Annotated in this window: 51 protein-coding genes (2 of these 51 running past the window's edge); 20 read left to right on the top strand and 31 right to left on the bottom strand. The window is 61.6% G+C overall.

The window, feature by feature from the left end; genetic code table 11:
- Together BMZ10_RS13610 and BMZ10_RS13605 are read left to right on the top strand one after the other, a co-directional pair.
- Positions 1 to 246 carry the final stretch of a YkgJ family cysteine cluster protein gene (locus BMZ10_RS13610; protein ID WP_093462911.1) on the top strand. It extends 504 nt beyond the left edge of the window, so 246 of the gene's 750 nt are visible here — the last part of the coding sequence; the start codon falls outside the window, past its left edge; it ends in the stop codon at positions 244 to 246.
- Positions 247 to 255: 9 nt separating this feature from the next.
- Positions 256 to 1,218 carry a GlxA family transcriptional regulator gene (locus tag BMZ10_RS13605; RefSeq protein ID WP_093462908.1) on the top strand — a complete coding sequence of 321 codons (963 nt, stop codon included), beginning with the start codon at positions 256 to 258 and terminating at the stop codon, positions 1,216 to 1,218.
- Positions 1,219 to 1,233: 15 nt separating this feature from the next.
- Here BMZ10_RS13605 and BMZ10_RS13600 read toward each other — a convergent pair whose 3' ends face one another.
- The 7 genes from BMZ10_RS13600 to BMZ10_RS13570 form a co-directional block, all read right to left on the bottom strand.
- On the bottom strand, positions 1,234 to 1,470 hold the full coding sequence (locus tag BMZ10_RS13600; RefSeq protein ID WP_093462905.1) for a hypothetical protein: 237 nt from the start codon (positions 1,468 to 1,470) through the stop codon (positions 1,234 to 1,236).
- A gap of 113 nt (positions 1,471 to 1,583) precedes the next feature.
- On the bottom strand, positions 1,584 to 2,567 hold the full coding sequence (locus BMZ10_RS13595) for a fimbrial protein (protein ID WP_093462903.1): 984 nt from the start codon (positions 2,565 to 2,567) through the stop codon (positions 1,584 to 1,586).
- A 2-nt stretch (positions 2,568 to 2,569) separates the two neighbouring features.
- Positions 2,570 to 3,325: a fimbrial biogenesis chaperone gene (locus tag BMZ10_RS13590; protein WP_093462901.1), complete on the bottom strand. Its 756-nt coding sequence runs from the start codon at positions 3,323 to 3,325 to the stop codon at positions 2,570 to 2,572.
- On the bottom strand, positions 3,322 to 5,790 hold the full coding sequence (locus tag BMZ10_RS13585; RefSeq protein WP_371265968.1) for a fimbria/pilus outer membrane usher protein: 2,469 nt from the start codon (positions 5,788 to 5,790) through the stop codon (positions 3,322 to 3,324). The genes BMZ10_RS13590 and BMZ10_RS13585 overlap by 4 nt, the downstream gene beginning before the upstream one ends.
- 246 nt (positions 5,791 to 6,036) lie before the next feature.
- Positions 6,037 to 6,780, bottom strand: a complete 744-nt coding sequence (locus BMZ10_RS13580; protein ID WP_093462897.1) for a fimbrial biogenesis chaperone — start codon at positions 6,778 to 6,780, stop codon at positions 6,037 to 6,039.
- A 61-nt stretch (positions 6,781 to 6,841) separates the two neighbouring features.
- Positions 6,842 to 7,426, bottom strand: a complete 585-nt coding sequence (locus BMZ10_RS13575; RefSeq protein ID WP_093462895.1) for a fimbrial protein — start codon at positions 7,424 to 7,426, stop codon at positions 6,842 to 6,844.
- Positions 7,427 to 7,760: 334 nt separating this feature from the next.
- Positions 7,761 to 8,090 carry a hypothetical protein gene (locus BMZ10_RS13570; RefSeq protein WP_093462893.1) on the bottom strand — a complete coding sequence of 110 codons (330 nt, stop codon included), beginning with the start codon at positions 8,088 to 8,090 and terminating at the stop codon, positions 7,761 to 7,763.
- 300 nt (positions 8,091 to 8,390) lie between these two features.
- Here BMZ10_RS13570 and BMZ10_RS13565 point away from each other — a divergent pair, with 300 nt between their 5' ends.
- Genes BMZ10_RS13565 through BMZ10_RS13550 form a run of 4 tightly spaced genes read left to right on the top strand, consistent with a single transcriptional unit; the run spans position 8,391 to position 14,733 of the window.
- Positions 8,391 to 9,551 (top strand): efflux RND transporter periplasmic adaptor subunit, encoded by a 1,161-nt coding sequence (locus tag BMZ10_RS13565; protein ID WP_093462891.1) that lies wholly within the window; start codon positions 8,391 to 8,393, stop codon positions 9,549 to 9,551.
- Positions 9,548 to 12,676: a multidrug efflux RND transporter permease subunit gene (locus BMZ10_RS13560; protein WP_093462889.1), complete on the top strand. Its 3,129-nt coding sequence runs from the start codon at positions 9,548 to 9,550 to the stop codon at positions 12,674 to 12,676. The genes BMZ10_RS13565 and BMZ10_RS13560 overlap by 4 nt, the downstream gene beginning before the upstream one ends.
- A gap of 25 nt (positions 12,677 to 12,701) precedes the next feature.
- Entirely contained in the window at positions 12,702 to 13,379 is a 678-nt protein-coding gene (locus BMZ10_RS13555; RefSeq protein WP_093462886.1) for a heavy metal response regulator transcription factor, read from the top strand.
- Positions 13,369 to 14,733, top strand: coding sequence for a heavy metal sensor histidine kinase (locus BMZ10_RS13550; RefSeq protein WP_093462884.1), 1,365 nt, complete (start codon positions 13,369 to 13,371; stop codon positions 14,731 to 14,733). Before BMZ10_RS13555 ends, BMZ10_RS13550 begins: the two co-directional genes overlap by 11 nt.
- 150 nt (positions 14,734 to 14,883) lie before the next feature.
- Here the strand turns inward: BMZ10_RS13550 and BMZ10_RS13540 are convergent, their stop codons facing one another.
- On the bottom strand, positions 14,884 to 15,309 hold the full coding sequence (locus tag BMZ10_RS13540) for a hypothetical protein (protein ID WP_093462880.1): 426 nt from the start codon (positions 15,307 to 15,309) through the stop codon (positions 14,884 to 14,886).
- A 375-nt stretch (positions 15,310 to 15,684) separates the two neighbouring features.
- Positions 15,685 to 16,023 carry a zinc ribbon domain-containing protein YjdM gene (locus BMZ10_RS13535; RefSeq protein WP_177182137.1) on the bottom strand — a complete coding sequence of 113 codons (339 nt, stop codon included), beginning with the start codon at positions 16,021 to 16,023 and terminating at the stop codon, positions 15,685 to 15,687.
- A gap of 144 nt (positions 16,024 to 16,167) precedes the next feature.
- Between BMZ10_RS13535 and BMZ10_RS13530 the strand changes: the two genes are divergently transcribed.
- On the top strand, positions 16,168 to 16,596 hold the full coding sequence (locus tag BMZ10_RS13530) for a DUF1810 domain-containing protein (RefSeq protein ID WP_093462878.1): 429 nt from the start codon (positions 16,168 to 16,170) through the stop codon (positions 16,594 to 16,596).
- A 59-nt stretch (positions 16,597 to 16,655) separates the two neighbouring features.
- Here BMZ10_RS13530 and BMZ10_RS13525 read toward each other — a convergent pair whose 3' ends face one another.
- From BMZ10_RS13525 to pmbA, 6 genes are all read right to left on the bottom strand, one after another.
- A complete protein-coding gene (locus BMZ10_RS13525; protein ID WP_093462876.1) occupies positions 16,656 to 17,543 on the bottom strand; it encodes a ZIP family metal transporter in 888 nt (295 codons plus the stop codon).
- Between the two features lie 26 nt (positions 17,544 to 17,569).
- Positions 17,570 to 18,181, bottom strand: coding sequence for a superoxide dismutase (locus BMZ10_RS13520; RefSeq protein ID WP_093462874.1), 612 nt, complete (start codon positions 18,179 to 18,181; stop codon positions 17,570 to 17,572).
- 1 nt (position 18,182) lies between these two features.
- Positions 18,183 to 18,644, bottom strand: a complete 462-nt coding sequence (locus tag BMZ10_RS13515; protein ID WP_093462872.1) for a hypothetical protein — start codon at positions 18,642 to 18,644, stop codon at positions 18,183 to 18,185.
- Between the two features lie 41 nt (positions 18,645 to 18,685).
- On the bottom strand, positions 18,686 to 20,062 hold the full coding sequence (locus BMZ10_RS13510) for a class II fumarate hydratase (protein ID WP_093462869.1): 1,377 nt from the start codon (positions 20,060 to 20,062) through the stop codon (positions 18,686 to 18,688).
- Complete coding sequence (locus BMZ10_RS13505) at positions 20,055 to 20,450, bottom strand: FagA protein (RefSeq protein WP_093462866.1); 396 nt, start codon at positions 20,448 to 20,450, stop codon at positions 20,055 to 20,057. Before BMZ10_RS13505 ends, BMZ10_RS13510 begins: the two co-directional genes overlap by 8 nt.
- Before the next feature lie 233 nt (positions 20,451 to 20,683).
- Complete coding sequence (gene pmbA, locus BMZ10_RS13500; protein ID WP_093462863.1) at positions 20,684 to 22,030, bottom strand: metalloprotease PmbA; 1,347 nt, start codon at positions 22,028 to 22,030, stop codon at positions 20,684 to 20,686.
- 107 nt (positions 22,031 to 22,137) lie between these two features.
- On the opposite strand from pmbA, the gene yjgA reads away from it, so the two are divergent.
- Positions 22,138 to 22,659 (top strand): ribosome biogenesis factor YjgA, encoded by a 522-nt coding sequence (yjgA, locus tag BMZ10_RS13495; RefSeq protein ID WP_093462861.1) that lies wholly within the window; start codon positions 22,138 to 22,140, stop codon positions 22,657 to 22,659.
- Between the two features lie 119 nt (positions 22,660 to 22,778).
- Here the strand turns inward: yjgA and tldD are convergent, their stop codons facing one another.
- From tldD to mreB, 8 genes are all read right to left on the bottom strand, one after another.
- Positions 22,779 to 24,218 (bottom strand): metalloprotease TldD, encoded by a 1,440-nt coding sequence (gene tldD / locus BMZ10_RS13490; RefSeq protein WP_093462859.1) that lies wholly within the window; start codon positions 24,216 to 24,218, stop codon positions 22,779 to 22,781.
- Between the two features lie 2 nt (positions 24,219 to 24,220).
- Positions 24,221 to 25,072 (bottom strand): carbon-nitrogen hydrolase family protein, encoded by an 852-nt coding sequence (locus tag BMZ10_RS13485; RefSeq protein WP_093462856.1) that lies wholly within the window; start codon positions 25,070 to 25,072, stop codon positions 24,221 to 24,223.
- A 145-nt stretch (positions 25,073 to 25,217) separates the two neighbouring features.
- On the bottom strand, positions 25,218 to 29,033 hold the full coding sequence (locus BMZ10_RS13480) for a YhdP family protein (protein WP_093462853.1): 3,816 nt from the start codon (positions 29,031 to 29,033) through the stop codon (positions 25,218 to 25,220).
- A gap of 199 nt (positions 29,034 to 29,232) precedes the next feature.
- Complete coding sequence (gene rng / locus BMZ10_RS13475; protein ID WP_093462850.1) at positions 29,233 to 30,690, bottom strand: ribonuclease G; 1,458 nt, start codon at positions 30,688 to 30,690, stop codon at positions 29,233 to 29,235.
- The gene (locus BMZ10_RS13470; protein WP_093462847.1) at positions 30,687 to 31,298 is read right to left on the bottom strand and encodes a Maf family protein; all 612 of its coding nucleotides are present in this window, start codon (positions 31,296 to 31,298) and stop codon (positions 30,687 to 30,689) included. Before BMZ10_RS13470 ends, rng begins: the two co-directional genes overlap by 4 nt.
- A 105-nt stretch (positions 31,299 to 31,403) precedes the next feature.
- A complete protein-coding gene (gene mreD / locus BMZ10_RS13465) occupies positions 31,404 to 31,895 on the bottom strand; it encodes a rod shape-determining protein MreD (RefSeq protein ID WP_037012599.1) in 492 nt (163 codons plus the stop codon).
- On the bottom strand, positions 31,895 to 33,040 hold the full coding sequence (gene mreC, locus BMZ10_RS13460; RefSeq protein WP_371265977.1) for a rod shape-determining protein MreC: 1,146 nt from the start codon (positions 33,038 to 33,040) through the stop codon (positions 31,895 to 31,897). Before mreC ends, mreD begins: the two co-directional genes overlap by 1 nt.
- A 238-nt stretch (positions 33,041 to 33,278) precedes the next feature.
- Complete coding sequence (mreB, locus tag BMZ10_RS13455; protein WP_020292894.1) at positions 33,279 to 34,316, bottom strand: rod shape-determining protein MreB; 1,038 nt, start codon at positions 34,314 to 34,316, stop codon at positions 33,279 to 33,281.
- Positions 34,317 to 34,523: 207 nt separating this feature from the next.
- Between mreB and gatC the strand changes: the two genes are divergently transcribed.
- The 5 genes from gatC to BMZ10_RS13430 all read left to right on the top strand — a co-directional run bounded on the left by gatC (position 34,524) and on the right by BMZ10_RS13430 (position 39,380).
- Positions 34,524 to 34,811 carry an Asp-tRNA(Asn)/Glu-tRNA(Gln) amidotransferase subunit GatC gene (gatC, locus tag BMZ10_RS13450; protein WP_093462841.1) on the top strand — a complete coding sequence of 96 codons (288 nt, stop codon included), beginning with the start codon at positions 34,524 to 34,526 and terminating at the stop codon, positions 34,809 to 34,811.
- 15 nt (positions 34,812 to 34,826) lie between these two features.
- Positions 34,827 to 36,278, top strand: a complete 1,452-nt coding sequence (gatA, locus tag BMZ10_RS13445; RefSeq protein ID WP_093462838.1) for an Asp-tRNA(Asn)/Glu-tRNA(Gln) amidotransferase subunit GatA — start codon at positions 34,827 to 34,829, stop codon at positions 36,276 to 36,278.
- A gap of 11 nt (positions 36,279 to 36,289) precedes the next feature.
- Positions 36,290 to 37,735, top strand: a complete 1,446-nt coding sequence (gene gatB / locus BMZ10_RS13440) for an Asp-tRNA(Asn)/Glu-tRNA(Gln) amidotransferase subunit GatB (protein ID WP_093462835.1) — start codon at positions 36,290 to 36,292, stop codon at positions 37,733 to 37,735.
- Between the two features lie 172 nt (positions 37,736 to 37,907).
- Positions 37,908 to 38,282 carry a septal ring lytic transglycosylase RlpA family protein gene (locus tag BMZ10_RS13435; RefSeq protein WP_093462832.1) on the top strand — a complete coding sequence of 125 codons (375 nt, stop codon included), beginning with the start codon at positions 37,908 to 37,910 and terminating at the stop codon, positions 38,280 to 38,282.
- Positions 38,283 to 38,327: 45 nt separating this feature from the next.
- The gene (locus BMZ10_RS13430) at positions 38,328 to 39,380 is read left to right on the top strand and encodes a calcium/sodium antiporter (protein ID WP_093462829.1); all 1,053 of its coding nucleotides are present in this window, start codon (positions 38,328 to 38,330) and stop codon (positions 39,378 to 39,380) included.
- 129 nt (positions 39,381 to 39,509) lie between these two features.
- Here BMZ10_RS13430 and BMZ10_RS13425 read toward each other — a convergent pair whose 3' ends face one another.
- From BMZ10_RS13425 to ptsP, 5 genes are all read right to left on the bottom strand, one after another.
- Positions 39,510 to 40,451, bottom strand: coding sequence for an AEC family transporter (locus tag BMZ10_RS13425; protein ID WP_093462826.1), 942 nt, complete (start codon positions 40,449 to 40,451; stop codon positions 39,510 to 39,512).
- A 338-nt stretch (positions 40,452 to 40,789) separates the two neighbouring features.
- On the bottom strand, positions 40,790 to 42,349 hold the full coding sequence (locus BMZ10_RS13420; RefSeq protein WP_093462823.1) for an alkaline phosphatase D family protein: 1,560 nt from the start codon (positions 42,347 to 42,349) through the stop codon (positions 40,790 to 40,792).
- Positions 42,350 to 42,606: 257 nt separating this feature from the next.
- Complete coding sequence (locus tag BMZ10_RS13415) at positions 42,607 to 44,346, bottom strand: PTS fructose-like transporter subunit IIB (protein ID WP_093462820.1); 1,740 nt, start codon at positions 44,344 to 44,346, stop codon at positions 42,607 to 42,609.
- Between the two features lie 16 nt (positions 44,347 to 44,362).
- Positions 44,363 to 45,301, bottom strand: coding sequence for a 1-phosphofructokinase (gene pfkB, locus BMZ10_RS13410; RefSeq protein WP_093462817.1), 939 nt, complete (start codon positions 45,299 to 45,301; stop codon positions 44,363 to 44,365).
- Positions 45,301 to 48,162, bottom strand: a complete 2,862-nt coding sequence (ptsP, locus tag BMZ10_RS13405) for a phosphoenolpyruvate--protein phosphotransferase (RefSeq protein WP_093462815.1) — start codon at positions 48,160 to 48,162, stop codon at positions 45,301 to 45,303. Before ptsP ends, pfkB begins: the two co-directional genes overlap by 1 nt.
- Before the next feature lie 319 nt (positions 48,163 to 48,481).
- On the opposite strand from ptsP, the gene cra reads away from it, so the two are divergent.
- The 6 genes from cra (at position 48,482) to BMZ10_RS13375 (ending at position 53,271) form a co-directional block, all read left to right on the top strand.
- Positions 48,482 to 49,477 carry a catabolite repressor/activator gene (gene cra, locus BMZ10_RS13400; protein WP_093464143.1) on the top strand — a complete coding sequence of 332 codons (996 nt, stop codon included), beginning with the start codon at positions 48,482 to 48,484 and terminating at the stop codon, positions 49,475 to 49,477.
- Positions 49,474 to 50,259 (top strand): TatD family hydrolase, encoded by a 786-nt coding sequence (locus tag BMZ10_RS13395; RefSeq protein WP_093462812.1) that lies wholly within the window; start codon positions 49,474 to 49,476, stop codon positions 50,257 to 50,259. Before cra ends, BMZ10_RS13395 begins: the two co-directional genes overlap by 4 nt.
- Positions 50,260 to 50,352: 93 nt before the next feature.
- Positions 50,353 to 50,781, top strand: a complete 429-nt coding sequence (locus BMZ10_RS13390) for a low affinity iron permease family protein (protein ID WP_093462809.1) — start codon at positions 50,353 to 50,355, stop codon at positions 50,779 to 50,781.
- Between the two features lie 91 nt (positions 50,782 to 50,872).
- Positions 50,873 to 51,256, top strand: a complete 384-nt coding sequence (locus BMZ10_RS13385; protein ID WP_093462806.1) for a Rho termination factor N-terminal domain-containing protein — start codon at positions 50,873 to 50,875, stop codon at positions 51,254 to 51,256.
- Between the two features lie 139 nt (positions 51,257 to 51,395).
- Complete coding sequence (locus BMZ10_RS13380; protein ID WP_093462803.1) at positions 51,396 to 52,517, top strand: DUF3182 family protein; 1,122 nt, start codon at positions 51,396 to 51,398, stop codon at positions 52,515 to 52,517.
- On the top strand, positions 52,501 to 53,271 hold the full coding sequence (locus BMZ10_RS13375; RefSeq protein ID WP_093462800.1) for an alpha/beta hydrolase family protein: 771 nt from the start codon (positions 52,501 to 52,503) through the stop codon (positions 53,269 to 53,271). Before BMZ10_RS13380 ends, BMZ10_RS13375 begins: the two co-directional genes overlap by 17 nt.
- 79 nt (positions 53,272 to 53,350) lie before the next feature.
- Here the strand turns inward: BMZ10_RS13375 and BMZ10_RS13370 are convergent, their stop codons facing one another.
- The gene (locus BMZ10_RS13370; RefSeq protein WP_093462795.1) at positions 53,351 to 54,562 is read right to left on the bottom strand and encodes a zinc-dependent alcohol dehydrogenase; all 1,212 of its coding nucleotides are present in this window, start codon (positions 54,560 to 54,562) and stop codon (positions 53,351 to 53,353) included.
- Positions 54,563 to 54,762: 200 nt separating this feature from the next.
- On the opposite strand from BMZ10_RS13370, the gene BMZ10_RS13365 reads away from it, so the two are divergent.
- Complete coding sequence (locus BMZ10_RS13365; protein WP_093462792.1) at positions 54,763 to 55,767, top strand: ketopantoate reductase family protein; 1,005 nt, start codon at positions 54,763 to 54,765, stop codon at positions 55,765 to 55,767.
- A gap of 193 nt (positions 55,768 to 55,960) precedes the next feature.
- Here the strand turns inward: BMZ10_RS13365 and garD are convergent, their stop codons facing one another.
- Both garD and BMZ10_RS13355 read right to left on the bottom strand, forming a co-directional pair.
- The gene (garD, locus tag BMZ10_RS13360; protein ID WP_093462789.1) at positions 55,961 to 57,514 is read right to left on the bottom strand and encodes a galactarate dehydratase; all 1,554 of its coding nucleotides are present in this window, start codon (positions 57,512 to 57,514) and stop codon (positions 55,961 to 55,963) included.
- A 29-nt stretch (positions 57,515 to 57,543) separates the two neighbouring features.
- A protein-coding gene (locus BMZ10_RS13355; protein ID WP_093462786.1) for an MFS transporter crosses the window boundary here: on the bottom strand, positions 57,544 to 57,671 show its 3' end. Its footprint extends 1,246 nt past the window's final position; only the last 128 of its 1,374 coding nucleotides appear in the window; its start codon lies off the right edge, out of view; the stop codon is at positions 57,544 to 57,546.

The raw sequence follows: 57,671 nt of genomic DNA, 5'->3' as shown, positions 1-57,671 counted from the left end.
TGCGTAGCGTTGGGACTCCAGACCACAGCGCTCAAGGGCAACGGTTTCGTTGCCTGCCTGCCCGACATGGACGCCTTTGCGGCAGCCGTTTCACGCCTGCAGACTGGCGCACTGCCTGCAAGCGAAGCCGTGTGGCGTTTCCGCGTGACAGGCGAGGCCGCGACGCTGCACTTGCAACAAGCAGGCGCGCTATTGGAGACAGAAGAGGCGATGCGCTATATGTTCATCCCTTTGCAAAGCGCCTGAGATTCATTGATGAGAAGCGTCGCGATCGTGCTGTTCCCTGATGTCCAGTCGCTGGATGTGGCCGGTCCCCTGGATGTGTTCGCCGAGGCCAATCGCTACGTCGCACAAGGCGATGGCTACCGGATGACCACCATCGGCGCAACGCCCTACCCCATCGTCGCCTCTAATGGCATGCCGCTGGGCGCGCAGTATTCCCTGGCCGATGCGCCAAAAACCTTCGACATCCTGCTGGTGCCCGGCGGCCCGTTGCTTCCCGAGGGTGCCGAGATGCCCGAGCTGACCGCCTGGTTGCGCGAAGCCACGCCGCTGGCGGGACGTTTCGGCTCGATCTGCACGGGAGCGTTCGTGCTCGGGCATGCCGGTCTGCTGGATGGAAAGCAGGTCACCACGCACTGGAGCCATGCGCAACAACTGGCCGATCTGTTTCCCGAAGCGAGGGTCGAACCTGACCGCATTTACGTGCGCGACGGCGCGATGATGACGTCCGCGGGGGTCACGGCAGGCATCGACATGGCGCTTGCGCTGGTCGCGCAGGATCATGGATCGGCGATCGCGCTGGCTGTGGCGAAACGTCTGTTGGTGGTCGCTCAACGTCAGGGCGGACAATCGCAGTTCAGTCCGTACCTGAGCGCCTCGGCAGATGATGACTCCCCCGTTGCAACCATCCAGCGTTACGTGATGGAGCACATCAGCGAACCGTTTTCGGTGGAACGACTCGCGCAAGTGGTGTCCATGAGCCCGCGCACGTTTGCGCGAGTGTTCGCTCGAGACGCCAAAATCACCCCGGCCGAATTCGTCCAGCGAGCCAGAATCGACGCCGCCCGACACTTGCTGGAGGGCAGTGAAATGGTGATCAAAGCCGTGGCGTATCACTGTGGATTCGGCAGCGCCGCGCGCATGCGCCTGATTTTCACCCAGCGTCTGGGCGTGACGCCCACACAATACCGCGACAGCTTTCGCAAACAGGGCTGACCGGACGCTCGCGAATCAGCGCTTGCCCATCGAACGACGCGTGCCCGCCGGAGCTGCGCCTGGCCGCTTTTCGTGGCTGGATTTGTTGGACTTCTGGTAGTACGGCTGATCCTTTCTGGCCTGGGCAAGCTGCCCCGGTTTGAACGGAAAACTGAACGCCGGAATCGCTGGCCGGGCCTGCTCGGAAACGACGTTGCCCTCGACCGGTTCGACATCGAGGTCAGGCGCTGAGGTAGGTTCGGGGGTCGTCATGAAGGCTCCGGAAGCTTGAAGCGGTCGAGGAAAAAGTCGGGCGGCACCCGAAGCCGCGCAGCATACCCGAATCATTCTGCGCCTGCCTCAGGCAGAAGACCGAATGCGCGCGGCTATTTGTAGAACAGATCGACCATCACTTCCGCAGAAAAGGGACCAGGCTGTGGCGTTTGCGTCTGCCAGATCAATTCGGCCTTGAAATCAGCAGTGGCCGAGTAGTTCCCATCCAGCAGGTCATTCAAGTGAAACGGCTCGTTGTATCGCACCGGCATGTTGTCGTACGCGTTCGTGATGCGGATGCCGACGCTGTCGTTGTTGACGGGCACCAGCACGTCGCCCGACAGCACGCCCGATACCGGCGTGAGCCGCGCATTGAGGCTGAACGGCGAATCACAGACACGGCTGGTGGCCAAGGCAAACCGCTGGAACGTCGCGACCTCGCCCACCCTCACGTTGGCGATGGCCACGTCACCGAAGTCAATCGTCTCCGGCATGACCCGCAGCTCAGCGTCACAGGCCACGAAGCGCAGCCCCGACAGGTTATTGATGAGGTAATTGAGGTTGCGGTCGGGCACTGGATTGGGGCCAGTTGTGCCGTCAACCTGAAACATCCTGAAGTCGCGCACGTCGCTGGCGATGCCGGATGGCGGGGTCGGCCCGTATTTCTCGATGAACACGGTAAAAGGCAAGTTGAACGAGACAGCTGGGCAACGGGTGCTCGCGTCCTTGCAGGCGGGCGCCGTCTGATGCGTGGGAATGCGCCCAGAGGTCTGGAGGAAGTCGACCCCACCAACTGTCAGCCCTGCGCGAATGCCCTGACCGATCTGTATGTTCTCCGGGTTCAGATAAAGGAAGACGTCCTCTGGCCCGCCGACTTCTTCCTTAGCGCATTCGACCGCGACGCTCAGACGCTCGGAGCGCCAGACCGCCGTGCCATCGGGCAGCGTGGCGGGGATCGCGACAGTGCTGCTCAAGTCAGCGCGGAGGATGAATTCGCCTGCACCTTGGGTTGTGCAGGTCATGGCCGCGGCAGAGACAGGCAACAACGCTGTCATCAGCACTATCGGACACCATCGGGTAACGGATCTGTACGTCATGGTCAGCACTTCCCTTTGAGTGAGTGAGAATCGGGCCTGATCAGTGGCACGTTCAACGCGCCTTGCGCCGGCAATGCGCCGCAGTAATCGCGCTGGCCGCCGTAGTCCGTCAGCGCCTTGAAAGACAGGTTTCGCTGCATGCCGTCGCCGACAACACGCGCTGGAAGCGGCAGCGAAATCTCCGAAAACGGTGGCAGGAGCTGGTAGTCGCTGATTTCAACGCCGTCGACACGCACGTTTTGCAGCGAGACGTGATACGGCGTCGGATTGCGCGCAGACAGTTCGCCGCCCGCTTGCCGCTGCCACGTGAGCATCTGCGCGGCATCGGCGGGATCGCCAGGCAAACCGGCCGGACGGTAGAACACGTTGATGCGCTGCCGCACGGCGATGCTCAATTGCTGCGCGGCCTGGCTGCGGCGAGGGATTTCCAGCACGAACAAATGCAGCAACGACTCACGATCCGCCGGCATCCCGACGCCTTCGTACAGCACGCGCAACGTCTGCTTGCCCTGTGCGGGCAGCTGCGCCAGATGCGGCGTGAGGACAAACGGCAGGTCTGCCGCGCCCGACTCCCCAACACGTCCATCTGCCAGCCAGGCCTGAATCAACACCTGAGCATCGCTGCGATTGCTGACATCCACAGAGGCTTCCCTGAACCTGCCATCGAATATCAGACGCGTGCCCGACAGCGAAACCGTCGCCTGCGCAGCGGCGCTGGTGAACACCAAAACGGCGGTCATCAAACAGGCGGACTTCATTGACACACCGCCTTGACGCGATCGTAACTGCGCTGCGGGTCCTTGGCCGGAAGCGTGAAAGACGCGCGACAGTGTTGATCGGCCCATTTGGCGACCAGTTCGCCGCTGTCGCGCTCACTCAGAATCAATGCGCGACCATTGGGGTCGACCGTCGCCAGCGGCTTGCCCTGGTCATCTTCGACGGTCGTGCCCAACGGCAGGCGACTGCCGTCGGGGCGCACCAGCTCGAACTGGACTCTGCGGCCCACGGACGTCTGAAAGCTGACCAACGCTGCCGCTCCCCTTCTGGGCACGACCTGCGTGACGGCGTTCGCCAACTCGACATCAGCGCCCAGTTGTCGCGTATCAAGGCTGACCCAGTTGGTCCGGTAAGGCTGCGCATACGGCAGAATCGCAAAACCGTTGTCGGAAGTTTCGACGTTGCTCGCGTTGCTCAACCTCGCGCCGCTCACGCCCTTGACCTGCACCAGCGCGAACGTCTCCCCCAGCGGCTGGCCGAGATTCACGCCGCCGGGATGGGCAACCACAGAACCCGCGGCGCCCACGCTGAACGCTTGGTAATCGCTGCCTTGCCCGTATCCCGCGTCGAAACGGCCGTAGGACGTCGTGGTGCTGAGCTTGCCGAAACCGGACGATCCGGAATTTCGATCGTGACCCGCTTGCACCGAGTAGAACGTGCTGCGGTCGTCGAACACCTGGCCGTTCAGACCCGACTGCAGGTTGTAGTTGCCCGAGCTGTCGTGCACGGCATTGAGAAACGCGCGAGATGATCCGGGACTTGTGCCAAGCGGCACGCTCAGGGTCAACGCGACGCGATTATCGGTCTGATCTTGCCCGTTGCGCTGAAACGTCTGATTGCGCTCAAGCGACAAGCTGTAGCTCACACTGCGCCACGAGGCGTTCCAGCCGATGTAAAGCTGCCGCGTCTTGTCGCCCCGGTCCCAATAGCGCTGTTCGGATCCGGTAATGCTCAGCGACGCCGACTGCTCCGGCAGCGCCTGGGTCAGGTTGAGCTCGACGCGATCGCGTGCACGACCCGCATAGAAGTTCTCATGCGCCTGCAGTGCTTCGACATGCTCATCGAGGGTGCGATATTGCTCGGTCGAGTAACGGTAACCGGCTACCGCCAGCGTTGTGTGAGTCAGGTCCAGCGTATTGGCGTAACGCACGCGAAGGCTTTGCCCGCTGTAATTCTGCTGCCGCTGCTTGCTCAGCGACTGGGTGACATCGAGCGAAAAAGCGCCCAGTGCGGTGTTCATGCCCGCGCCAATGTTTGCGGCGTGAAAGTCCTCGGCCATCTGCAGGCCACCGGCGGCCGTCACCCGCTCGGTCAACCCGTAAATGAGCGTGCCGCTGGCAAAATCCGGTGATGTCCCGTCCTCGCTGTTGCTGTCGTACTGACCTGCTGCAAGGCTGTAGCGGACAGCGCCCTTGGGCACCATGATCGGCAGTGACGCGTAGGCTTGAACAAAGCTGCGCTTGCGTCCGTCGGCTTCGACGACCGTGACTTCCAGATCGCCGTTCGAGCCGCTGGGATAGATATCGGAGATTTCAAACGGCCCGGGTGACACGTTGCCGCTGTACAGCATGAAGCCGTTCTGGCGCACTTCAACCGTGGCATTGGTTTCGGCGATGCCTCGTATGACAGGCGCATAGACGCGCTCGCTGTCGGGCAGCATGCCATCGTCGGACATCAGCGTTGCGCCAACGAAACGCACGCTGTCGAACACTTGCGAGTCGGTGAACGTTTCACCCAGTGTCAGTTGGCTTTTCAGCGCACTGACGTCGCGCTGAACGAAGGTCCTGTTGCTGCGAAAACGGTAAGGTTGAGCGTCTCCGTACGTGACCGAGGACTCATTGCGCAGCCGCCAGGCACCGAGATTCACGCCGTTGCGCAGGCCCAGATAATACTGATCCTGCGTCTGCTCATTACGCGTGCGGCGCGCCCCGCTGAAGTTGTAATTGACAAAGCCGACGGTCTCGCCCTGATCCCACAATTCCGGAGACACGTATCCACGCGCGCTGCGGGCCATGATCGCCTGCGGGACCGTGATGTTCAGGCGCAGGTTCGAAGGCTGGTAATCGACCTGCGCAAACGCCACGTGTGACATCAGATCGAAACAGCCGCTGCCTGGCGTATCGGCTGTGTCCAGCGCGCTGACATCCACGCCGAACTGGCTGAGCATTTCCAGCGTCAGGCATGCCTCGACCGCGTCCCTGGCAGGGTTGTTGATGAAGTTGATATCGCGTCGACCGCTCAATGTGCGGTTGACGTAGACGTCGACCCGATAGGTGCCGGGCACGATGCTGTTGCCTTGCAGAAAAGTCTCAAGGTCCGCCGGTTGATCGGTGCCCTGAATGAACGCCGTATTGAACTTCACGCCGCTGGCAGCCCGGCGGTCGGCGACCTGATCGGTCATTGCCATTAAAGGCGAAGCTGTCGCAAGCCCGCCGGTCAGCGCCATGCACAGTGCCAACCGGCTGCAGTCGAATACCTTCGATGGCCCGCCTCTACAGAGGGATGTACCGGGCCGTGCCGCGCTGCACACAGATCCCTTGTTGTTCTGGTCTCGCCGTTCCATTAGCTGGTTTCACTCGTGTTCTGAGTTCCGATGCGCTGCCGAATCCTTTCTCGCAGGCGCACGACGCAGTAGCCGCCACGTACGTGCGGCGAAAATGAGGTACGAAAAATCCGACCGTGGTGTCAGTCGTCAGTCGGTACGAACGTCGGTCCTTTCGGCCTGAACAGTCCGGTCGGCCACGACTTGCGCGAGGTAAGGTTCCTGGGCGCCGAAGTCATTGATGCTGATGAACCTGAGTTCGACCGGTTTGCCCGAAGTGGCCGGGCGCATGGGCAGTTTCAGGCTCTGCAGCGGCGCCAGCATCTGGCTGTCGGCCGAGAACAGCGGCTTGCCCTGCTGACGCGCCTCAAGCTTGATCAGCGACACGTGATACGGGCTGCGATTGCTGACTTCCAGCTGGCCGCCCTGTACACGCCATTGCAGCTCTTGCGCTGCTTTGAGTGGGTCGCCACGCATTCCCTGAGGGCGGAAGAAGAGTTTGATCCGCTGACGAATCGCGATCTGCAATTCGTTCTCCCGGGCAGTCTGCGGAATCTCCTGAACATTGAGCCAGAACACCGATTCCCGGTCGGCGGGCAGTCCCTCGCCGGCGTAGATGATCCGGATCATCTGTCGCGCATTGCCGGTCATTCGCGCCAGCGCCGGGGTAATCGCAAAGGGCAGATCGGCGGGAGCGATCTTTTCGCTTTCCGCCTGCAGCCAGGACTGAGCGAGGATCTCACCCGAGCCACTGTTGTGTACGACTAGGCTGACTTCCTTGTCTTGGGCCTGATAAATGACACGCGTGGTGTTGAGCACTATGCCCGCCTGCACCGGGACAGCCAGAAGCAGTCCCAGCCAGAGGGCCGAGCAACGGATGAAGATGGAAAACATGGTCAGACCGCCTGGAAATCCGGGGGAAGGCGGAGCGAGCAATGCTCGCCCGCCTGTTGCATCACTGATAGTCCATCACGAACGGCAGAAAGGCGTCGGCGTTGCCGGGATTGGTCGCCGCACCGTTGAGAACATAGACAGCCCCGAAATTGATTTCGGCAGTAGCGCCGTCAGCGCCGTCCTTGATCAGCGGCGTATCGATGGTTTCGTTGCCGCTCAAATCCATCAGCTGGTTGGAAGCATTGAGCAGACCGATACCGACGCCGTCTGCAGCACCGGTGGTGCGCAGCAGTTTCTGATCAAGGTTATCCAGGCCGCTGCCCTGGCGTGCCACAAAGCGCATATTGACGGTGTTGTATTGCGAAGCGCCGCCGGTGCAGTTGACCAACAGCTGGATAGGCGAGGCGGTTTCCAGTTTATTGTCCGCGAACAGACCGATGTCGGAGAAGGATACGTTGCCCATGTCGACGTTGATTTCACCCGGGTTATTGCCAGGGCTTGCACCCGTCCCGGCGCCGATGTCACAGGTGATGTTGGTGAGCGTGCCAGTGAAGACAAGTTTGCCGTTGTTGGCGGCGCTCGCGGTACTCGAAATGCCGAGTCCCAATGCGGTCACGATGGCCAGTGAAAGAGAGATATTTTTCATGCTAACGACGTTCCTTGTGTCAATTCGTGTGTGCCCAAGAGGACGGCGAGAACTATAAGCGCCGCTCTGGCTCGCGGCTGTCGGGCTATTTACCTTGCGCTTGCGGAAACGACAGTGGGGCGTGACAGAATCTTCCGTAGGACTTGGCAGCGCAGGGCTACAGCTCACGAATTACATGGCTTTGCACGACACCGCGCTCGAAAACAGTGGCTGACCTTTCACCTCGGCGCTGTAACCGTCCGGACGCGATCGGCAGACCGCGAGGGCAAAAAAAAGCCCCGATTCCATCGAATCGGGGCTTGTCAGGCGTTGCTCAAATAGTCGGGCGGACCGCTTATTGGTAAGTCAGCGTCACGATACCCGCGTGAGCAGTGCGAAATGCGATGGCGGTTTCTTTATAACTGGCGTAGACGGGGACGGCAGGCTTGCCGCACGCATTGTCGCCAGCCATCAGGCCGATGGTCAGGGAACTGCCTGCCGACAAGGTTTTCCATCCGGCGGCTGCGTCTGTGCCCGCCATCACTCGGGCCTCGCATGCGGCATTGACAAGGCTGCCATGAAACATGAGATCGTTTTGCGCGGCCCATGCGCTGGGGCCGGATACGGCACAAGTCCCGATAAACGCGATCGAAAAAAACATCGAAACTGTCTTTTTACTTTTCATCGCCACACTCCGGAATGAAGGCTCGCCCCTTATGAAGTTGAGTCGAGCCAGAGAACAACGTTCAGAATTCACGAAGCTTTATGTAGGAATTGTCCCCGTCACAGTAGAACTCGTTCATCGAAACTCGTGCCTTCTACTTGGGTATCGCCCTGCGGCATTCTTTCTTTACCCGACTTCATCCTCCGCCCTAATCCAGCTGACAATATTGACAGGTAGCAGTCATTTTGCTGACCGGGTGGAAGGGTTATAAAGGATGCTCACACCCATCTGCCCTCACCCATTCGCTGGCGTCGTTTCTGTATGCACAAGAAGAAAACAACCGTGATAGCCGTGACCGCACTTGTTGCGCTGATTGCGATCGGCACCTGGACCTTGAATCGTCCCGTCGCGAAGAAAGCCAGCATTCCGGTGGCGGTGCCGGTTCGTGTGATCACGGTGAAGCAGGAGGACGTGCCTCGATACGTCACCGGCATCGGTTCGGTGTTGTCGCTGCAGAGTGTGGTGATTCGTCCTCAGGTGGACGGCATTCTCACTCGGCTGCTGGTCAAGGAAGGGCAACAGGTCAAGGCAGGAGATCTGCTGGCGACCATCGACGATCGTTCCATTCGCGCCGCGCTGGAGCAGGCCAGGGCGCAACTGAGTCAGAGCCAGGCCCAGCTGAACGTCGCTCAAGTGGACCTCAAGCGCTACAAGCTGCTGACGGTCGACAACAGTATTTCCAGGCAGCAATACGACCAGCAAGAGGCGCTGGTCGAGCAACTGAAAGCGACCGCATTGGGCAATCAAGCCTCGATCAACGCTTCTCAAGTACAACTTTCCTACACCCAGATACGCTCTCCGGTGACAGGCCGGGTGGGGATTCGGAACGTCGACGAGGGTAATTTCCTGCGCGTCAGCGATGCGACCGGATTGTTTTCCGTCACGCAGATCGATCCTGTTTCCGTGGAGTTCTCGCTGCCGCAACAGATGCTGCCGACGTTGCACGACCTGCTGGCCGCCAGCACGCCCGCCAAGGTGGATGCGTATTTGGGTGAAGGCGCCAGCGGCACATTGCTCGGCCAGGGCAAACTGACGCTCATCGACAATCAGGTGGCGATGAACACCGGCACCATTCGCGCCAAAGCGGTGTTCGACAATGCCGCCGAGAAGCTGTGGCCCGGCCAGCTGGTGACCGTCCGCATCCAGACCGCCGTCGACCGCGATGCGCTGAAGGTCCCGCCCCAAGTGGTCCAGCGCGGTATCGATCAGCATTACGTTTATCGGGTCAAGGGCGACAGCGTCGAAGTCGTGCCGGTTAAAGTGCTCTACCAGGACAGCGACCTGATGCTGATCGGCGGGGTCGACGTCAACGACGTGCTGGTCAGCGACGGCCAGTCGCGGCTCAAGAATGGTGCTCACATCGAAGTGGTCAAGGATGAGCCGGTCGATGCGCTGGTCGATGTGGCCGGGGCGTCGAAATGAAAGGCCGCGGATCCCTTTCCGCCTGGTGCGTAAATCACCCTATCGCCACGGTTCTGCTGACGTTCGCGCTGGTGTTGCTGGGTTGCATCGCGTTTCCGCGCTTGCCGGTGGCGCCGCTGCCGGAAGCCGAATTCCCCACCATCCAGGTTAACGCGCAGTTGCCCGGCGCCAGTCCGGAAACCATGGCTTCCTCGGTGGCGACGCCCCTGGAAGTGCAGTTCAGCGCGATTCCTGGCATGACGCAGATGAACTCGAGCAGCGCGCTGGGCTCCACCAATCTGATCCTGCAATTCAGCCTGAACAAGAGCATCGACACCGCCGCTCAGGAAGTGCAGGCAGCGATCAACACCGCGGCCGGGCGCTTGCCAGCGGACCTGCCGACGCTGCCAACCTGGCGCAAGGTCAACCCTGCCGACAGCCCGGTGCTGATTCTCAGCGTCAGCTCCAATCTGATGCCCGGCACCGAGCTGAGCGATGTCACCGAATCCCTGCTGGCTCGTCAGTTGAGTCAGATCGACGGCGTGGGACAGGTCAACATCACCGGTCAGCAGCGGCCTGCCATCCGCGTGCAGGCCGCGCCGGAGAAACTCGCGTCGATCGGCCTGACGCTGGCCGACCTGCGCGAGACCTTGCAGCAGACCAGCCTCAATCTCGCCAAAGGTGCGCTCTATGGCAAGGACAGCATTTCCACGCTGGCGTCGAACGATCAACTGTTCCAGGCCAGGGATTACGAGCAACTGATCGTTTCCTACAAAGACGGCGCCCCCGTTCACCTGCGCGATGTAGCCCGGGTCATCAACGGTTCTGAAAACGCCTACGTGCGTGCCTGGTCGGGCGAACAACAGGGCGTGAACATCGTCGTGTTCCGTCAACCCGGCGCCAACATTGTCGAGACGGTCGACCGCGTGCTCGGCGAGCTGCCGCGCCTGCAGGCAATGCTGCCTGCATCGGTCGACGTATCAGTGCTCAGCGACCGCACCAAGACCATTCGCGCCTCGTTGCACGAGGTGGAAATGACCTTGCTGATCGCGATCGCGTTGGTGATCGCGGTCATGGCGTTGTTCCTGCGCCAGCTGTCGGCGACGTTGATCGTGACGGCGGTACTGGGCGTGTCGCTGGTGGCCAGCTTCGCGCTGATGTATGTGCTCGGTTTCAGCCTGAACAACCTGACGCTGGTGGCGATCGTGGTGGCCGTCGGCTTCGTGGTGGATGACGCCATCGTGGTGGTGGAAAACATCCATCGCCACCTGGAAGCCGGTGACAGCATGCGCGACGCGGCGATCAAAGGCTCAGGCGAGATCGGTTTCACCGTGGTGTCGATCAGTTTCTCGCTGATCGCGGCATTCATTCCGCTGCTGTTCATGGGCGGCGTGGTGGGGCGGTTGTTCAAGGAGTTCGCCCTGACTGCGACGTCGACCATTCTCATTTCCGTGATGGTGTCGCTGACGCTGGCGCCCACCCTCGCCGCGCTGTTCATGCGGGCGCCCAAACACAATCCGCATGCGACGCCCGGGTTCGGCGAACGCTTGCTCGCCCGCTACGCGCGAGGCGTGCGTTTCGCCCTCGCCCATCAGCGCCTGATGCTGGGTATCTTCGGCCTGACGCTGGTGCTGGCCGTCGCGGGTTATGTGCTCATCCCCAAGGGTTTTTTCCCCGTCCAGGACACTGGCATGGTGCTGGGCACCAGCGAGGCGGCTGCGGATATTTCCTACCCCGACATGGTGGAGAAGCACAAACAGCTGGCGAAAATCATCGCGGCGGACCCTGCGGTCAAAGCGTTTTCGCATTCGGTGGGTGTCAGCGGCAGCAACCAGACCATCGCCAACGGTCGCGTCTGGATTGCGCTCAAGGATCGCGAAGACCGAGACGTGTCCGCCAGCCAGTTCATCGATCGCATCCGGCCCAAGCTTGCGAAGATCCCGGGCATCGTGCTGTATCTGCGTGCCGGTCAGGACATCAACCTGAGCTCCGGCCCGAGCCGGGCGCAGTATCAATACGTGCTCAAGAGCAACGATGGCGCGCTGCTCAATGTCTGGACCCAGAAGCTCACTGAGAAACTCAAGACCCTTCCGGCGTTTCGCGACCTGTCCAACGACCTGCAACTGGGCGGCAGCGTGACGCATCTGGACATCGACCGCAGCGCCGCGGCGCGTTTCGGCCTGAGCGCCGCCGATGTCGATCAGGCGCTGTATGACGCGTTCGGTCAGCGCCAGATCAACGAATACCAGACGGATATCAATCAGTACAAAGTTATTCTGGAGCTTGAGCCCCAGCAGCGCGGCAAGGCCGAAAGCCTGAATTACTTCTATCTGCGGTCGCCGCTGACCAATGAGATGGTGCCGTTGTCGGTGCTGGTCAAAGTGGGCGCGCCGAAGATGGGTCCGCTGTCGATCAGCCACGATGGCATGTTCCCGGCCGCCAACCTCTCGTTCAACCTGTCGGCCGGTGTCGCGCTGGGCGACGCTGTAGTGTTGCTCGATCAGGCCAAGAATGAGATCGGCATGCCGGCTTCGATCATCGGCAATTTCCAGGGTGCGGCCCAGGCGTTCCAAAGCTCGCTGGCCAACCAGCCATGGCTGATTCTCGCCGCGCTGGTGGCGGTGTACATCATTCTGGGCGTGCTGTATGAGAGCTTCGTTCACCCGCTGACGATCATCTCCACCCTGCCTTCCGCCGGGATCGGCGCGTTGCTGTTGTTATGGCTGATGGGGCAGGATTTTTCGATCATGGGCCTGATCGGTATCGTGCTGCTGATCGGCATCGTCAAGAAGAACGGCATTCTGCTGGTGGACTTTGCCCTTGAAGCCCAGCGTCACCAAGGATTATCGCCGCAGGAAGCGATCTATGAGGCGTGTCTGACGCGGTTCAGGCCGATCATCATGACAACGCTGGCGGCGCTGCTCGGTGCTCTGCCGCTGATGCTCGGCTATGGTGTGGGTGCTGAACTGCGTCAGCCACTGGGTATCGCTGTTGTAGGCGGATTACTGGTCAGTCAGGCGCTGACGCTGTTCACGACGCCTGTGATTTACCTGCAGCTTGAAAGAATCTTCCACCGCCCACGTCCGACCCCGACACCCGACGCAATGAGCAAGCAACCTGCGGCCCTGATGACTGCTGAAAAGTAAGCAGCGAACAAGTGAGAGTGGACCCATGCGCGTCCTGATTATCGAAGACGAAGAGAAAACCGCGGACTACCTGCATCGCGGCCTGACCGAACAGGGATACACCACCGATGTCGCACGCGAGGGCATCGAAGGCTTGCACATGGCGCTGGAAAGCGAGTACGCGGTCATCATTCTCGACGTCATGCTTCCTGGCCTGGATGGCTACGGCGTGTTGCGCGCCTTGCGTGCCCGCAAGCAGACCCCGGTGATCATGCTGACGGCGCGTGAGAACGTCGATGACCGGGTTCGCGGACTGCGCGAAGGCGCGGACGATTACCTCGGCAAACCGTTTTCCTTTCTCGAGCTGGTTGCCCGGTTGCAGGCGCTCACCCGACGCAGCGGGGGGCACGAGCCGGTGCAGATCAGCATTGCCGATCTGTGGATCGATTTGATCAGCCGCAAGGCGACCCGCGCCGGCGCGCGCCTGGACCTGACGGCCAAGGAGTTCTCGCTGCTCAGCGTACTGGCTCGCCGCCAGGGCGAAATCCTGTCGAAAACCTCGATTGCCGAGATGGTCTGGGACATCAATTTCGACAGCGACGCGAACGTTGTCGAAGTCGCGATAAAACGTCTGCGGGCCAAGCTGGACGGGCCGTTCGAGCAGAAACTGCTGCACACGATCCGGGGCATGGGGTACGTGCTGGAGAGCCGTCGTGTCGAGTAATTCCATCGCCCTGCGCCTGAGCGGCATGTTTGCGCTGGTGGCGCTGCTGGTGTTTCTGCTGATCGGCTGGGCTCTGTATCTTCAGGTAGACAGAAGCCTGGGCTTGCTGCCGGAAGCCGAAGTCGATGCGCGCTACAGCGTGCTGGAGTCAGCGGTTCAGCGTTATGGCAATCCCGAGCACTGGGCCAAGATCAACGCCAAGCTGAAACTGCTGAGCGAGGAAGACAAACGCCTGCGGTTCTGGGTGGTCAGCGACAACCCGACCTATGAATTCGGCAACCCAGACGTCGACATCCGCACCTTCGCCAAAGGTCCGCTGGGCATGCGCGACCTGAACCTGAAGGATCACGATTACCCGTTCAAGGTGCTGGTCAGTCAGTTTCCGGCCAAGGATCAGCGTCCGCCGTTGCGTTTCCTGACGGCGATCGACACCGAAACTTTCTGGCAGACGCAGCATTCCCTGCTGATCGCGCTGATCAGTCTGGCCGCCATCGGCATCGTGCTGGCGTCGGCGTTGGGGTATTGGGTGGCGCGGATCGGTCTGAAGCCGTTGCATGACCTGTCGCTGGAGGCCCGTAAGCTGGCGCCGCCGCGCCTGAGCGGGCGCTTGCAGCTGTCGCCGTTGCCGCCTGAGCTCGACCAGTTCGTGACCTCGTTCAACTCGACGCTGGAACGGGTCGAGCAGGCGTATTCGCGGCTGGAGTCGTTCAACGCGGACGTGGCTCATGAGCTGCGCTCGCCGCTGACCAATCTCATTGGCCAGACGCAAGTGGCGCTGACCCGTGGACGCTCCGCTGAACATTACTTCGAGGTGCTGCAATCCAACCTTGAGGAGCTTGAACGGCTGCGTTCGATCATCAATGACATGCTGTTTCTCGCCAGCGCCGATCAGGGCAGCAAGGCGACGCAACTGAGCCAGGCGTCGCTGGCCGCAGAGGTGGCAAAGACCCTGGATTACCTGGATTTCATCCTCGAAGACGCACAGGTGCAGGTTCAGGTGAAAGGTGATGCCAGCGCGCGCATCGAAAAGGCACATCTGCGCCGGGCCTTGATCAACCTGCTGCACAACGCTGTGCAGCACACCTCACCTGGGCACCTGATTGTCGTGGAGATCGCCGATGAAGGGGACCACGTCAGCATCGGCGTCACCAACCCCGGGGCTGAAATATCCGGCGAGCACCTGCCCCGGCTGTTCGAACGTTTCTATCGCGTCGACGCTTCGCGCAGCAACAGCGGCGCCAACCACGGCCTTGGCCTGGCCATCGTCAAAGCCATCGCCTTGATGCACGGCGGCACCGTATTCGTGCGCAGCGCACACGGTGAGAATACGTTCGGGATTAATTTGCCTAGCTGATGCGGCATCGCAAGCGCACGTTGTCCACTGCCAGCGCTACAACCGCAACCGTGGTGAGTAGCTGAAAACCATCCAAGGCAAGGTAGTGCCAGAACATCCATGCAGCCGATGCGACGAGGGTAGCAACCGTCAGCAGCAAGATTGAGTCCCTCACGCTACATGTCCCAAGAATCGATAGCTGTCCCTGTTTGATGTCGCGGTTTGGTACATGCCTGGATACCGGTGCAGACAGTGGGCGAGCCAATCAGCCATGAGGTCGAGTTTTTGTGCAGTAAAGAGCACGTCCCCCAGCGTCGTGCCATTGCCAAGCGCTCTTCCGGTGGCAACGGCAATACTGCCAATCACCGCACCGACGTAGAACGCTGCCGAGCACGCTCCTATCATCGCCAATTGCTCCAGCTTCGTGCCAGCGCGTAAAAGTTCACTGATCGTCACCCGTTCGCCGAATTTATCAATCTGGCCAAGCAGCGTGCTCGCTGTTGCAACTGCGCTCGTGACCGAGCCGAAAAGCGACTCAGGCGCAGGCAACCCCATGCCTTCCATGTTCTCTTTGAAATATTCATAAAAACTCGACATCCAAGCTATCCATCACCCAGCCCATCACAAGGCTGCAAGGCTATGAAATTTGCGGGGGACGCAGGGATAGAAGAGCCACTGTGCCCGTAGGAAAAATCCGAAGTGTCGGAAGGATAAGACATGCAAACCTGGAAGGTTTGCCCGGCCTGAAGAATGCGCCCTGGCATCCGACGCTTTCCCGGCTGAAGCCGGTCCTACGAAAAGCCCGCAGCGTCAGTAGGACCGGCTTCAGCTGGGAATAGGCCGGTGCGACCGTTGGAGATGTAGCGGCTGGAAATCAGTCTTCGCGAGCAAGCTCGCTCCCACCGGTTTTGAGGTTGGCCGTAAATCCTGGGGATCGCGCGGACAGCTTTGCGGAGTCAGCAAACTGCCGCTTCAGCCCTTTTTGACGAATTCTGACTTCAGTTTCATCGCGCCGATGCCGTCGATCTTGCAGTCGATGTCGTGGTCGCCGTCGACCAGGCGAATGTTTTTCACCTTCGTGCCCACTTTCACGACCAGCGAAGAGCCTTTGACTTTCAGGTCCTTGATCACGGTGACCGTGTCGCCGTCCTGCAGCGTGTTGCCGACCGAGTCCTTGATCACCTTCACGTCGTCGTTCGCCTCGGCATCGCCGTCGGCGGACCACTCATGGGCGCATTCCGGGCAGACGAGCTGCGAGCCGTCCTCATAGGTGTATTCGGAATTGCATTTTGGGCACGGCGGTAAGCTCACGGCGGATCTCGCATCGGGAAGAAATAGGCGCAGGATTATAAGGGTTTTTATCGGAGCGCGGGCGAGGCGCCTGGATTTGTCGGGAACAATGCCTGCAGACGAAGTCATAACTTCATAAGCATCGCCAGACCGCAGGAGGCTGAAGTGAAAGACGATCATGATCTGCAACGTTTTCTGGACGCTCAGGAACCGATTTTCGAGCGCGCGCTCGCCGAGTTACAGAACGGCCGCAAGCGCAGCCACTGGATGTGGTTCGTTTTTCCGCAGCTGAAAGGCCTGGGCCATAGCGAGATGGCGCAACGCTTCGGGATTTCCGGTCGTGAAGAAGCGCTGGCGTATATTCAGCATCCCTGTCTGGGACCGCGCCTGGAAAGTTGCGGGCGAGCGCTGTTGAAATGGCGACATCGCAGCGCGAGCGAGATCATGGGATCGCCGGACGACATGAAACTGCGCTCGAGCATGACGCTGTTTGCCAGCGTCGCACCACAAAACCCTCTGTTCAATGAAGTGCTCGATGCGTTTTTCGACGGCAAGCCGGACAGCATGACACTCGCAAAACTGGGCCAACGCTGAGCGCGACCGCCCGATGGCGCATGTTCGATCCCTGCAACGCCAGGCAGTCGCTGGCCGGCTCACGCCAACGCGGTGTCCATTACCATCATGAGGCAGAAACCGACCAGCAGCCCGAAGCTAGCGATCTTGTCATGACCGTTGCGGCGGGACTCCGGGATGATTTCATGGGTGACGACCAGCAGCATCGCTCCCGCTGCCAGCGCAAGGCCGACGGGTAGCAACAGCGCGGCGATTTCCACCAGCCAGGCACACAGCACGGCGAAGACCGGCTCCACCAGACCGGAAGCGGCGCCGATCAGAAATGCGTTCAGACGCGACATGCCAGCGGCCGCCAGTACCAGCGCAATCACCAGCCCTTCCGGCACATCTTGCAACGCGATGCCCATGGCCAGGCTGTCGGCATGGGCCAGGCCTGCTCCCGCCGAGACGCCCACGGCCATGCCTTCCGGAATGTTGTGGGCGACGATGGCGATGACGAACAGCCAGATATTGGAGGGAATGGCCGGTTTTTCCGCAACCTCGGACAGCTGCGGGCCCTGCGAAACCAGCGAATCAACGATGAACAGCCCGACAGCGCCAGCCAGAATGCCGGCACTGATCAGGGCGCCCGCACCCCAAGGCGAGAAGCCCAGATCCTGAGCCGCGCTCAAGCCTGGCACGATCAGGGAAAACGCCGTCGCCGCGAGCATGATGCCCGCGCCGAACCCCAGCAAGCCGTCGGACACCGCCACCGGCATCCCGCGAATCACCAGCACCGGAACCGCGCCAAGGGCAGTGCCCAAGGCGCACAGCGCTCCGCCTTCCAGCGCCCTCAACATTCTGGGTTCAAGGCTCAGCCAGGACAGGCCCTGAGCGATGAGCAGCCCGGTGCCAGCCAGCAAAAGAATCGAACCAATGGCCAGACGCAACAAGCGTCCGCTGCTGATAGTGAGGAAATCCGAAGGCATAGATCGTCTACTTCTCGTAATGGGATTCAGGCCAGAGCGGCTGCGTATCGCTTGGCCACTTCGTCCCAGTTCACGACGTTGTAGAAGGCCGCGATGTACTCAGGTCGACGATTTTGATAACGCAGGTAATAGGCGTGTTCCCAGACGTCCAGCCCCAGGATCGGCGTATTGCCGTTCATCAGCGGGCTGTCCTGATTACCGCTGCTTTCAACGATCAGTTGTTTCTGCGGCGTGACGCTCAGCCAGGCCCAGCCACTGCCAAAACGAGTCAGCGCGGCTTTGGTGAAGGCATCTTTGAATGCTTCGAAACCGCCGAGCTGCGATTCGATCGCCTTCGCCAGTTTGCCCGACGGCAGACCGCCACCTGAAGGGCTCATGACCTCCCAGAACAGCGAATGGTTGGCGTGGCCACCGCCCTGATTAATCACCGCAGGACGCAGTTTCTCCGGCAACTGCGCCACGCTGGCGACCAGTTTTTCGATCGGCCAGTCGGCGTACTCAGTGCCGTCGACGGCTGCGTTGAGGTTGTTGATGTAGGTCTGGTGGTGTTTGGTGTAGTGGATTTCCATGGTTTGCGCATCGATGTGCGGCTCAAGGGCATCGTAGGCGTATGGCAAGGCAGGCAAGGTATACGGCATATCAATGGACTCCAAAGGACAAAGCGCCGGCGACAGCGGCGTTGCGCTGAAGCGCCGAACGTGAGTGTTCGCCCGTGCTGTTGAGCAGGCGATGGGTACGTGGGTATTCACCGTGTTCGCTGATGAAGCCCAACAGTTCGCTGTAGGTCTTGTTGCTGTGGCGGAAGGCGGCCTGACGCAACGCGGGCGCAAGGTCGGGGTTCTGGATCACGTGCAGGAGGCGTTGATGCGCGGAGCACAGGTACTCGGCGCTCTCCTCCGGCTGTTTCAGGCTCAGGTGCAGGTCCGCCAGGTTGTGGTGAGAAATCACGAATGCCGCCACCGCCTCATCGGGGTCCCTCCAGCGCTCCAGCAGGACTTGAGCAAGCGCCAGCGCTTGCAGATAAAGCTCGCGGGCATCGACCAGATCGCCACGGTTGAAACAGCTGTTGCCTTTCAGAATGGTGCTTTTCCAATGCTCCATGGCGTGCCTCCTCGATCGGTAGCGTGGGCGGTAGCAGACGGTCAGATCCCGCCGGCAGTGAGTTTTTCCGGGTTCAACAGGGTCTCCAGCTGAGCGCGGTCCAGATCGGTGTGCTCCAGCGCGACGTCGATGATCGGGCGACCTTCCTTGTAAGCGGTCTTGGCGATCTCGGCGGCTTTCTGATAGCCGATGATCGGGTTCAACGCCGTCACCAGAATCGGATTACGCGACAGCGCTTCCTTGAGCTTGGCTTCGTTGACCTTGAAGGTTGCGATGGCCTTGTCGGCCAGCAGCCGGCTGGAGGTGGCCAGCAGCTCGATGCTTTGCAGCAGGTTGTGAGCGATGACCGGCAGCATCACGTTCAACTCGAAATTGCCCGACTGGCCAGCGACAGTGATCGTCGCGTCGTTGCCGATGACCTGTGCGGCGACCATCGCGGCGGCCTCCGGAATCACCGGATTGACCTTGCCCGGCATGATCGAAGAGCCCGGCTGCAGGCCTTCGAGCTCGATCTCACCCAGGCCGGCCAGCGGGCCGGAGTTCATCCAGCGCAGGTCGTTGGCGATTTTCATCAGCGACACGGCGGTTGCCTTGAGCTGGCCGGAAACGGCCACTGCCGTGTCCTGGGAACCGATCAGGGCGAACAGGTCTTTGCCCGGCACGAAGCCGACGTCGCTCAAGCGGCTCAGGTGCGTGGCGAAACGCGAGGCGAATTCCGGGTGCGCATTGATGCCCGTGCCTACCGCCGTACCCCCTTGGGCCAACGCCTGCAGGCTGGGCAGCAGGTTTTCGAGGTGCTCGACGTTGGCTTTGATCTGCTGCGCCCAGCCATTGAGCACTTGGCTCATGCGCACGGGCATGGCATCCATCAGGTGAGTACGGCCGGTCTTGACGAACGGATGAACCTGCGCGGCTTTCTGTTCGATCACCTGAATGAGGTGAGCCAGCGCAGGAAGTAATTGCTCGTGAATCGCCAAGGCGGCGCTGACGTGAATCGTCGTCGGAATGATGTCATTGCTGCTCTGACCACAGTTGACGTGATCGTTGGCGTTGACCGGTTCACCCAGTACCCGGCTGGCGAGCGTGGCGATCACCTCGTTGGCGTTCATGTTAGTGCTGGTACCCGAGCCGGTCTGGAAAACATCGACGGGGAAATGTGTCATGTAATCGCTGGCCAGCAGGTCTTTGCAGGCGGCGACGATGGCTTTGCTCTGGCCTTCGGAAATCTGCCCCAGTTCAAGGTTGGCCTGGGCGGCAGCGGCCTTCGCCAGCAACAGCGCTCGGATGAACTGGCCAGGCATGCGCAACTGGCTGACGGGAAAGTTGTTCACCGCACGCTGGGTCTGCGCGCCGTACAGGGCCTCGGCCGGGACCTCAAGTTGGCCCATGCTGTCGCGTTCGATACGGGTATTACTCATCGGTGGATCCTTGCATCAGTTCAGCGAGAGAAATCGAGGGCAGCAACACGCAGGTCGCCAGTTGATGAGCGAAGGCCTGCCAGCGTTGGCGCTGATAAGAGGAATGCGAGAGGGCCTGCATGTCGTGGAGCGGACGCCAGGCCTGATCCAGACACAGGCAGCGCCAGTGCCACGGCAGGGCAGTATCGCGGGCGGTATCGATCAGCAGACGGAACGTGCTTTCGACGATCAGCGCCTGGGGCGTTGCCGTAAAACGTGCCAGATAACGGCCTTCGGCCAGGTAATGCTGAATGACACGAGGCTCGTCGGGGTCAAGGGCACAGCGAATCCGCAGACTCAATGCGCGCCAGTTTTCCAGGTGAGGCGACTCGTGCAGAACAGTACCCATGACCGAGGCTCATTTAGCGAATGATATTCATTATTAAATGAGTTCGAGAATCAAAACAACCCCGACGTTTCGCAGTGTGGATGCGCAGGTGGACGGGTAGGAGCGTGGCTTGTCACGCAAACGGCGGGGAAACCGGTGCTACATACAGCGAGCGCGATGGGGGCGGATACACAAAAAAGGCCTGCACCGAAATCGGGGCAGGCCTTTGGATGACGCTGGCAACGCAGGAAATATCAGCTCCCTGCGACGGTCATTTTCTCGATCAGCACGGATCCTGTGCGAATGTTGCTGCGCAGTTCGAGGTCGCTGCCCACAGCGACGATCTGCTTGAACATGTCCTTCATGTTGCCGGCGATGGTCACTTCCTGGACCGGGAACTGGATCTCGCCGTTTTCGACCCAGAAACCCGCGGCGCCGCGTGAGTAGTCGCCGGTGACCATGTTCAGGCCGCTGCCCATCAGCTCGGTGACCAGCAGGCCGCGTCCCATGCGGCGGATCAGGGCCGCCTGATCTTCAGTGCCGTGGGAGACGAACAGGTTGTGCACGCCGCCCGCGTTGGCGGTGCTCGGCAGGCCGAGTTTGCGGCCCGAATAGGTGCTGAGGATGTACGACACCAGATCGCCGTTTTCGACGAACGGTTTGGCGTAGGTCGCCAGACCGTCACCGTCGAACGCCGAACTGCCCATGGCACGCATCAGGTGTGGGCGCTCGTCGATGGTCATCCACTCCGGGAACAGCCGCTGACCAATCGCGCCTTCGAGGAAAGACGACTTGCGATACAGATTGCCGCCCGAGATCGCGCCGAGGAAGCTGCCAAAAAGCCCGCCTGCCAGTTCCGCCGAAAACAGCACCGGCACCTCGCAGGTGGGGACGGGACGCGCGCCCAGCCGACTGGCCGCGCGCTCCGCGGCTTTCTTGCCGATAAGTGCGGCGTCCATCAGCAGTTCGCCCTGACGATTGACGTCGTACCAGTAATCGCGCTGCATCTGGCCTTCGCCTTCGGCGATCATCACGCAGCTCAGACTGTGACGGGTCGAGGCATAGCCGCCGATGAAACCGTGGCTGTTGCCGTACACACGGCAGCCCTGATGCACGTTGAGCGTCGTGCCGTCGGCGTTCTTGATCCGGCTGTCGGCGTCGAATGCCGCCGCTTCACAGATCAATGCGCGCTCGATGGCCTGTTCGGGGCTGATGTCCCAAGGGTGAAACAAGTCGAAATCCGGTTGCTCCTTGGCCATCAGCGCGGCATCGGCCAGACCCGAGCTTTCGTCTTCCGAGGTGTGCCTGGCGATGGCCAACGCAGCGGCAACGGTTTCACGAATGGCATCCGGGCCGCTGGCGGAAGTGCTGGCCGAGCCTTTGCGATGGCCGACGTACAAGGTGATGCCAAAGCCCTGGTCCCGGTTGAACTCGACCGTCTCGACTTCGCGCTGACGGACCGAAGTCGACAACCCCTGCTCCAGCGAAACGGCAACCTCACACGCCGTCGCGCCCTGGCGCCGGGCTTCGGCGACGATCTGCTCGACCTGTTGTTGCAGTGCCGGCAAGGCCTGTGGGCCGACGCTTTCTGATGCACTCATGACTTTCTCCATCAAATTCTGATTTCGGCAGATACCGAATACCGACTGGGCCGGACAACAGGCCCCTGACTGGTTATCATGGCGGCGTTTATTTGCGGACGTCCCCCATGGTTGATTCTTACGACGACTCCTTCGACGGAGAGAAAAGCAAAACCCAGATCAAAAAAGAGCTTCACGCTCTGGTGGATCTGGGCGAACGCTTGACGACATTCAAGCCCGATGTGCTGGCCAAGCTGCCTCTCACCGACGAGTTGCGTCGGGCGCTGGCCGATGCTCCCAAGCACACCGCGCACATCGCGCGCAAACGCCATATTTCATTCATTGGCCGGCTGATGCGCGATCAGAACCTGGATGAAATCCTGGTGCTGCTCGATCAGCTCGACGCCTCCACGCGCCAGTACAACGAGCGCTTTCATAATCTGGAACGCTGGCGCGATCGCCTGGTGTCCGGTACTGACGAGGTGCTCGAGCAGTTCGTCAATGAATACCCCGAAGCCGACCGTCAGCAATTGCGTTCGCTGATCCGCCAGGCTCAGCATGAGGCCAAGCAAAACAAGGCCCCGACCGCGACCCGCAAAATCTTCAAATACATCCGCGAACTGGACGAAACCAAGCGCGGATTGCGTTAAATCCACTGCACCACCTGTGGGAGTGAGCTTGCTCACGATTGCGTCAGTTCAGGCACTTCATCGTCTACTGACACACCGCCATCGTGAGCACGCTCACTCCCACAATGCTTTATTCGACCTTATCCGCCTGTGCCACCCACGGTGATCGCATCGATCTTCAGCGTCGGTTGACCCACGCCGACCGGCACCGACTGGCCGTCCTTGCCGCAGGTGCCCACGCCGCTGTCCAGCGACAGATCGTTGCCGACCATCGACACTCGGCTCATGCACTCCGGGCCGTTACCGATCAGGGTCGCGCCTTTGACGGGCGCCGTGATCTTGCCGTCTTCGATCAGGTACGCCTCGCTGGTAGAGAACACGAATTTGCCGCTGGTAATGTCGACCTGACCGCCGCCCAGATTGGCGCAGTAGATGCCCTTCTTCACTGACTTGATGATTTCTTCCGGATCGCTCTGGCCACCGAGCATGTAAGTGTTGGTCATGCGCGGCATCGGCAGGTGCGCATAGGACTCGCGGCGACCGTTGCCGGTGCGCGCGACACCCATCAGACGAGCGTTGAGCTTGTCCTGCATATAGCCTTTGAGCACACCGTTCTCGATCAACGTGGTGCATTCGGTCGGCGTGCCTTCGTCGTCCACGCTCAGAGAGCCGCGACGCCCGGCCAGCGTACCGTCATCGACGATGGTGCAGAGCTTGGAAGCGACCATTTCGCCCATTCGGCCGCTGTACGCGGAGCTGCCCTTGCGGTTGAAGTCACCTTCCAGACCATGACCGACCGCTTCATGCAGCAGCACGCCGGACCAGCCCGAACCCAATACCACCGGCAGCGTGCCAGCTGGCGCAGGGATGGCTTCCAGATTGACCAGCGCCTGACGCAACGCTTCGCGCGCATAGCCCATCGCACGGTCTTCGCTGAGGAAATAGCGGTAATCGGTACGCCCGCCGCCGCCGTGGCCACCACGTTCGCGACGGCCGTTCTGCTCGACGATCACGCTGACGTTGAAACGCACCAGCGGGCGGACGTCCGCGGCCAGGCTGCCATCGGTCGAGGCCACGAGGATGCGTTCCCAGACGCCGGCCATGCTGACCGACACCTGCTGGATGCGCGGGTCGAGGGCCCGGGTCGCGATGTCCACACGCTTGAGCAACTCGACCTTTTCGGCCCGCGTCATCACTTCCAGCGGGTTATCCGGCGCGTACAGCTGGGCGACATCTTGAGAGGTGAACGCCTGAACCCGGCCATTCTGCCCGGCGCGGGAAATCGAGCGGGCAGCACGGGCCGCCTGGCTCAGCGCGTCCGGTGTGATGGCGTTGCTGTAGGCGAAACCGGTTTTTTCACCCGATTGCGCACGCACGCCCACACCCTGGTCGAGGTTGAAGCTGCCTTCCTTGACGATGCCATCCTCCAGAGCCCACGACTCGGAAATCTGGCCCTGGAAATACAGGTCGGCCGCGTCGATCCCTGGACCGGCAAGCTCTCCCAGCACTGATTGCAGGCTGTCGATGCTCAGGCCGCCTGGCGCCAGAAGGTGTTCGCTGACTGAGGACAAGTCGCTCATATTCACTCCGGGGTGTTGGCAGGCCGCAAGGCGTCCTGCGAAAAAAATCGCCGGTGATTCGCTACCGGCATTCGCGCCCTGATGGACGCCTGCTCTTGAATGTCTCGTTCGGCCAGCAGCACGGCTTCACCCTTTGCCTGCTCGGCCAGCACGCGGCCCCATGGATCTATGATCGCCGCGTGTCCAAATGTTTCCCTGGGTCCGGGATGAACCCCGCCTTGCGCCGCCGCCAGCAGGTAGCACTGAGTCTCGATGGCTCGCGCGCGCAACAGAATCTCCCAATGCGCCGCGCCAGTGACGGCCGTGAAGGCCGATGGCGCGGTAATCAATTCAGCCCCTGCTTCGCGCAGCGCGGTGTACAGCTCCGGGAAACGCAGGTCGTAACAGACCGTCAGGCCCAATTTGCCAACCGGTGTATCGGCCACCACCACGTGGCTGCCGTGGGCGTAGTCGTCGGATTCGCGATAACGCCCGCGAGCATCGGCCACGTCCACGTCGAACAAGTGCAGCTTGTCGTAGCGCGCCACCTGTTCACCCCGGTCATCCACCAACAGCGAACACGCCGTCACCTTGCCGTCAGGCTGACCTTCGGGCGGCAGCGGCAGTGTCCCGGCGACAATCCATAACTTGAGGTCGCGAGCGGCCCGTTTCAACCATGGCAGGATCGGACCTTCGCCCAAAGCCTCGGCACGGCCAATGGCTGCAATATCGCGCCGCCCCATGGCGGCGAAGTTTTCCGGCAGCACCGCCAGCTTCGCGCCGGACGCCGCTGCGCGTTCCAACAGCCCGCGAGCCTGAGCCAGATTGCCCTCGACATCGCTCTGGCTGACCATCTGAATCACCGCGAAGGACATAGACGCTCCTTGATCGATAGAACTGCACTGTACTCCAAGCAAAGTCGATGAGCTCGCCCTACCCCTTCCCGGCTCAAGCCGATCCTACTGCCAAGAGCGGCTTTGTATCCGGGACAGCGCCGTGCGCTCTACCACTGCACTGTGATTACTTCGGTTTCTCGAACGGCTTATCGAACGTGATTTTAGGCTCTTTCCACGGCCCTTCGACCTTGTATTGCACGCTGGCGAAGCGGGCGACGCGATCGCCCAGCAGCTTGTCGACCAGAAACAGCGCGCCACCAATGGCCGGCGCACCGACAATCAATGCGGCAATCGGCAGGTTGTTGGTCACCGGCAGCGTCACCAGCAGCTTGGCATCGACCCGGTCCCGAACCATGTCCAGCGTACCGTTGAGCTCCAGATTGCTCGATGGCCCGATCAACGTGATCGGGTCACGCGTGACGTACACCCCGTTGCTGGCCACCAGCAAACCTTTCACCCGGTCGTAACCCAGGCCCTTACCGAGCAGATCGGAGAAATCGAGGCGCAAGCGGCGACCGATGGAGTTGAAATTGAGCAGGCCGAACACCCGCAGCGCCTGGGCGCCGCCTTCCACCTCGACGAACTGACCGTTCTTGAGCGTGGCGTCGAGGCTGCCGGAATAACGTTTCAGGCCAACCCAGGCAGGCGAACCCGGCCAGCGGCCATCGGCATTCATCTCGAATTCCTGGCTGGTGACAGTGGGCGCGAAACCCCACGCCTTGAGCACATCAGCCAGATTCTTGCCGGTCACCTGGCCTTTGAACCAGCTGCCGGTGCTGCCGGGCGCGCCTTCCCAGCCGCCGTTGCCCGACAAGGCCATGCCTTTGAGGCCCAGATTCATATCATTGAGTTGAATGCCCGTTGGCGTAGAACGCACTTTGAGCGACCACGCGCCGACCAGTTGGTCGCCCTGAAACAACTGCGTGACCTTGATGTTCATCGCCGGAATCTTGCGCGGGTCGACATCGGCCAGCGGATCCGGCGCGTTCTCGACCACGGCCGCATTGGGATCCGGCGCTGGCAGGCGCACGTAGAGCAGATTGATGTCGATCGGCGTGGCTTTGCTGTCGGGCAAGGTCGCGGTGCCTTTGATCTTCGTGCTGTCCAGCGACAGCCCCCAACTGGTGTCGCTGCGCTTGAGCTGCACATTGGCCTGATCGAGGGTCGTGCCCATCGCCGTCAGCTTGCCGATCTGCAGATCGAGGCCACTGAGCAGTTGCTTGGCGCTGCCGCCGGGATCGTTGCCTGCGTAGCGCTCGGCCATGGCCTGCCACGGGGCGATGTCCAGTTCCGACAGTGAGCCACGAACTCTCAGCCCTTTGCTGTCCGGAACGATGGCGCCGCCTTCACCGAGGAACAGTTCGCCACGGCCATCGGCCAGCTTGCCCGCAGGCGCAGCGTAAGCCAGATTTGCCAGATTACCGTAGCCCACGCTGATTCGCCGTTCAGGGCCTTGCAGGTTCATGCGCAGGTCCGTGTCGCGGGTGTCATCGGCGGTTTTTCCGAAGGGCGCCGGCAGGTCGACCGTGAGGCCCTTCAAGTTGGAATCGATCAGCAACTGGCTGTCAGCGCCGTTGAGCACCACTTGCAGTTGATACGGCAGCTCGCCCGAGACCGGTAACGGCTGAGTGACGCCCAGCCAGTCGGTCAGACGTTTGGTTGCGATCTGGCTGCTCGCGGTGATCCGCGTCACCGGCGCACCCGGTTTCCCTTCGGCGAAAATCTCGGCGTTCACCGGTTTGTCGAACGCCACCGCCTTGATGTTCTTGCCGCTGAGCCCCTTGGCGTAGTCGAAACGGAAATTGCCTTTGAGCTGCGTCAGCTCCAGCACCGGATCAGCCAGTTTCAGACGAGCGCTGTCAGTGGTGAAGTCCACGGCCACCTTGGGCTCTTGCCCCTTGACCAGCGGGACATCCAGATTGATGTGGCCTTGCAGCGGCCCTTCGGCCTGCCATCCCGCGAAGGTCTGCCCGGTGCCGATCGGCGCCTCCTGCAGGATCTTCATGCCATCCTGCAAGCTGCCGTCGAAATCACCATTGACCAACAGATGGCTGGTCTGTCCGGCGGGTACATGCGGGACATCCACGGCCACGTTGCGCACCTGCGTGCCAAGCAATTGCCCTTTGCTGGCACGGATGCGCACGCCGCTGTTTTCAACGAAGACATTGCCGTCCACGCCCGTCAGCTGCGGCCAGCCGGGCTGGAACGCCAGGTTGGCATTCCGCACCTTGAAGAACAGCGTGATCACGCGCGCGACATCGGCCGCGTCATGATTGATCGAGCCCTGATACTGGAAAAAACCTTCTTTGACGTCGCCGCTCAGGACTGCCGTGCGCAGCCATTGATCGACGCCCGGATTGAGCATCGCCGGCAGGTATTTGGAAGTGTATTTGCCATCGCCGTCGACCATGCCCACGCGCAGGTCCATGTAGTCTTCCTGATCGTGGTTGAAGTGCAGCCGGATCAGAAAATCGCTCGCGATCTTTCCTTCATCGCCAAGCACTTTGATGTACGGGGCGATCAAGGTGAAACCCTGATCGTCGAGCGCATAGGTCAGGCGCGCCTCGGCGTGGCGGTACTTCCATTCGTTCTTGAAGATCGGGTCCAGGTGCAGCATGAAGTCATCGGTGTTGAGCCTCAGTTCGCCCTGACCGAGATCACCGCTGATCGCGCCGCTGACATTTCCTGCCGCTGGCGCCCCGTGATAAGCGTCGAAACCCAGCTTGTCCAGGTTCGCGGCGAAGCTCACCCGCTTCGGCCCTTCCGCCTGCGGGCGATAGTCGAGCAGCAGGTTACGCACGCCGCCGGTGAAGCGAAGATGGTCGAGCGCCACCATCAGTTTGTCGGGCAGCGGCGCCAGCGAATCGAGCAATGGCGTGATCGGTGTCAGGTCGACGCGGTCCGCCTGCACGTGCCACAGCTCCTGACTGTCGGCGGTGGCGGCGGTCTGTTGAAGCTGCAGGCGGCTTTCCCAGCGCTTGCTGTCCAGGTCCATCGCCAGCGAATTCACCGCGATATTGAAACCCTTGTCATCGCGCTGGAACCAGGCATTGAGCGCCAGATTGTCGATGGTCGAAGACTTGCGATCCGCGAAAGCGCCCTTGAACCGGGGGGCGTTCAACCGCGCGACGGCGGTCTGCAGCGTGCCCTTGCCCCACGTCATCCAGAACTCGCCGCCGGCCTTGAGCGTGTTGATCTTCCAGTCTCGGGTCAGGCTTTTCGGCAGCCAGTGCGACCAGTCACTCTGAGGCAGGCTCAGATACGCCTCGGCTTCGCCATCGCGCCATTCATCTGCGCGCACTTTTGACCGCACGTTCAGGGACAGCGGCTGGCCGTCAGGCAAGGTCATGCGCGCGTCCAGCCTCTGATGCAGACTGCCGGTCTTGAGGCTCAGGCTGACATAAGTGAGGGTCAACGGGGATTGGTCGTAGGGTTGCAGCGTGATCTGGCTGTCGAACAACGACAGCTGAGCGATCATCTGCATCTGGGTCAGCACCTGTTCCGGATCGAACGGCTTGTCACCCTGCACCGGCAGGCCCTGCAACGCCCAGTGTCCGTCCTTGTCTTCCTTGAGGCCCAGTTGCAGACCGTCGAGTTCGAGGCGCGCCAGGCGCACTTCGCGCGCGGTGATGCTTGCCCACAGATCAGGCACTGCGCGCACTTGATCCAGACGTACAGCGCTGGCGCCCTGCCCGATCATCACGTCGCGCGCGACGAACACCGGCGCAAATCCGCTCCAGCTGCCCTCCAGGCGTCCGACGCTGATCGGCATGCCCAACGCGGCCTGCGCCTTTGTTTCGACGTCGGCGCGGTATTCGGCCACCATCGGCACCAGCTCGCGGCCGACGCTGACGTACAACGCGATCAGCACGACCACCAGGGCGCACAGGCTCAGTCCCCAGCGGGTCAGCACCGCGAAAAACCGGGTCAGACGCTCCATGCCGCCGTGCCTCCGCACAGCGAGCTTACACGTGGCGTCTGGCTCAACGGTGCAGATGTTGTGATGTCCGGAAGGTGCTCATTTGCCACGCAAGATTCTCTTTGAAGGGCATCCATGCCGTCGGCCTCTCTGGCCAGGTTCTCATATTGACCGCCCCGCACGCGTCTGCGCGGGGCTTCACGCCATATTTTGCGCAGAATCAGAGCAGCACAACGTCGTATTGTTCCTGGGAATACATGGTCTCGACCTGAAAACGAATGGTCCTGCCGATGAACACCTCCAGTTCGGCTACATTGCCAGACTCTTCGTCGAGCAGACGATCGACCACTTTCTGGTTGGCCAGCACTCGATAACCCAGCGCCTGATAGGCCCGCGCTTCACGCAGAATCTCACGGAATATCTCGTAGCAGATGGTTTCCGGGGTTTTCAGCTTGCCCCGTCCCTGGCAACTGACACACGGCTCACAGAGCACCTGTTCAAGACTTTCGCGGGTGCGCTTGCGGGTCATCTGCACCAGTCCAAGCTCGGTGATGCCGATGATGTTGGTCTTGGCATGATCGCGCTCGAGCTGTTTTTCAAGCGTGCGCAGGACCTGCCGTTGATGCTCGCCATCTTCCATGTCGATGAAATCGATGATGATGATCCCGCCCAGATTACGCAGGCGCAGCTGGCGGGCAATGGCGGTGGCGGCTTCCAGATTGGTCTTGAAGATGGTTTCTTCGAGATTGCGATGCCCCACGAAGGCGCCGGTGTTGACGTCGATGGTGGTCATGGCCTCGGCCGGATCGATCACCAGATAACCGCCGGACTTGAGCGGCACTTTGCGCTCCAGGGCCTTTTGGATTTCGTCTTCGACACCGTACAGATCAAAGATCGGCCGCTCGCCAGGATAGTGCTCCAGGCGATCGGCGATTTCGGGCATCAGCTCATCGACGAACTGGGTGGTCTTCTGGAAGGTTTCGCGGGAATCGATGCGGATCTTTTCGATCTTGGGGCTGACCAGGTCACGTAGCGTGCGCAGCGCAAGGCCCAGGTCTTCGTAGATCACGCTGGCGGGGCTGATGGTCTTGATCTGTTCGCCGATCTGGTCCCACAGGCGACGCAGATAGCGGATGTCCATCATGATTTCGTCAGCGCCGGCGCCTTCTGCTGCCGTGCGCAGGATGAACCCGCCCTTCTCTTTGATGCCTTCTTTGGCCACGCAGTCGCTGACCACCTGCTTGAGACGTTCGCGCTCGGTTTCGTCTTCAATCTTCAGGGAAATGCCGACGTGGGCTGTGCGAGGCATGTACACCAGATAGCGGGACGGAATCGACAATTGGGTCGTCAGCCGCGCGCCCTTGCTGCCGATCGGGTCTTTGGTGACCTGCACCACCAGGCTCTGACCTTCATGCACAAGCGAACTGATGGTTTCGACGGCGGGACCTTCCCGCATGGAGATTTCAGATGCATGAATGAACGCAGCGCGGTCCAGACCGATGTCGATGAATGCTGCCTGCATGCCAGGCAGCACGCGCACGACCTTGCCTTTGTAGATGTTGCCGACGATACCGCGACGCTGGGTCCGTTCGACGTGAACCTCTTGCAACACCCCGTTTTCAACGACAGCCACGCGCGATTCCATCGGCGTGATGTTGATCAGAATCTCTTCACTCATGGCGTGTCACCTTCCAGACATTGCCAACAGGGTATGCCGAAACGTTGAAGCATTTCTGCGGTTTCGCACAAAGGAAGGCCCACCACTGCCGAATAACTGCCACTGAGGTTCTCGACGAACACTGCGCCCAGCCCCTGGATGCCATAACTGCCGGCCTTGTCGCACGGTTCGCCGCTGGCCCAGTATGCCCGGGCTTCCTGCTCGGAAATCGGGCGAAACCGCACGCGGCTGCTGACCACGCGGGTTTCGCAATGCTGCTCGTCCACCACGGCGACGGCAGTCAGGACATCGTGTTCGCGATTGGAAAGTGCCGCGAGCATGGCCAGCGCCTCGGTCTCGTCCGCAGGCTTGCCGAGAATCCGACCATCGAGCACCACGGCGGTGTCGGCCCCGAGGACGCAAGCCGTCGGGTAAGCAGGATCGTTGGCGAGCTGCAACAGACCGGCATCGGCCTTGCCGCGAGCAAGGCGCTCGACGTAGGCGGCAGGGGTTTCGTCTTTGAGCGGGGTTTCGTCGATGTCGGTGCCGAGGGTCGTGAACGGCACGCCGATTTGCGTCAGCAACTCACGACGACGCGGGGAGCCAGAAGCGAGAAGAAGTTGGGGCATGGGACGTCTCCGTGTCAGTGATCTTCAGCTTAGGCGTTGCGTGAAAACAGGTGACGCTTGCTTTGAGACATCGCCCCCGCAGGGGCCTGCGCGCAAGCTGCTGTTTCAGTTGATCTTCAGACGCAAGCGTAGCCCGCGCAGGCCGTAGCTGACCCACGGCCACAGCAATGCGCTGACCAACGCCGGCAGAACCAGCGCAAGCGTCGGCTGACGGTTACCGGTCAGCGCGCTCAGCCACAGTTGAACCAGTTGCGCGAGGCCGAAAATCACCAGAATCACCAAGCATTGCTGCCACATCGGGAACATGCGCAACCGTTGTTGCAGCGACAAGACCAAAAACGTGATCAGCGTGAGAATCAGTGCATTCTGCCCAAGCAGCGTTCCGTACAGCACGTCCTCGGCCAGACCCAGCATCCAGGCGGTCACCATGCCGATCTTGTGCGGCAGCGCGAGGGCCCAGAACGCCAACAGCAGCGCGAGCCACAGCGGGCGGAAGATTTCCATGAATTGCGGCAGCGGCGAAACGCTGAGCAGCAGGCCGATGACGAAGGTCAGCCAGACTACCCAGCCGTTTCGGGCCGGAGCGTGACGAGCCATTATTCTTCCCTCTCGCGGGGCGCTGCAGGCGCAGCGGCGGGCGCGGCCGGTTTAGGCGCCGCAGGCTTGGTCGCAGGTTTTGCAGGCGGTTTGCTGGCCGGCGGCTTGGCGGACGTCGCCGCTGGGGCCGTGGCGGGCGCCGCAGCCGGCGTGGTCGCACTGGCGGGCGCAGCCGAAGTGCCGTGCCCCGCAGCGGCGGGCTTGGGCACGGTGGCCGGAACCACTGGCTTGTTCGGCGTGGCGGCAGGCGCGGCACCCGGCACCGTCGCCGACGGCACGGCCGACGGATCGGCGGATTGGCGGTCCAGCGTTTCCTGCTGTTGGGCGGCGTCGGCGGCGCGCTCTTCCGGCGAGCGCCCATCGGAAAACACCAGCAACAGATAACGGCTGCGATTCAACGCTGCTGTCGGCACTGCGCGAACGATGGCGAACGGCTGACCGGAGTCGTGAATCACTTCCTTGACCGTTGCCACCGGGTAGCCTGCCGGGAAGCGCTGCCCCAGACCGGAGCTGACGAGCAGGTCGCCCTCCTTGATGTCCGCGGTGTCGGCCACATGGCGCAGTTCCAGCCGCTCCGGATTGCCGGTCCCGCTGGCGATGGCGCGCAGGCCGTTGCGATTGACCTGCACCGGGATACTGTGGGTGGTGTCGGTCAGCAGCAGAACGCGCGAGGTATACGGCATCAACTCGACAACCTGCCCCATCAGCCCGCGCGCATCGAGCACCGGCTGGCCCAGCACAACGCCGTCGCGCTCACCTTTGTTGATGATGATGCGGTGGGTGAAGGGATTGGGATCCATGCCGATCAGCTCGGCCACTTCCACTTTTTCGTTGACCAGTGCGGAAGAGTTCAGCAACTCGCGCAGACGCACGTTCTGTTCGGTCAGGGCCGCCAGTTTCTGCAGGCGGCCTTGCAACAGCAGGTTCTCGGTCTTGAGTTTTTCGTTTTCGGCGGCAAGCTCGGTGCGACTGCCGAACTGGCTGGCAACACCCTGATACAAACGCTCCGGCAGATCGGCGATCCAGTAGGACTGCATCAGCACCAGCGACATCTGACTGCGAACAGGCTTGAGCAGCGTGAAACGTGCATCCACGACCATGACGGCCACGGACAGGACGACCAGCACCAACAGGCGAACGCCCAGCGACGGGCCCTTTGAGAAAAGCGGTTTAATAGGCCGCTCCTTCCAGGGATGCTTGTGTTTGGCTGTGCTTATTCATGCGACATGAAACCGGCCTGGTGCGGATTGATGGAAGTACAGGGTGTCAGACTTGCAGCATCGCGCTTTCAATACAACAGCAGGACGTCAACAGGTCAGACACGAACAGGCAGCACCGTTAAGTGCCGCCCGTTACGCTCATCATGGTAGCGTTTCCGGCGAGTTATTCGCTGGAGAGCAGGTCCATGGTGTGCTTGTCCATCATTTCCAGCGCACGGCCACCGCCGCGCGCAACGCAGGTCAGCGGGTCTTCGGCAACGATGACCGGCAGACCGGTTTCCTGAGCCAGCAGCTTGTCCAGATCGCGCAGCAACGCGCCACCGCCGGTCAGCACCAGACCGCGCTCGGCGATGTCGGAAGCCAGTTCAGGGGGCGACTGCTCCAGCGCGCTCTTGACGGCCTGAACGATGGTCGCAAGAGATTCCTGCAACGCTTCCAGCACTTCGTTGGAATTCAGGGTGAAGGCACGTGGCACGCCTTCGGCCAGGTTACGGCCACGAACGTCGACTTCACGCACTTCGCCGCCCGGATAGGCCGTACCGATTTCCTGCTTGATGCGCTCAGCGGTGGATTCGCCGATGAGGCTGCCGTAGTTGCGACGCACGTAAGTGATGATCGCTTCGTCGAAACGGTCGCCGCCGACACGTACGGATTCGGCGTACACCACGCCGTTGAGCGAGATCAGGGCAATTTCAGTGGTACCACCACCGATGTCCACGACCATCGAGCCGCGGGCTTCTTCAACCGGCAGACCGGCACCGATAGCGGCGGCCATAGGCTCTTCGATCAGGAATACTTCACGTGCGCCGGCACCCAGAGCGGATTCACGAATGGCGCGGCGCTCGACCTGGGTGGATTTGCACGGAACGCAGATCAACACGCGAGGGCTGGGTTGCAGGAAGCTGTTTTCGTGCACTTTGTTGATGAAGTACTGAAGCATTTTTTCGCACACGCTGAAATCGGCGATCACGCCGTCTTTCATCGGACGAATGGCAGCGATGTTGCCCGGGGTACGGCCCAGCATACGCTTGGCTTCCATCCCGACAGCAACAACGCTCTTCTGATTTCCGTGGGTCCGAATGGCCACAACCGATGGCTCGTTCAGGACGATACCGCGCTCACGCACGTAAATAAGGGTGTTGGCAGTGCCCAGGTCGATGGAAAGATCGCTGGAAAACATGCCACGCAGTTTCTTGAACATGGGAAAGGGACCCTAGGGAACGCGTGGGTAAAAAAGTGCGGCAAACTCTAACAACGACAGGGATTTTGGGCAAGGAGCCAATATGCTAAATTGGCTGTTTTTCCGAGCGCTACCCTCGAAGATCGCGGCCTTATGACCGTCTGAAGAGCGTAGTGTTCCGCAATCTGACGTACGGCTCATTCCGTGCGCATTCCACTGGAGAACCCCATGGCGCTTGATCGCTCCGACGTGGAAAAAATCGCTCATCTGGCCCGACTGGGCCTTAATGACGCCGATATCCCGCGTACTACCGAAGCACTGAACAGCATTCTCGGGCTGGTCGACCAGATGCAAGCAGTCGACACTACCGGTATCGAACCCCTTGCGCACCCGCTTGAAGCGTCGCAACGCCTGCGTGAAGACGCGGTCAGCGAAGCCAATCACCGCGATTCCTATCAAGCCATCGCACCAGCGGTCCAAGACGGCCTTTATCTGGTTCCGAAAGTCATCGACTAAGGGAATGAGCCTGCAATGCATCAAATGACTCTGGCAGAGATCGCTCGCGGACTCGCCGATAAAAAGTTTTCCTCCGAAGAACTGACCCGCAGCCTGCTGCAGCGCATCGCTGAGCAGGACCCCAAGGTCAACAGCTTCATTACTGTCACCGAAGACCTGGCCATCACGCAGGCCCAGGCCGCAGACGCCCGTCGTGCCGCAGGTGAGACCGGCGCATTGCTGGGTGCTCCGCTGGCGCACAAGGATCTGTTCTGCACCAAGGGCATCCGCACCAGCTGCGCGTCCAGAATGCTCGACAACTTCAAGGCGCCGTATGACGCTACAGTCGTCGCCAGGCTCGCCGCTGCTGGCACCGTGACGCTGGGCAAGACCAACATGGACGAGTTCGCCATGGGTTCGGCCAACGAGTCCAGCCACTACGGCGCGGTGAAAAACCCGTGGAACCTCGAACACGTACCGGGCGGCTCGTCCGGCGGTTCGGCCGCGGCCGTTGCTGCTCGCCTGTTGCCTGCCGCGACCGGCACCGACACTGGCGGCTCGATTCGCCAGCCCGCCGCGCTGACCAACCTCACCGGCCTGAAACCGACGTATGGCCGCGTCTCGCGCTGGGGCATGATCGCTTATGCGTCGAGCCTGGATCAGGCAGGTCCGATGGCGCGAACTGCCGAAGACTGCGCGCTGCTGCTGCAGGGCATGGCCGGCTTCGACGTGAATGATTCCACCAGCATCGATGAGCCGGTGCCTGATTACAGCGCCGGCCTGAATGGCTCGCTGCAGGGCCTGCGCATCGGCGTGCCGAAAGAATATTTCAGCGCCGGTCTGGATTCGCGCATCGCCGATCTGGTGATGGCCAGCGTTGAGGAGCTGAAAAAGCTCGGCGCCGTGGTCAAGGAAGTCAGCCTGCCGAACCTGCAGCACGCGATTCCTGCTTACTACGTGATCGCGCCAGCGGAAGCCTCTTCCAACCTCTCGCGTTTCGACGGCGTGCGCTTCGGCTATCGCTGCGAAGACCCGAAAGACCTGACCGACCTGTACAAACGCTCCCGCGGCGAAGGCTTCGGGCCTGAAGTGCAGCGCCGGATCATGGTGGGTGCTTACGCGCTGTCCGCCGGTTACTACGACGCGTACTACCTGCAGGCGCAGAAGATCCGTCGCCTGATCAAAAACGACTTCATGAACGCATTCAAAGACGTCGACGTTATTCTGGGCCCGACCACGCCGAACCCGGCCTGGAAGATCGGCGCCAAGAATGCCGACCCGATCGCTGAATACCTGGAAGACTTCTACACCATCACTGCCAACCTGGCCGGTCTGCCTGGCCTGTCGATGCCCGCCGGTTTTGCCGACGGTCTGCCGGTGGGTGTGCAATTGCTGGCGCCGTACTTCCAGGAAGGCCGCCTGCTGAACGTCGCTCATCAATACCAGCAAGTCACTGACTGGCATCTGCGTTCACCTGCAGGCTTCTAAGGAGAAAACACATGCAATGGGAAGTCGTCATCGGGCTGGAGATTCATACCCAGCTCACCACCCAATCGAAGATTTTCTCCGGTAGCGCAACCACGTTCGGCTCCGAGCCCAATACTCAGGCCAGCCTTGTCGACCTGGGCATGCCGGGCACGCTGCCGGTGCTGAACAAGGAAGCCGTGCAGATGGCGGTCAAGTTCGGCCTGGCCATCGATGCCGAAATCGGCCAGCACAACGTGTTTGCCCGCAAGAACTACTTTTATCCGGACTTGCCGAAGGGCTATCAGATCAGCCAGATGGAATTGCCGATCGTCGGCAAGGGTCACCTGGACATCACCCTTGAAGACGGCACCATCAAGCGCATCGGCGTGACTCGCGCCCACCTTGAGGAAGACGCCGGCAAGAGCCTGCACGAAGACTACAGCGGCATGACCGGTATCGACCTGAACCGCGCCGGCACGCCGCTGCTGGAGATCGTTTCCGAACCGGACATGCGTTCGGCCAAGGAAGCGGTCGCCTACGTCAAGGCCATGCACGCGCTGGTGCGCTATCTGGGCATCTGCGACGGCAACATGGCCGAAGGTTCGCTGCGCTGCGACTGCAACGTCTCGGTCCGCCCGAAAGGCCAGGTCGAGTTCGGCACCCGCTGCGAGATCAAGAACGTCAACTCGTTCCGCTTCATCGAGAAGGCGATCAACAGCGAAATCCAGCGTCAGATCGACCTGATCGAAGACGGTGGCAAGGTCATTCAGCAAACCCGCCTGTACGACCCGAACACCAACGAAACCCGCGCCATGCGCAGCAAGGAAGAAGCCAACGACTACCGTTACTTCCCGGACCCTGACCTGTTGCCGGTGATCATCGAAGATGCATTCCTGGAGCAGACCCGCGCCAGCCTGCCGGAGCTTCCGCCGCAGAAGCGCGAGCGCTTCCAGTCCCAGTTCGGTCTGTCGCTGTACGACGCCAGCGTGCTGGCTTCCAGCCGCGAGCAGGCGGACTACTTCGAGAAAGTGGTCGGCATAGCAGGCGACGCCAAACTGGCGGCCAACTGGGTCATGGTCGAGCTGGGTTCGCTGCTGAACAAACAAGGCGTGGAAATCGACGAATCGCCGGTCAGCGCCGAGCAATTGGGCGGCATGCTGCAGCGCATCACTGACAACACCATCTCCGGCAAGATCGCCAAGATGGTCTTCGAGGCGATGGCAAACGGCGAAGGCAGCGCGGACGAGATCATCGAGAAACGCGGCCTCAAGCAAGTCACCGACAGCGGCGCCATCGAGTCGATCCTTGACGACATGCTGGCCGCCAACGCCGAGCAGGTCGAACAGTACCGCGCCGCCGACGAGGCCAAGCGCGGCAAGATGTTCGGCTTCTTCGTCGGCCAGGCGATGAAGGCCTCCAAAGGCAAGGCCAACCCTGGGCAGGTCAACGAGCTGTTGAAGCGCAAGCTGGAAGGTTGACGCATACCAACCCGATCCGGAACTTCCTTGGTCGGGACCGGCCAAACTCCTCGATTGTTCCCATGCTCCGCGTGGGAACACATCCTCGGACGCTCTGCGTCCGTTTTTGTGACGCGGAGCGTCACGCGCGGCATTCCCACGCGGAGCATGGGAACGATCAAGGACTGTACCCATGTGGCGGCTACTCAGCACATGCGCCCTGCTCTCCATGCTGGCCGGTTGCGCCAGTGAAAGCATCATCGATCCACACGGCTACAACGCCACCGGCGGCGCTTCTTATTACGGCTCGCGCCACCAGGGCAAGCGCACCGCCAGCGGTGAACGCTTCGACCAGAACTCCCTGACCGCCGCCCATCGCCAGCTGCCGTTCGGTACGCGCGTGCAGGTCACCAATCTGGACAATGACCGCAAGGTTGTCGTCCGCATCAATGATCGCGGTCCGCACACGCGCGGGCGGCTGATCGATGTATCGCGTGCAGCCGCCGAACAATTGGGTATGCTGCGCAGCGGAACCGCCCAAGTGCGGGTACAAGCCCTCGACGACTGACAGGTGCCCTGAATTCTCGCCCTCTCCAACCTGCCACTGCCCACGCTGATCGAGCTGGCCTGTGGCCTTCTGCTGATGATCGTCGGCGCCGAGCTGTCCGTGCGGGCAGCCGTGGTGCTGGCTGCCCTGCTGAAAACCCGTCCGCTGTTTCTTGGCCTGACCGTCATTGCGCTGGGCAGCAGCGCGCCGCAGATGGCCGTCGGTTTGCAGGCCGCGCTCACCGACAGCACCGATATTGCCGTGGGCAGTGTGATCGGCAGCAACATCTTCAATGTGCTGGTGACGCTGGGTTTATCGGCGCTGATTATTCCACTGCGCGTGGCGCGGCAACTGGTGCGCGTCGACCTGCCGCTGATGATTGCCGCCACTGCAATGGTCGCAGCACTGGCGTGGAATGGCGTGCTGAGCGCGCTGGATGGCGTGCTGCTGTTGCTGGGCATGGCGGGCTATCTGTTTATTGTGCTGCGCCAGTTCGCCCACGGCGTACGTCATGTCGCCGCCACCGACACGGCGCCGCGCCGGCGGATCTGGCCGATCATCGGCCGCCTGGCCCTGATGTCCGGCGGTCTGGCGTTGCTGATTCTGGGCAGCCACCTGCTGGTCGGCGCCGCCGTGGTGGTGGCGGAGGATCTTGGCCTGTCCGAGCGCGTCATCGGCCTGACCGTCATTGCGGTGGCGACATCTCTACCAGCGCTGATGACCTCGTTGATCGCAGCCTTGCGCGGCGAGCGCGACATCGCGGTGGGCAATATCATCGGCAGCAACCTGTTCAACCTGCTGGGCGTGCTCGGGGTGACGGCGCTGATTTCGTCCGGCCCTCTGTCGATCTCGCCCAACGCGCTGGATTTCGACCTGCCGGTGATGCTCGGCGTCGCCTTCCTGTGCCTGCCGCTGTTTTATTCGGGATACCGGATCACCCGGCTGGAAGGGCTGTTGCTGCTGGGTCTGTATGCGGTTTACGGCCTGCACATCGTTTCGTTCGCGACCGGTATGCCACTGGCCGAACGCCTTGAGCGGCTGATGGTGCACTACGCGCTGCCGGTGCTGGGATTAGGTGTGCTGATCAGCACGTTCAGGGCTTGGCGTCGGCAGCATTGAGGAACGGGTCGGTGGCGTAGCAGGAGCGCGAGTGCGCTGTGCGCTCACCGACAGTGCATCAAACAACGTCATGGCGTGTGACATCGCGCATGCGCCCAAGCCCACTTCTCACCGTGACGGCGATAGTCGCTAGATCCAGCCGCCCCATTGCAGGATGAAGATGCCGATGTTGGTCGTCACGGCGGCGGCCAGCGTGGTGATGACGATGATCGACGCCGCCAGCTCGTGGTTGCCGTTGGCAGCGCGCACCATTACGAAGCTGGATGACGCTGTCGGCGCGCCGAAATACAGAAACAGAATACCGAGTTCGGCTTGCCGGAAGCCAAGCAGCCATGCCCCCAGCGTACACACCAACGGCAACCAGACCATTTTCATCATGCTGGCGCTGATCGCCAGCCCGCCACTTTCCCGCAGCGACTTGAGGGACAGGGTGCCGCCAATGCACATCAGCGCCAGCGGCAATGTCATCTGAGCCAGATAGCTGCCGGAGGTGTCGAGCCATTTGGGCAGCGGAATCTGAAAATACGCGAACGGCGTGGCGGCGACGATGCTGATGATCAGCGGGTTCGCCATCACACTTTTGGTGATACTCCACGGGTCGGACTTGATCACCGGGCTGTAGACCGCCAGCACCACTGTCGACAGCGTGTTGTAGAAGAGAATGACCAGCGCGGCGAGGATCGCCCCGAGGGAGATGCCGTAATCGCCATACATGCTGGCGGCAAGCGCCAGGCCGATGACGCCGTTGTTACCGCGAAAGGCCCCTTGTGTGTAAGTCCCGCGCTCGACGAACGGCACCCGATAAATCGCCCAGCCCCAGACCAGCGCAAAGCCTGCGAGCGTTGCCACGATGAAATAGATCAGCACGCCCGGCTGCAGCGCTGAATGAAGGTCCGCGTGGATGATGCCCAGGAACAACAACGCGGGCATCGTGCAGTTGAACACCAGCGCCGATGCGGTATGGATGAAACCGTCGTTGATCCATCCGACCCGCTTGAGCAGCACCCCCAGAAACAGCATCGCGAAGACCGGTGCCGTGATGTTCAGGGTTTCCAGAAAAATTGCCAGCATGCACACCAAACCCTGAGCTGTCGTTAGGTGGCTAATGATAGGCCAGGGAACGGCTAAGTGTTACCGAGAATTGCAAAGTGATCGTACAACCATAGAAGGGAGCCGTCACATCGATCCGTGCGGGAGCGAGCAAGCTTGCGAAGACTGACGCCGGGCCGGCGCATCTCCCCGGCATGCACCGGCCTCTTACCGGCTAAAGCCGGTCCTACAGACCGCAAACTTTTCGTAGGACCGGCTTCAGCCGGGAAAGCGTCGGGTGTAAGGCCGTAGATCGCAGGCGGCGTTAGAGACCGTTGGCTCACTCCAAACTGGTCTCACCCATTCAGTCAGCGCCTGGCTCAAACCTGCGCAGGCACGAGCTTCTTCTCGAACACCGATACGCCATCCAGATCCCGCAGGGTCACGGTCATTTCGCCGCTCTGACCGTCGATGTTCACTTCGCCAAAAAACTGGAATCCGGCAAAGGGCGACGTGTTCTGCGCAGGCGGCGCTTTCTGGAACACCAGTTCGGGACCAAAAGTCTTGTCCAGCGGATTGGGCCCGTAACTTCCTGCGTTGAGCGGCCCGGCGACGAACTCCCAGAACGGATCGAAATCCTGGAACACGGCCTGGTCCGGATGGTAATGATGCGCGGCGCAGTAGTGCACATCGGCGGTCAGCCAGACGGTGTCGCGGATTTTCTGCTGACGCATGAAACCGAGCAGCTCCGCGACTTCCAGCTCGCGACCTTTGGGCGCGCCGTTGTCGGTGTTGGCGATCGCTTCCCAACGCATCACGCCGGGGCTGATCTCACCGTCCGGCACGCCGAGACCGATCGGCATGTCGGCGGCGATGACCTTCCACTGCGCCGTGGAACCCTGCAATTCACGCTTGAGCCAGTCGAGTTGCTCACGCCCCAAAAAGGCCGTGGTCGGCCCGGGCTTGTCGGCCAGGTTGGCATCGTTGCCGTCGCGATAGCTGCGCATGTCGAGCACGAAGACGTCGAGCATCGGCCCGTAGCTGAGCTTGCGATAAACGCGGCCCCCGTTGTCGGCACTCTGCAAACGCATCGGCGCGTACTCGAGAAACGCCTGGCGACCACGCGAGGCCAGCAACTGAATGTCCTTGACCTTGTACCGGTCATCCAACTGCTTGCTTGGCGACCAGTTGTTGCTCACTTCGTGGTCGTCCCACTGCCAGATCTGCGGCACCTCGGCGTTGAAGCGGCGCAGGTTTTCATCCATCAGGTTGTAGCGGTAGGCGCCGCGATACTCATCGAGGGTCTCGGCGACCTTGCTCTTTTCTTCGGTGGTGATGTTGCGCCAGATCCTGCCGCCTTCGGTGACCACTTCGGCAGGCACCGGCCCATCGGCGTAAATGGTGTCGCCGCTGTGGATGAAGAAGTCCGGCAAGCGCAGGCGCATGGCTTCGTAGATGCGCATCCCGCCGATGTCCGGATTGATGCCGAAGCCTTGGCCGACGGTGTCGCCGCTCCAGACGAAACGAATGTCGCGACGCGTCTGCGGCACGCTGCGCAGATGACCGAACCAGGGCTCGCTGGCAACGCCGGTCTGGGCGTCTTCGAAGAACACGCGATAGAAAATGGCTTGATCGGTGGGCAGGCCGGTGAGTTCGACGCGGGCGGTGAAGTCGGTGCGCTGGTCGGCGAGCAGCGAAACCGCGCGGCGCGGCTGGGTGAACATGCTGCGCGTGTCCCACTCGACCACCATCCGTGACGGCCGATCGCTGCGGCTCCAGACCATGGCGCGATCGCCGAGCAGATCACCCGACTGCACGCCGTCGGTCATTTTCGGGCGGTCTTTCACCGAAGCGATCACCGCAGGCGCCAGCCCCGGTAAAAGCAGACCGGCACCAGCGGCCTGGATGATGCGGCGGCGGGTCAGGTCGAACTGAGTCATTTCTATCCCCCTTAAGCAAATGGCAAAAGAGGAACCTAACAATGCAATGTTGGGGGAATGTGACAGCGTGCACGTCACCTGAAGGGCCGAGCCAACTGCCTTTGACGCTCCCGTTTGGTTCAACCGCGTAACACCCGACGCATTCCCGGCTAAAGCCGGTCCTACGAAAAAGCTCGCAGCGCTGTAGGACCGGCTTCAGCCGGGAAGATCCTCTGCAGGAGCGCGCTTGGCCGCGGGTGTCTTGCTCCGTTCGAGCATCAAGCCCCGGCGGGCACCGCATCCAGCTCCACGACTTCCGGGCGTTTGAGCAACGCGTACAGAACGCCGGTCACCACGCTGCCGGCCACGATCGCCAGCAAATACAAGAGCGCATGGTTGATGGCATTCGGGATCAGCAAGACGAACAGACCGCCATGCGGCGCCATCAGCTTGCAACCGAAGAACATCGACAGCGCCCCGGTCAGCGCGCCTCCTGCGATGCTTGCGGGAATCACGCGCAGCGGATCCTTGGCGGCAAAGGGAATCGCACCCTCGGAGATGAAGCACAGGCCGAGCACGAACGCCGCTTTGCCCGCTTCCCGCTCGCTCTGTGCGAACTTGCGCCGGGCCAGCAGCGCGGCAATGCCCATGCCGATCGGCGGCACCATACCGGCCGCCATGGTCGCGGCCATCGGCGCGCCGCTGCTCGACGCTAACAGCCCCACGGAGAACGCATACGACGCTTTGTTGATCGGCCCGCCCAGATCGGCGCACATCATCGCACCGAGCAGAACCCCCAGCAGCACGGCATTGGCAGTGCCCATGGTGTCGAGGAAGTGAGTCAGGCCCTCGAGCATGTCCGCCACCGGCTGGCCGACGACGTAAATCATCACCAGCCCGGTGAACAGGCTCGCCAGCAACGGGATGATCAGAATCGGTTTGAGCGCCTCGACGCTGGCCGGCAACTTCGCATAGCGATTGACCGCCCAGGCGCTGTAGCCGGCGAGAAACCCCGCCACGATCCCGCCGATGAAACCCGCGCCCAGCGTGCTCGCCAGCAATCCACCGATCATGCCGGGCGCAAGGCCTGGTCGATCGGCGATGGAATAGGCGATATACCCGGCCAGCAGAGGCACCATCAACTGAAACGCCGCACCGGCGCCGATCTGCTTCAGCGCGGCGGCGAGGCTGCCGGGCTCATCCGCGGCGTGAATGCCGAACACGAACGACAACGCGATCAGCAAACCACCTGCCACCACCATGGGCAGCATGAACGAGACACCGGTGAGCAAGTGCTTGTAGACGCCGGTCTTTTCCTTCTTCGAAGATGCCTGGCCTGTTGATTGCGACGACTCGACTTCGGCCTCGGCCAAGGCTTTTTTCAGTGTGGCTTGCGATTGCTTAAGCGCGACGCCGGTGCCGCAACGATAGATGCGCTTGCCGGCGAACCGCTCGGTCGCCACTTCAATGTCGGCGGCCAGCAACACCACGTCGGCGTCGGCGATGGCCTGCGCGCTGAGTGGATTACGCGCCCCCACCGAGCCTTGGGTTTCGACATCCAGCACGTAACCCAGCTGCTTCGCTGCCTGCTGGATTGCCTCAGCGGCCATGAACGTGTGGGCCACGCCAGTCGGGCATGCCGTCACCGCCACCAACCGAGGCTGGGCGCCGGCGCCAGTGCCGGTTGAGACCGCAGCTGCCACGGCGGTGTGCACGGTGGCCAGTTCAGCGGCGGAACGCAGAAACCCGTCGACGTCCTGCAACGCGCGCGAAGGCGTGGCCTGGTACAGGCGTTTGCCAGAGAAACGGTTGAGGTCGAGCGGGCCGGTGTTGACGACCAGGATCCAGTCAGCGCCGTCGATTTCGGCGGCCGACAACTGCTTTTCCGGATGGCGCGGATCGTGAATCTCCACGCAGGTTTCCCAACCCTGACGCTGCGCAGCCGCATCCAGCAGACGCGCGCTGAGGACGCTGCTGATCTTGCCGTTCGGACAGGCCGTAACGATGGCTAACTTCATCACACTTCCTCTCTTGTCATGCGGTCAGGGTGCGTACGCTGACGCCGCTTTCCAGCCGTTTGAGCTGAACAGTGTCGTTGATGCCGAAGCCGATCTGCGTCACCGCCATCGCCGCAATGGCCGTCGCCGTGCGCAAGGTCTGCTCGGGCTTGTGGGCGCTGAGCAGGCCGTGAACCATCCCGGCGAGCAGCGAATCCCCGGCGCCGACCGTGCTTGCCACGCTGACCTTGGGGGGCAAAGCCTGAAGCGCGACGTTAGCGCTGAACCAGTGCACGCCTTCCGAGCCTTGAGAGATGACCACGTGTTCGATGCCGCGCTGACGCAACGCAGCGGCAGCCTGCGCCTGGGCCGCAATGGAGATGATCGGCGCATCGAGCGCGTCGGCCAGCTCCTCAGTGTTGGGTTTGATCATCCAGGGCGATGCCTCCAGCCCCGCGCGCAGCGCTTCGCCGCTGGTGTCCAGCGCGACTTTCAGGCCCAGCGCATTGAGGCGCAGCAACAGGTTTTTGAGCCACTGCGCATCGACGCCACGGGGCAGACTGCCCGCCACGACGACAACGTCGAAATCGCTGGCAATCTGTTCGATGCGGGTCGCCAGGGCCTGCTGCGCCTGCTCGCTCACGACCGGGCCTGGGCCGTTCAGGTCAGTGATCCGGCCGCTGCTTTCGGCCAGTTTGATGTTGCTGCGGGTTTCGCCCGGCACCCGCACGAACTCATCGACGAACCCGCGCCTGGCGAACAGCGTTTCGAACGGCTGCTGGTTGTCGACGCCCAGAAAGCCCGCAACGGTCAGCTCATGCCCGAGATCGGCCAGCACTTGAGCGACGTTGATGCCTTTGCCCGCCGCGTGGCAGAGCATGGCTTCGCTGCGGTTGACCTGGCCGACGTGCAGCGGGCCCAGCTGGACGGTCAGGTCCAGCGCCGGGTTCATGGTCAATGTCAGAATTTTCGCCATTACAGCCCCTCCACGAGGGCACGCACTTGCGCCGCGCTGCCGACCGCCAGCGCGGCCTGCGCCAGTCGCCGGGCATCGGCCACATTCAAATCACGGACGCAGGCTTTGACTTCGCCCACACTGCGCGCCGCGACACTCAATTCATCCACGCCCAGCCCCACCAGAACGGGCACGGCCAACGGGTCGGCCGCCAGTTCGCCGCACACACCGACCCATTTGCCATGGGCGTGGGCTGCGCGAACGGTGATGTCGATCAGTTGCAGAACCGCCGGGTGCAAGCCGTCGGCCTGGGCGGACAGGGTCGGATGACCCCGATCGATGGCTAGGGTGTATTGCGTCAGGTCGTTGGTGCCGACGCTGAAAAAGTCCACTTCCGCTGCCAGCACCGGCGCCAGCAACGCCGCCGACGGCACCTCGATCATGATCCCCAGTTGCAAGTCGCTGACCGGGATTTGCGCACGCAGCCGCTCGGTCATGTCCCGGGCCTGGCGCCACTCCTCGACCGTGCCGACCATTGGAAACATGATCCGCAGCGGCCGGTTATCGGCAGCGCGCAGCAACGCCCGCAGCTGGCTTTCCATGATGTCCGGCCGTTGCAGGGTCAGGCGTATGCCGCGCACGCCGAGAAACGGATTCTCTTCCTTGTCGATCGGCCAGTACGGCAGCGGCTTGTCGCCACCGACATCCAGCGTGCGCACCACCAGCGGCCGCCCTTGCAGGTCGTCGAGCACACGCCGGTATTCGGCCTCTTGCGTGGCCTCATCGGGCGCGCTGCTGTGCGCCATGAACAGCAATTCGGTGCGCAACAGGCCGATGCCTTCGGCGCCCTGCTCCACTGCCGCCGGCGTGCCTGCGCTGTCGCCGATATTGGCGAAGACTTCCACGGCATGACCGTCCCGGGTGATCGCCGGCTCCATGCGCAATGCGGCCGCGGCCTTGAGCCGCTGATCGCGGGTGTCGCGGTCGAGCAAGGCGCGCTGCAGCGTCGGCTCATCCGGGGCGACGTCGAGACGACCACGCTGGCCATCAATCAGCAGCGTCGTACCGGACTTGATCAGCAGCACCGAATCGCCCGCGCCCACCAGCGCCGGAATACCCAGCGCCCGGGCAACGATGGCGCTGTGAGCCGTGGCGCCACCTCGTGCGGTAAGAATGCCTGCCACTCGCACCGGATCAAGCCGCGCCACATCGGAAGGCCCGACTTCATCCATGACCAGGATGTAGGGTTCATCGGGTTCGACCAGATCGTCGACGCCGCAGAGCTGCGCCAGTACCCGGCGTCCGACGTCACGCAGGTCGGCAGCTCGCTCGGCCAGCAATACATCTTTGAGTTGTTCCTGTTGCCGAGCGGCATCGTCGATGACGCTCATCCACGCGGCCGCCGCGCTCTCGCCTTCCTTCATCCGCAGAGAAACGGCGTCCACCAGTTCCGGGTCGGCGAGCATTTCCTGATGCGTGATGAAAATTTCCCGAATGGCTTTCGCCGTGCTGCGCTCAATGAGTTGTTCGATGTCAGCACGCACCTGAGCCAGTGCTGTGTGTAGCCGTTCGCGCTCGACACTGTAGGACTCGCCCTGCAACGGATACTCGAACACCGGCAGCACGTGCACATGGGCGGGTCCCACGGCAATGCCCGGCGCGGCGGCGACGGCCTGGATCTGCGCACCAGCGGCGGGCGCGACTCGTGACTTTTCGATGACGGCGGACATCGGCGTCGGCGCGCTTTGGGTCGCGAAAGGCTCGACCTCTTCGCCCAGCCCTTCGAGAACCGCGCCGATCAGTGCAGGCAAGGCATCGGTCGCGATCGTCGGTTCGACGATGAACTCAAGCAGCTGTCCACGCCTTACGCCCAGGCTCAGCAATTTGCTCAGGCTTTTGGCCGACACCGGGTTCTCGCCGGCGTCCACCACGCGCACGCGGATGTCTCCCTTGAATCCTTTGGCCAACTGCGCAAGGATCTTCGCCGGGCGGGCGTGCAGGCCATGGGCGTTCGCCAGCAGCACCCGCTCGCTCGGCCAGTCTGGCGGAACGTCGCCACCCAGCGCCTGGAGCACGGCACGGCTGCTGGTCGCCTGGCCGAGTTCATGACCCCGACCCTCGATCAACAACGCACAGAGGCGCTCGAGCAGCGCCTGATGGGATTCGCCCAGGCTGGCGAGGCAAAACAGTCCGGTGAGTGGCTGACCGAGATGACGCATCGGCTTGTCCGGCGTGACGAACGCCAGGCCCGGTTTGTTGACCATTTGCTCACTGTGCAACCACCACAATCCCTCGCCCAAGGGCAATGGCTCGACTTGCTGCAAGACGGCAGCGAAACCATTGTTGACGCACTCCGCGCGGCGCAACAACCTGGCACCGCGCCATACCAGCTCTTCGAAATCGTCCACGGAGGCGCCGAGGCTGATCATCTGCGCGTCCAGGGCCAATTCCTGCGGAGCACCTTGCAGCAGGCCAAGCAAAGCCTCAGGCGTTTTCGCCTGACGCAGGGCTTCGCCCAGGTCGGTCTCGCCCAGTGCTCGGGTCAGTAATTGCAGCAAGCGCAGATGTTCGTCGGATTTCGCCGCGATGCCGATGGCCAGATAAACGGTTTGCCCCTCGCCCCAGTCCACGCCTTGGGGAAACTGCATCAGACGCACGCCGGTGGCGAACACCTGATCGCGGGTCTGTGGCGTGCCGTGGGGGATCGCGATGCCTTGACCGAGGAAGGTCGAACCCTGCTGCTCGCGCGCTTGCAGGCCCTGCAGATAGCCTTCGGCGACCAGTCCGTCTGCGACCAGTCGATCGGCCAGCAGTTGCAGCGCGGCGGGTTTGTCCGCGGCCGACTGATCCATGGAAATTTGCTCAACGGTGAGTTCGAGCATGCCGTTCTCCTGTGCCGCGCACGGTGCGCGTGATTCTTGTTGTAGACCGGGCATCGTGACCGGGCGCTTCAATCGACATCGGTACGGACACCGAAGTTTTACCTGTTTTCAGCAATAAACACGCATGCTGAATCGTTTAATCTGATTCGCCGCGCACGTTACTCGATAATCTCGGGAGTTTGAAGCTCAGCTGGTCGAATGATGTAGGAAGAGTCTTCAAAAACCCTGTAGCTTCAATCCTGACGACGGTCTGCTGTAATGATGCCCACGAATGGGTGAAAATCTCGGCACCCTGCCAATGACAAAAGGAATGTTCGGCTTGAAACTCAGTGATATTGCGCGTCTGGCGGGTGTCTCCGTGACCACGGCCAGCTACGTGATCAACGGCAAGGCCGAACAGCAGCGCATCAGCAATGCAACGGTCGAACGCGTACAAGCGGTGGTCGAGGCGCATGGCTTCCGCCCCAACCCACAGGCGGCGGGCCTTCGCAGTCGCCACACACGCACTCTGGGCTTCATCCTGCCCGATCTGGAAAACCCCAGCTACGCGCGCATCGCCAAGCAACTGGAGCAAGGCGCTCGTGCTCGCGGTTACCAGTTGCTCATCGCCAGTTCCGACGATGATCCCATCAGCGAATTGCAGTTGTTGCAGCTGTTTCGTGCCCGGCGCTGCGATGCATTATTCGTCGCCAGTTGTCTGCCCGCCAGCGACGACAGCTACCGTGCGCTGCAGCAGCAAGGCACCCCGGTCATCGCCATCGACCGGGAGATGGACCCGGCACACTTCTGCTCGGTGGTCAGCGACGACCACGACGCCAGTCAGCAATTGACCCGCAGCCTGCTGGAAACCCGGCCACGGCACATTGCCTTGATCGGCGCACGGCCAGAACTGAGCGTCAGTCAGGCGCGGGCCGGCGGTTTCGAGGATGCGCTGGACGGCTTCACCGGCTCAGTCATCATCGAACACGGCGAGGCCTTCAGTCGCGCATGTGGCCTGCAACTGGCCAGTGACATGCTGGACCGGCTTGGCTACTTCCCTGATGCGCTGATCACCACGTCCTATGTTCTGTTGCAGGGCGTCTTCGATCTGCTGCATCAGCGTCGGCTCAATCCCGATCAACTGCATCTGGGGACGTTCGGTGACACGCAGTTGCTCGATTTCCTGCCGCTACCGGTCAACGCCATGGCCCAGCAGCATCACCTGATCGCAGAAAAGGCGCTCGCGCTGGCGCTGTCGGCGGTCGAGCAGGATCAGTACGAACCTGGCGTGCACGCCATCGTGCGGACCTTCAAGCATCGCATTCACGAGGCCTGAGCGTGAAGCTGATCGACACCCACACGCACCTTGATTTCGACGACTTCGACGCCGATCGGGCACGCGTGCTCGACCACTGCCGCCAATTGGGCGTGGAGCGGCTCGTGGTGCTTGGCGTCTATCAGCGCAATCTGCAGCGGGTGTGGGATCTGGCGTTGCGCGAGCCAGGGGTTTACGCCGCGCTGGGCTTGCACCCGATTTACCTGAACGAGCATCGTCCGGAACATCTTCAAGACCTTCGCGACAGGCTGGCGCATCTGGCCGGGCATCCCAAACTGTGCGCCGTGGGCGAGATCGGCCTGGATTACTACGTCGAATCGCTGGACCGCCAGCAGCAACAGCGCCTGTTCGACGCCCAGCTGCAAATGGCCGCCGACTTCGACCTGCCGGTGCTGTTGCACGTGCGTCGCAGTCACGCCGACACGATTGCCGCGCTCAAGCGCTTCAAGCTCAGACGCAATGGCATCGTCCATGCGTTTGCGGGCAGTCGGGAGGAAGCGAAGGAATACATCAAGCTGGGTTTCAGGCTCGGGCTCGGCGGCGCTGCGACCTGGCCACAAGCCCTGCGCATGCACCGTGTCATTGCCGAGTTGCCCTTGAGCAGCGTGGTGCTGGAAACCGATTCTCCCGACATGGCGCCTGCCATGTACCCCGGCCAGCGCAACAGTCCGGAGCATTTGCCTGACATCTGCATGGCGCTCTCGGAGTGGCTGAAGGTAACGCCGCAGCGATTGGCGCAGGCCAGCACCGAGAACGCCAAGGATGTCTTCGGCTGGAGCTGAAGCCCTGCACGCCGATTTCATTTTGTAAGAAGAAATTTCAACAGCCCACCGTGGTCAATTGGATATCTCTTTTCAACGTTAAGGACACCGGCAATGACATTCTCCAAGTTCGCGCAGGCGCTGTCGAAATGGACCGGCAGCCCTCGGACCTTCCTCGTCGCTGTGTTTTTGATCTGCGTGTGGGCGGCGACCGGGCCGCTGTTTCATTTCAATGACACTTGGCAGCTGATCATCAACACCTCCACCACCATCATCACGTTCCTGATGGTGTTCCTCATTCAGAACACTCAAAACCGCGACACCGATCAACTGCACATCAAGATCGATGAGCTGCTGCGCGTCACCAAAGACGCGCAGAACGCCGTACTGAGCCTGGACAATCTCGATCAAAAAGAGCTGCACGAATTGCGCAAGAAGTACAAGGCGATGGGCGACCGCGAAGAAGCGGATCACACCAAGCCATTCCCTGAATGCGAAGCCGACGCGGCGCGGCAGATGGCTGGTCAGAACGCTGACCACTGATCAGCGCCGAGGAACTACGTGGCCCGATGCTCTTCATACGTCATGGGCGGCGCAGCACGCGCGCCGCATCGAAATGAATGGGAGACTGAAAATGCCCACACAAAACAAAGACAAGTACACCACTGAGCAGAAGCGCAAAGCCGCGCACATTGAAGACAGCTACGAATCAAAAGGCGTGTCGAAAGGTGAAGCCGAAGCGCGTGCCTGGGCCACTGTGAACAAACAATCCGGCGGCGGCGAAAAGAAAGGCGGCTCTGGAACGAAAAAGTCCGCCAGCGCCAAAACCCACGACCGCAAGGATTCGGCCAAACGCGCCGTTGCCGCCAAGAAAGGCGCGCCGCGCAACACCAGCGGGCAGTCACTGGATGCACAGACCAAGGTCGATCTGATGCAGCGGGCGCGTGGCCTTAATATCCCCGGTCGTTCGACGATGACCAAGCAGGAACTGATCAGCGCCATTCGCAAAGCGGCTTGACGCTGCAGGTGAATCTGAAGACCCGTCTGGCTTGCCGATGCCGCTCGACCACGTTGATCAGCGGCAAGCTGGACTCAATAGTCCTTTGCATTGTCTCGGTTGCATCGTCGCCATATGCGCGCCAACAGGGAGTTCGCCCATGAGCGAATCACGCAGCACTGCTAAGTCTGAAGTCGTTCTGCTGGCCACCCACAAGAAACTCGCCACCCATGAAACCGTTGTTCAGCAAGCCCTCGGCAATCGCATCGCCAGACTGCTGGGCGCAACCTTCGCAGGCGCTTACGACCCTGCGCTGCACAAAGATCACGCGCTTTATTACATCCCTTCCGACACGCTGATCGGCAAACGGCAAGGCGAAGCATTGAACATTCGCACGGCCGACGACTTCTTCGGTGGGTTGATCGATTACCCGTTCATGGCAACCAAAGCCATCTCCCACCCCCTGATCACCGACGCGACTTCGCGGCCCGAAGGCTGGTCCGATCGTTTTTTTGAAGACGCAGCGGACGCCGTACTGGCCGGTTTCAGCGTGTTCAATGAAGCCGACGCCCGTCGCGCAGGCCGTCTGCTGCTCAAGGACGGTCCCGTGCGGGTCAAGCCGGTGCTGGCGACGGCAGGACGTGGCCAACTGGTCGTGACATCCGAAACAGAGCTTGACGCGGCCCTTGCCGCGCAAGACATGCGCGAAGTAGAAGAATGGGGCCTCGTGCTCGAGGAGGACCTGACCGGCGTCATCACCTACAGCGTCGGACAGGTTCAGGTCGCCGGCATGACCGTCAGTTACCACGGCACCCAGAGCCTGACGGAAGACAACGCGGGCGAAACCGTCTATGGCGGCTCGCAATTGTGGCTGGTGCGTGGCGACTATGACGCGTTGCTCAAGCTCGACCTCGATCCGGACGTGCGTCGCTCGGTGACGCAGGCGATGTGCTACGAACGCGCGGCCCTGGACTGTTTTCCTGACTTCCTGGCCTCGCGCCGCAACTATGACATTGCGCATGGCACCAACGCGCGGGGCCAGGTGTGTTCCGGCGTGCTGGAGCAATCGTGGCGGATCGGCGGCGCGAGTCCAGCGGAGGTCGAGGCGCTGGTTGCCTTTGCGGCAGACCCGCAATTGCAGCGTATTTCAGCCTCCAGCCATGAAGTCTACGGACAAGCCACGCTGCCCGCCGACGCTCATGTTCTTTACGAAGGCGACGATCCGGATGTCGGCCTTATCAGCAAATTCACACAGGTCCAGCCCTATGACCGTACGCAGTGAGACCATCGACATTCGCGTCAGCGATGACCATATCTCCGGCACGATCCTCACGCCGGGCGCCAAGATGCCCGGCATTCTTTTCGTGCATGGATGGGGCGGCAGTCAGCAGCGCGATCTGGCGCGAGCCAAGAACATCACCGGTCTGGGGTGCGTGTGCCTGACATTCGATCTGCGCGGACATGAACGTACCCATGAAATGCGTGCGTCGGTTTCCCGTGAGCACAGCATGGAAGACTTGCTGGCGGCGTATGACAGACTCGCGAGCCATCCGGCGGTCGACAACAACGCCATCGCCGTGATCGGCAGCAGTTACGGGGGTTACCTGGCGACCATTCTCAGTGGCATGCGTCCGGTGCGCTGGCTGGCCCTGCGCGTGCCGGCGCTGTACTGGGATGCCGATTGGGACATGCCCAAACAAGCGCTGGACCGTGACAAGTTGGCCCATTATCGACGCTCCGCGGTGACTGCGGCGGATAACCGGGCGCTGGCTGCGTGCAAAGACTTTAAAGGTGATGTTCTGCTGGTCGAATCCGAGCAGGACGACTATGTCCCCCATGCGACGCTGATGAGCTACCGAACGGCCTTTGACCTGGCGCATTCGCTGACCTACCGGCTGCTCGATGGCGCTGATCACGGCCTGAGCAGTGACACCAGCCAGCACGCCTACACGACGCTGTTGACCGACTGGATCAGTGAAATGGTCATCGGCTCGCGTCTGGTGGATTACCCGCACCACGCCGCATCGTATTCCTGAAGCCGTGACGCAGCCGACCTGCGGAGCAAACCTCCCGCAGGTCGGCTGAATGCAGCGGTGCATTCAACCTCGGCCCGCCTTACAACTGCGCATCATTGACTGAAGGATCCACCCGGCTGTCAAAGCCCGGGGTAAGGATGACCTTGCGGCAGTCCTCCTCGCGCTTGTCGAAGATGGCGTACCCCTCGGCCGCCTCTTCCAGCGACATCCGGTGCGTGATAATCGCTTCAGGCGCCAGCCTGCCCTCTTCGATATGCTCGAGGAGCTCAGGCAGATAACGATGCACATGGGTCTGACCCATTTTGAAGGTCAGCCCCTTGTCGAACGCGTCGCCGAACATGAAGCCGTGGATGAACCCGGCATAGACACCAGGCACGCTGACTGTGCCGCCGCGCCGCACGGCTGCGATGCATTGACGCAACGCCTTGCCGCTGCTGCCTTCGAGCTTGAGCGTGGCAAGAATGGTTTCCGTCGTGCTGCCTTTGGCCTCGAAACCCACTGCGTCGATGACACCATCCACCCCGCGCATGCCGGGGGTCTGGCGAATGATGGTATCGGCAGGGTCATCGTCTTCATCGAAATTGATCGGGATCACGCCATACGTGAATTGCGCGTACGCCAACCGGTACGGGTGATGATCGACCATGAAGATCTTCTCGGCGCCGAGCATTTTCGCACAGGCTGCGCTGAGTAATCCCACCGGACCCGCCCCGTAGATGGCAACGCTGGAACCCGCTTTCACGCCCGCATTCAGTACGGCCTGCCAGGCAGTGGGCAGAATGTCGCTCAGGAACAGCACCTTTTCGTCCGCCAATGTGCCCGGCACTTTGAACGGCCCGACGTTGCCTTTGGGCACGCGCACGTACTCGGCCTGGCCGCCCGGCACGCCACCATACAAATGGCTGAAGCCGAACAACGCCGCCCCCGGTGGAATGGACTTTTTGTTGAGGATCGCACCGCGCCCCGTGTTGGTGGTTTCGCAGGCGGCGAACGCATCCATCTGGCAAAAGAAGCAACTGCCACAGGCAATCACGAAGGGAATCACTACCCTGTCACCCGGTTTGACGGCGGTGACCTGTGGCCCCACTTCTTCCACGATCCCCATGAACTCATGACCGAAGATATCGCCCTGCTCCGTCGCCGGTATCTTGCCCCGGAACAAGTGCAGGTCAGAGCCGCAGATAGCCGTGGCCGTTACCTTCAGCAACACGTCATCGGGTTCCTGAATGATAGGGTCTGCAACGGTCTCGACACGCACATCGTGAGCGCCGTGATAAGTCAGTGCACGCATGAACTTCTCCTTGTCTAAAAAGCAAACCACCCAGAATTACGGCTTCTAAGGGACGTGAAATAGGGATCAGCCGCGCGCGGACGAAGTTCGTGAGAAGTGACCAGCGGACGCGCAGCTACCGTAGAATCCTCGGAAATACTCAGACTCAGGCGATATTGCTCGCCTCGTCCAACACCGTTTTCCGCATCACGGGAGTCATCATGGGGTTTCCTTCAACGCGCATCTGCATTGCCGGCGCGGGCGCCATCGGTTGCACGCTGGCCGCGCGCATCGCGCTTACCGGGCGCCCGGTCAATGTGTTCGCCCGCGGCCGCACGCTTGCGGCGCTGCAGCGTAATGGCATTCATCTGCAAGACCTGCAGGGTCGCCATCACGTCAAGGTCAATGCCAGCGACAGCGCTGCCGAGCTTGGCGAGCAAGACGTCCTGTTTCTGTGCACCAAGGCGCCGTCATTGAGCGGCCTGCTGCCCAACATCGCTCCGCTGATTGGCCCCGAGACGCTGGTCGTACCGGTCATCAACGGCGTTCCGTGGTGGTATTTCCATGGCGAGGGCGGCCGTTTCGAAGGCAATCGGGTGCACGCCGTGGATCCGGACGGCAGCCTCACCGACACGCTCGATCTGTCCAGGCTGATTGGTTGCGTAGTGTTCATCACCGCGCAGAGTTCGGCGCCTGCCGTGGTGAAAACCCATAACCCGTATCGCATCATTCTCGGCGAACTGGACAACCAGCTGACGCCGCGCCTGGAAGGCCTGCGAGCGCTGATCGAAAGTGCCGGCATCGAGGCGCAGGGCACTGACCGGATACGCGATCAGCTGTGGACCAAGATCATCGCCAACCTGACGTCGAACCCGGTGTCAGTGGTCACGGGCGCGACACTCGAGCAGATTTATGGTCATGCGCAGATGCGCGAACTGGCGCTGGCGACGTTCAATGAAGCGATGCAAGTGGCGGCGGCTTACGAGGCGAAGCTGAGCATGGAGCCGACGACGTTCATGCAGTTCGGCGCCAGCATGGGCGCTGTTCGCACCTCGATGCTGCAGGACTTCGACAAAGGACTGCCGCTTGAGCTGGCGGCGATTGGTGATGCGGTTCTTGAACTCGCCGCGAAGGTGAACATACCGATGCCGATCACCCGAAGCGTGCTGACCCTGGCGCGGTTCTGCGCAGAGCATCCACACCATAAGGAGCATGGGCGGCATTGAAGCCTGACATGCGGCAGAGAGTGCAGGACTATTTGCACAAGCCTGGCTTGTCTCGCGATCTGCTGCAGGGCAGTCGCTGACCAGCCAACTTATCCGGCACGCCCACTCTGCCGGGATTACGACGATATCGTCGCCGTTCGCGGGACAAGCCGCGCTCCTACAGGTTGCGCGGCTTGTTCGCTGAGAGGGTAAATCAGGTAATCGGTGCCGGGTTGAACAGGGTAATGTCGTTGTGCAGACGATAGTGCTCGGTCCAGGTCTTCTTCTTGCCGCTGGCGACATCGAGATAGAAATGGAACAGCTCCCAACCCAGGTCCTCGATGCTCGCGCGACCGGTGGCAATGCGCCCGGCATCGATGTCGATCAGGTCAGGCCAGCGATGGGCCAGTTCGGTCCGGGTCGAAACCTTGACCACCGGTGACATTGCCAGGCCGTACGGCGTACCGCGCCCGGTGGTGAACACATGCAGGTTCATGCCGGCTGCCAGCTGCAGCGTGCCGCAGACAAAATCGCTGGCCGGTGTGGCACAGAAGATCAGGCCTTTGCGATTGACCCGCTCGCCAGGGCCAAGCACCCCGTTGATCGCGCTGTTGCCGGATTTGACGATCGATCCCAGGGACTTCTCGACAATGTTCGACAACCCGCCTTTCTTGTTGCCCGGCGTGGTGTTGGCGCTGCGGTCCGCTTCGCCCTTGGCCAGGTAACGGTCGTACCAGTCCATCTCACGCACCAGCTCTTCAGCCACTTGCGTGGTCTCGGCGCGGGAGGTCAGCAGGTAGATCGCGTCACGCACTTCGGTCACTTCCGAAAACATCACGGTTGCGCCGGCGCGCAGCAGCAGATCGGAGGCGAAGCCCAGGGCCGGGTTGGCGGTGATGCCGGAAAATGCGTCACTGCCGCCACACTGCATGCCCAGAATCAGCTCGGACGCCGGCACGGTTTCGCGACGACGCTGATCGAGCTTCTTCAAACGGGTTTCGGCCAGTTCCATGATCTGCTCGATCATTTCATTGAAGCCGTGCTTGGAATCCTGCAAGCGGTACATCCACTCCTCGCTCAGATCGACCGAGGGGTCGTTCTGATGCATCACCTGATCGGCCTGCAGTTTCTCGCAGCCAAGACCGATGACCAGCGCCTCGCCACCCAGGTTCGGGTTGCGCGCCAGATTGCGCACAGTGCGGATCGGGATGTACGCGTCCTTGGCCGTGATCGCCACGCCACACCCGTAAGTGTGAGTGATTGCCACCACGTCATCGACATTCGGGTACTTGGGCAGCAGCTCCTCGCGGATACGCTTGACGGCGAAGTCCAGCACGCCGGTGACGCACTGCACCGTTGTCGTGATGCCCAGGATATTGCGCGTGCCGACGGTGCCGTCGGCGTTGCGATAGCCTTCGAACGTGAAGCCTTCCAGCGGCTCACCCTTGCCGGGCACTTCCGTGGACAGCGGCAAGCTGTCCAGCGGCGGCGCGCTCGGCATGCGCAACTGATCTTCCTTGACCCAACTGCCGCGCGGGATCGGCTGCAGGGCATACCCGATGGTCTGCCCGTAACGAATCACAGGACCGCCTTCAGGAATGTCCACAGTGTTGACTTTGTGGCTCTGCGGCACGTTATCGATGGTCACCAGACCATTGTCGAATTCTGTCCCCGCCGGAACGCCCTGGTCATTGACCACGACGACAACGTTATCGCGCTCATGCAAGCGGATGTAACGTGGCGAGTCGGCATGTTGAATCAAGTTCATCACGGTTTTCCTCAGTTTTTCGCTTCAGCTCAGCTTTTGGCTTGGGAAACTTCGCCTATTTCGCTGGCTCGCAATCCACCCTGCGCTGGGGTGTCTTTCAATTCCACACGTTTGATTTCGCCCACGATGAACACGTAGCTGATCACCGCCACCAGCG

The sequence above is a fragment of the Pseudomonas sp. NFR16 genome (assembly GCF_900108875.1).
In the GTDB taxonomy this organism is placed as follows: domain Bacteria; phylum Pseudomonadota; class Gammaproteobacteria; order Pseudomonadales; family Pseudomonadaceae; genus Aquipseudomonas.
This window is presented reverse-complemented; position numbering and strand designations above follow the sequence as displayed.

Bases quoted from the DNA above. Each gene is read 5' to 3' on its own strand.
- yjgA (WP_093462861.1), top strand. From the start codon at position 22,138: ATGGTTGATTCTTACGACGACTCCTTCGACGGAGAGAAAAGCAAAACC.
- BMZ10_RS13595 (WP_093462903.1), bottom strand. From the start codon at position 2,567: ATGACGTACAGATCCGTTACCCGATGGTGTCCGATAGTGCTGATGACA.
- BMZ10_RS13380 (WP_093462803.1), top strand. From the start codon at position 51,396: ATGAGCGAATCACGCAGCACTGCTAAGTCTGAAGTCGTTCTGCTGGCC.
- BMZ10_RS13585 (WP_371265968.1), bottom strand. From the start codon at position 5,790: ATGGCGCTGACCGGCGGGCTTGCGACAGCTTCGCCTTTAATGGCAATG.
- BMZ10_RS13575 (WP_093462895.1), bottom strand. From the start codon at position 7,426: ATGAAAAATATCTCTCTTTCACTGGCCATCGTGACCGCATTGGGACTC.
- pfkB (WP_093462817.1), bottom strand. From the start codon at position 45,301: ATGGCGAAAATTCTGACATTGACCATGAACCCGGCGCTGGACCTGACC.
- gatB (WP_093462835.1), top strand. From the start codon at position 36,290: ATGCAATGGGAAGTCGTCATCGGGCTGGAGATTCATACCCAGCTCACC.
- BMZ10_RS13605 (WP_093462908.1), top strand. From the start codon at position 256: ATGAGAAGCGTCGCGATCGTGCTGTTCCCTGATGTCCAGTCGCTGGAT.
- BMZ10_RS13570 (WP_093462893.1), bottom strand. From the start codon at position 8,090: ATGAAAAGTAAAAAGACAGTTTCGATGTTTTTTTCGATCGCGTTTATC.
- BMZ10_RS13415 (WP_093462820.1), bottom strand. From the start codon at position 44,346: ATGAAGTTAGCCATCGTTACGGCCTGTCCGAACGGCAAGATCAGCAGC.
- BMZ10_RS13540 (WP_093462880.1), bottom strand. From the start codon at position 15,309: ATGTCGAGTTTTTATGAATATTTCAAAGAGAACATGGAAGGCATGGGG.
- BMZ10_RS13555 (WP_093462886.1), top strand. From the start codon at position 12,702: ATGCGCGTCCTGATTATCGAAGACGAAGAGAAAACCGCGGACTACCTG.
- BMZ10_RS13425 (WP_093462826.1), bottom strand. From the start codon at position 40,451: ATGCTGGCAATTTTTCTGGAAACCCTGAACATCACGGCACCGGTCTTC.
- mreD (WP_037012599.1), bottom strand. From the start codon at position 31,895: ATGGCTCGTCACGCTCCGGCCCGAAACGGCTGGGTAGTCTGGCTGACC.
- rng (WP_093462850.1), bottom strand. From the start codon at position 30,690: ATGAGTGAAGAGATTCTGATCAACATCACGCCGATGGAATCGCGCGTG.
- BMZ10_RS13590 (WP_093462901.1), bottom strand. From the start codon at position 3,325: ATGAAGTCCGCCTGTTTGATGACCGCCGTTTTGGTGTTCACCAGCGCC.
- pmbA (WP_093462863.1), bottom strand. From the start codon at position 22,030: ATGAGTGCATCAGAAAGCGTCGGCCCACAGGCCTTGCCGGCACTGCAA.
- BMZ10_RS13565 (WP_093462891.1), top strand. From the start codon at position 8,391: ATGCACAAGAAGAAAACAACCGTGATAGCCGTGACCGCACTTGTTGCG.
- BMZ10_RS13560 (WP_093462889.1), top strand. From the start codon at position 9,548: ATGAAAGGCCGCGGATCCCTTTCCGCCTGGTGCGTAAATCACCCTATC.
- BMZ10_RS13470 (WP_093462847.1), bottom strand. From the start codon at position 31,298: ATGCCCCAACTTCTTCTCGCTTCTGGCTCCCCGCGTCGTCGTGAGTTG.
- BMZ10_RS13505 (WP_093462866.1), bottom strand. From the start codon at position 20,450: ATGGGTACTGTTCTGCACGAGTCGCCTCACCTGGAAAACTGGCGCGCA.
- BMZ10_RS13370 (WP_093462795.1), bottom strand. From the start codon at position 54,562: ATGCGTGCACTGACTTATCACGGCGCTCACGATGTGCGTGTCGAGACC.
- BMZ10_RS13520 (WP_093462874.1), bottom strand. From the start codon at position 18,181: ATGCCGTATACCTTGCCTGCCTTGCCATACGCCTACGATGCCCTTGAG.
- garD (WP_093462789.1), bottom strand. From the start codon at position 57,514: ATGAACTTGATTCAACATGCCGACTCGCCACGTTACATCCGCTTGCAT.
- BMZ10_RS13580 (WP_093462897.1), bottom strand. From the start codon at position 6,780: ATGTTTTCCATCTTCATCCGTTGCTCGGCCCTCTGGCTGGGACTGCTT.
- BMZ10_RS13525 (WP_093462876.1), bottom strand. From the start codon at position 17,543: ATGCCTTCGGATTTCCTCACTATCAGCAGCGGACGCTTGTTGCGTCTG.
- BMZ10_RS13515 (WP_093462872.1), bottom strand. From the start codon at position 18,644: ATGGAGCATTGGAAAAGCACCATTCTGAAAGGCAACAGCTGTTTCAAC.
- BMZ10_RS13385 (WP_093462806.1), top strand. From the start codon at position 50,873: ATGCCCACACAAAACAAAGACAAGTACACCACTGAGCAGAAGCGCAAA.
- BMZ10_RS13600 (WP_093462905.1), bottom strand. From the start codon at position 1,470: ATGACGACCCCCGAACCTACCTCAGCGCCTGACCTCGATGTCGAACCG.
- BMZ10_RS13420 (WP_093462823.1), bottom strand. From the start codon at position 42,349: ATGACTCAGTTCGACCTGACCCGCCGCCGCATCATCCAGGCCGCTGGT.
- BMZ10_RS13390 (WP_093462809.1), top strand. From the start codon at position 50,353: ATGACATTCTCCAAGTTCGCGCAGGCGCTGTCGAAATGGACCGGCAGC.
- mreB (WP_020292894.1), bottom strand. From the start codon at position 34,316: ATGTTCAAGAAACTGCGTGGCATGTTTTCCAGCGATCTTTCCATCGAC.
- gatA (WP_093462838.1), top strand. From the start codon at position 34,827: ATGCATCAAATGACTCTGGCAGAGATCGCTCGCGGACTCGCCGATAAA.
- BMZ10_RS13375 (WP_093462800.1), top strand. From the start codon at position 52,501: ATGACCGTACGCAGTGAGACCATCGACATTCGCGTCAGCGATGACCAT.
- gatC (WP_093462841.1), top strand. From the start codon at position 34,524: ATGGCGCTTGATCGCTCCGACGTGGAAAAAATCGCTCATCTGGCCCGA.
- BMZ10_RS13510 (WP_093462869.1), bottom strand. From the start codon at position 20,062: ATGAGTAATACCCGTATCGAACGCGACAGCATGGGCCAACTTGAGGTC.
- BMZ10_RS13435 (WP_093462832.1), top strand. From the start codon at position 37,908: ATGTGGCGGCTACTCAGCACATGCGCCCTGCTCTCCATGCTGGCCGGT.
- tldD (WP_093462859.1), bottom strand. From the start codon at position 24,218: ATGAGCGACTTGTCCTCAGTCAGCGAACACCTTCTGGCGCCAGGCGGC.
- BMZ10_RS13480 (WP_093462853.1), bottom strand. From the start codon at position 29,033: ATGGAGCGTCTGACCCGGTTTTTCGCGGTGCTGACCCGCTGGGGACTG.
- BMZ10_RS13485 (WP_093462856.1), bottom strand. From the start codon at position 25,072: ATGTCCTTCGCGGTGATTCAGATGGTCAGCCAGAGCGATGTCGAGGGC.
- ptsP (WP_093462815.1), bottom strand. From the start codon at position 48,162: ATGCTCGAACTCACCGTTGAGCAAATTTCCATGGATCAGTCGGCCGCG.
- BMZ10_RS13365 (WP_093462792.1), top strand. From the start codon at position 54,763: ATGGGGTTTCCTTCAACGCGCATCTGCATTGCCGGCGCGGGCGCCATC.